This is a genomic window from Enterococcus sp. H57 (assembly GCF_003112495.1).
GTDB classification, from domain to species: domain Bacteria; phylum Bacillota; class Bacilli; order Lactobacillales; family Enterococcaceae; genus Enterococcus_B; species Enterococcus_B faecium.
Genome location: NZ_BEHC01000083.1, coordinates 1 through 57,671, shown reverse-complemented (window position 1 = coordinate 57,671; position 57,671 = coordinate 1). Strand labels below are relative to the sequence as shown.

General features: G+C 39.6%; 55 protein-coding genes, 2 pseudogenes and 1 other annotated feature. Of the genes and pseudogenes, 37 read left to right on the top strand and 20 right to left on the bottom strand.

Annotated features, from left to right (window positions below; all coding sequences use genetic code 11):
* Positions 1-259: 259 nt before the first annotated feature.
* From DIZ30_RS13070 to DIZ30_RS13055, 4 genes are read right to left on the bottom strand one after another with little or no spacing between them, the layout of a single operon-like run.
* The gene (locus DIZ30_RS13070) at positions 260-931 is read right to left on the bottom strand and encodes an ABC transporter permease (protein WP_002319469.1); all 672 of its coding nucleotides are present in this window, start codon (positions 929-931) and stop codon (positions 260-262) included.
* A complete protein-coding gene (locus tag DIZ30_RS13065; protein WP_002298332.1) occupies positions 928-1,845 on the bottom strand; it encodes an osmoprotectant ABC transporter substrate-binding protein in 918 nt (305 codons plus the stop codon). Before DIZ30_RS13065 ends, DIZ30_RS13070 begins: the two co-directional genes overlap by 4 nt.
* On the bottom strand, positions 1,842-2,483 hold the full coding sequence (locus DIZ30_RS13060; protein WP_002293405.1) for an ABC transporter permease: 642 nt from the start codon (positions 2,481-2,483) through the stop codon (positions 1,842-1,844). The genes DIZ30_RS13065 and DIZ30_RS13060 overlap by 4 nt, the downstream gene beginning before the upstream one ends.
* 3 nt (positions 2,484-2,486) lie before the next feature.
* Positions 2,487-3,662, bottom strand: a complete 1,176-nt coding sequence (locus tag DIZ30_RS13055; protein ID WP_002294192.1) for a betaine/proline/choline family ABC transporter ATP-binding protein — start codon at positions 3,660-3,662, stop codon at positions 2,487-2,489.
* Between the two features lie 192 nt (positions 3,663-3,854).
* Between DIZ30_RS13055 and queA the strand changes: the two genes are divergently transcribed.
* Together queA and DIZ30_RS13045 are read left to right on the top strand one after the other, a co-directional pair.
* Positions 3,855-4,886: a tRNA preQ1(34) S-adenosylmethionine ribosyltransferase-isomerase QueA gene (gene queA / locus DIZ30_RS13050; protein ID WP_002296565.1), complete on the top strand. Its 1,032-nt coding sequence runs from the start codon at positions 3,855-3,857 to the stop codon at positions 4,884-4,886.
* A gap of 618 nt (positions 4,887-5,504) precedes the next feature.
* Entirely contained in the window at positions 5,505-8,144 is a 2,640-nt protein-coding gene (locus tag DIZ30_RS13045; protein ID WP_061573540.1) for a cation-translocating P-type ATPase, read from the top strand.
* A 167-nt stretch (positions 8,145-8,311) separates the two neighbouring features.
* Here the strand turns inward: DIZ30_RS13045 and DIZ30_RS13040 are convergent, their stop codons facing one another.
* Complete coding sequence (locus DIZ30_RS13040; protein WP_010777016.1) at positions 8,312-9,010, bottom strand: DUF975 family protein; 699 nt, start codon at positions 9,008-9,010, stop codon at positions 8,312-8,314.
* 217 nt (positions 9,011-9,227) lie between these two features.
* Between DIZ30_RS13040 and tgt the strand changes: the two genes are divergently transcribed.
* The 9 genes from tgt (at position 9,228) to DIZ30_RS12990 (ending at position 19,827) form a co-directional block, all read left to right on the top strand.
* Positions 9,228-10,373, top strand: coding sequence for a tRNA guanosine(34) transglycosylase Tgt (gene tgt, locus DIZ30_RS13035; protein WP_002294183.1), 1,146 nt, complete (start codon positions 9,228-9,230; stop codon positions 10,371-10,373).
* A 96-nt stretch (positions 10,374-10,469) separates the two neighbouring features.
* On the top strand, positions 10,470-10,850 hold the full coding sequence (gene yajC / locus DIZ30_RS13030; RefSeq protein ID WP_002300794.1) for a preprotein translocase subunit YajC: 381 nt from the start codon (positions 10,470-10,472) through the stop codon (positions 10,848-10,850).
* 304 nt (positions 10,851-11,154) lie between these two features.
* A complete protein-coding gene (adhE, locus tag DIZ30_RS13020; protein ID WP_002294180.1) occupies positions 11,155-13,752 on the top strand; it encodes a bifunctional acetaldehyde-CoA/alcohol dehydrogenase in 2,598 nt (865 codons plus the stop codon).
* Between the two features lie 228 nt (positions 13,753-13,980).
* Positions 13,981-15,087, top strand: a complete 1,107-nt coding sequence (locus DIZ30_RS13015) for a glycoside hydrolase family 105 protein (protein WP_109023286.1) — start codon at positions 13,981-13,983, stop codon at positions 15,085-15,087.
* 16 nt (positions 15,088-15,103) lie between these two features.
* Positions 15,104-16,132, top strand: a complete 1,029-nt coding sequence (locus tag DIZ30_RS13010; protein ID WP_002294179.1) for a TRAP transporter substrate-binding protein — start codon at positions 15,104-15,106, stop codon at positions 16,130-16,132.
* A gap of 5 nt (positions 16,133-16,137) precedes the next feature.
* A complete protein-coding gene (locus tag DIZ30_RS13005; RefSeq protein WP_002298323.1) occupies positions 16,138-16,617 on the top strand; it encodes a TRAP transporter small permease in 480 nt (159 codons plus the stop codon).
* 15 nt (positions 16,618-16,632) lie between these two features.
* Positions 16,633-17,928, top strand: a complete 1,296-nt coding sequence (locus DIZ30_RS13000; RefSeq protein ID WP_002298321.1) for a TRAP transporter large permease — start codon at positions 16,633-16,635, stop codon at positions 17,926-17,928.
* 10 nt (positions 17,929-17,938) lie between these two features.
* Positions 17,939-18,763 (top strand): sugar phosphate isomerase/epimerase, encoded by an 825-nt coding sequence (locus tag DIZ30_RS12995; RefSeq protein WP_002298319.1) that lies wholly within the window; start codon positions 17,939-17,941, stop codon positions 18,761-18,763.
* A 164-nt stretch (positions 18,764-18,927) separates the two neighbouring features.
* Positions 18,928-19,827 carry an AraC family transcriptional regulator gene (locus DIZ30_RS12990; protein WP_002288252.1) on the top strand — a complete coding sequence of 300 codons (900 nt, stop codon included), beginning with the start codon at positions 18,928-18,930 and terminating at the stop codon, positions 19,825-19,827.
* A gap of 125 nt (positions 19,828-19,952) precedes the next feature.
* Here the strand turns inward: DIZ30_RS12990 and DIZ30_RS12985 are convergent, their stop codons facing one another.
* Entirely contained in the window at positions 19,953-20,822 is an 870-nt protein-coding gene (locus DIZ30_RS12985; RefSeq protein WP_002298317.1) for an AraC family transcriptional regulator, read from the bottom strand.
* Between the two features lie 152 nt (positions 20,823-20,974).
* Between DIZ30_RS12985 and rhaB the strand changes: the two genes are divergently transcribed.
* The 10 genes from rhaB to DIZ30_RS12935 all read left to right on the top strand — a co-directional run bounded on the left by rhaB (position 20,975) and on the right by DIZ30_RS12935 (position 30,417).
* Positions 20,975-22,435: a rhamnulokinase gene (rhaB, locus tag DIZ30_RS12980; RefSeq protein ID WP_002338612.1), complete on the top strand. Its 1,461-nt coding sequence runs from the start codon at positions 20,975-20,977 to the stop codon at positions 22,433-22,435.
* Entirely contained in the window at positions 22,432-23,688 is a 1,257-nt protein-coding gene (rhaA, locus tag DIZ30_RS12975) for an L-rhamnose isomerase (RefSeq protein WP_002298314.1), read from the top strand. The genes rhaB and rhaA overlap by 4 nt, the downstream gene beginning before the upstream one ends.
* A 13-nt stretch (positions 23,689-23,701) precedes the next feature.
* Positions 23,702-24,547 (top strand): rhamnulose-1-phosphate aldolase, encoded by an 846-nt coding sequence (rhaD, locus tag DIZ30_RS12970; RefSeq protein ID WP_002288248.1) that lies wholly within the window; start codon positions 23,702-23,704, stop codon positions 24,545-24,547.
* A 1-nt stretch (position 24,548) separates the two neighbouring features.
* Positions 24,549-24,860, top strand: a complete 312-nt coding sequence (gene rhaM / locus DIZ30_RS12965) for an L-rhamnose mutarotase (RefSeq protein ID WP_002298313.1) — start codon at positions 24,549-24,551, stop codon at positions 24,858-24,860.
* 81 nt (positions 24,861-24,941) lie between these two features.
* Positions 24,942-26,093 (top strand): lactaldehyde reductase, encoded by a 1,152-nt coding sequence (fucO, locus tag DIZ30_RS12960; RefSeq protein ID WP_002325229.1) that lies wholly within the window; start codon positions 24,942-24,944, stop codon positions 26,091-26,093.
* 126 nt (positions 26,094-26,219) lie between these two features.
* On the top strand, positions 26,220-26,978 hold the full coding sequence (locus tag DIZ30_RS12955) for an IclR family transcriptional regulator (RefSeq protein WP_002351454.1): 759 nt from the start codon (positions 26,220-26,222) through the stop codon (positions 26,976-26,978).
* 99 nt (positions 26,979-27,077) lie between these two features.
* On the top strand, positions 27,078-27,722 hold the full coding sequence (locus DIZ30_RS12950) for a bifunctional 4-hydroxy-2-oxoglutarate aldolase/2-dehydro-3-deoxy-phosphogluconate aldolase (RefSeq protein WP_002288242.1): 645 nt from the start codon (positions 27,078-27,080) through the stop codon (positions 27,720-27,722).
* A gap of 6 nt (positions 27,723-27,728) precedes the next feature.
* Positions 27,729-28,736: a sugar kinase gene (locus tag DIZ30_RS12945; RefSeq protein WP_002338609.1), complete on the top strand. Its 1,008-nt coding sequence runs from the start codon at positions 27,729-27,731 to the stop codon at positions 28,734-28,736.
* A 15-nt stretch (positions 28,737-28,751) separates the two neighbouring features.
* Complete coding sequence (gene kduI, locus DIZ30_RS12940; protein WP_002288239.1) at positions 28,752-29,594, top strand: 5-dehydro-4-deoxy-D-glucuronate isomerase; 843 nt, start codon at positions 28,752-28,754, stop codon at positions 29,592-29,594.
* Between the two features lie 19 nt (positions 29,595-29,613).
* Entirely contained in the window at positions 29,614-30,417 is an 804-nt protein-coding gene (locus DIZ30_RS12935; protein ID WP_033585961.1) for a gluconate 5-dehydrogenase, read from the top strand.
* Between the two features lie 248 nt (positions 30,418-30,665).
* Here the strand turns inward: DIZ30_RS12935 and fni are convergent, their stop codons facing one another.
* From fni to mvk, 4 genes are read right to left on the bottom strand one after another with little or no spacing between them, the layout of a single operon-like run.
* Positions 30,666-31,730 carry a type 2 isopentenyl-diphosphate Delta-isomerase gene (fni, locus tag DIZ30_RS12930; protein WP_002337058.1) on the bottom strand — a complete coding sequence of 355 codons (1,065 nt, stop codon included), beginning with the start codon at positions 31,728-31,730 and terminating at the stop codon, positions 30,666-30,668.
* Positions 31,727-32,812 carry a phosphomevalonate kinase gene (locus DIZ30_RS12925; protein ID WP_002288233.1) on the bottom strand — a complete coding sequence of 362 codons (1,086 nt, stop codon included), beginning with the start codon at positions 32,810-32,812 and terminating at the stop codon, positions 31,727-31,729. The genes fni and DIZ30_RS12925 overlap by 4 nt, the downstream gene beginning before the upstream one ends.
* A gap of 12 nt (positions 32,813-32,824) precedes the next feature.
* Positions 32,825-33,802 (bottom strand): diphosphomevalonate decarboxylase, encoded by a 978-nt coding sequence (mvaD, locus tag DIZ30_RS12920; protein ID WP_002288232.1) that lies wholly within the window; start codon positions 33,800-33,802, stop codon positions 32,825-32,827.
* Complete coding sequence (gene mvk, locus DIZ30_RS12915) at positions 33,795-34,739, bottom strand: mevalonate kinase (protein WP_002288231.1); 945 nt, start codon at positions 34,737-34,739, stop codon at positions 33,795-33,797. Before mvk ends, mvaD begins: the two co-directional genes overlap by 8 nt.
* Before the next feature lie 315 nt (positions 34,740-35,054).
* On the opposite strand from mvk, the gene DIZ30_RS12910 reads away from it, so the two are divergent.
* Together DIZ30_RS12910 and DIZ30_RS12905 are read left to right on the top strand one after the other, a co-directional pair.
* Complete coding sequence (locus DIZ30_RS12910; RefSeq protein WP_002307422.1) at positions 35,055-35,714, top strand: deoxynucleoside kinase; 660 nt, start codon at positions 35,055-35,057, stop codon at positions 35,712-35,714.
* An 84-nt stretch (positions 35,715-35,798) separates the two neighbouring features.
* Positions 35,799-36,704: a magnesium transporter CorA family protein gene (locus DIZ30_RS12905; RefSeq protein WP_002294163.1), complete on the top strand. Its 906-nt coding sequence runs from the start codon at positions 35,799-35,801 to the stop codon at positions 36,702-36,704.
* Between the two features lies 1 nt (position 36,705).
* Here the strand turns inward: DIZ30_RS12905 and DIZ30_RS12900 are convergent, their stop codons facing one another.
* Complete coding sequence (locus tag DIZ30_RS12900; RefSeq protein ID WP_002294161.1) at positions 36,706-37,338, bottom strand: pentapeptide repeat-containing protein; 633 nt, start codon at positions 37,336-37,338, stop codon at positions 36,706-36,708.
* A 150-nt stretch (positions 37,339-37,488) separates the two neighbouring features.
* Positions 37,489-37,614 (top strand) — a sequence feature (ribosomal protein L20 leader region).
* Between the two features lie 43 nt (positions 37,615-37,657).
* Between DIZ30_RS12900 and infC the strand changes: the two genes are divergently transcribed.
* The 6 genes from infC to DIZ30_RS12870 all read left to right on the top strand — a co-directional run bounded on the left by infC (position 37,658) and on the right by DIZ30_RS12870 (position 43,296).
* Entirely contained in the window at positions 37,658-38,182 is a 525-nt protein-coding gene (gene infC / locus DIZ30_RS12895; protein WP_002293357.1) for a translation initiation factor IF-3, read from the top strand.
* A 71-nt stretch (positions 38,183-38,253) separates the two neighbouring features.
* Positions 38,254-38,454, top strand: a complete 201-nt coding sequence (rpmI, locus tag DIZ30_RS12890; protein ID WP_002289309.1) for a 50S ribosomal protein L35 — start codon at positions 38,254-38,256, stop codon at positions 38,452-38,454.
* A gap of 52 nt (positions 38,455-38,506) precedes the next feature.
* Positions 38,507-38,866: a 50S ribosomal protein L20 gene (gene rplT, locus DIZ30_RS12885; RefSeq protein WP_002293355.1), complete on the top strand. Its 360-nt coding sequence runs from the start codon at positions 38,507-38,509 to the stop codon at positions 38,864-38,866.
* Positions 38,867-39,117: 251 nt separating this feature from the next.
* A complete protein-coding gene (locus DIZ30_RS12880; protein ID WP_010777022.1) occupies positions 39,118-40,455 on the top strand; it encodes a hypothetical protein in 1,338 nt (445 codons plus the stop codon).
* Between the two features lie 47 nt (positions 40,456-40,502).
* The gene (locus tag DIZ30_RS12875; RefSeq protein ID WP_002289314.1) at positions 40,503-42,632 is read left to right on the top strand and encodes a hydantoinase/oxoprolinase family protein; all 2,130 of its coding nucleotides are present in this window, start codon (positions 40,503-40,505) and stop codon (positions 42,630-42,632) included.
* Positions 42,607-43,296, top strand: coding sequence for a hypothetical protein (locus tag DIZ30_RS12870; protein ID WP_002289315.1), 690 nt, complete (start codon positions 42,607-42,609; stop codon positions 43,294-43,296). The genes DIZ30_RS12875 and DIZ30_RS12870 overlap by 26 nt, the downstream gene beginning before the upstream one ends.
* Positions 43,297-43,703: 407 nt before the next feature.
* Here DIZ30_RS12870 and DIZ30_RS12860 read toward each other — a convergent pair whose 3' ends face one another.
* The 4 genes from DIZ30_RS12860 to DIZ30_RS12850 form a co-directional block, all read right to left on the bottom strand.
* Positions 43,704-44,390: a GntR family transcriptional regulator gene (locus tag DIZ30_RS12860; protein ID WP_061573539.1), complete on the bottom strand. Its 687-nt coding sequence runs from the start codon at positions 44,388-44,390 to the stop codon at positions 43,704-43,706.
* 135 nt (positions 44,391-44,525) lie between these two features.
* Complete coding sequence (locus DIZ30_RS13465) at positions 44,526-44,720, bottom strand: hypothetical protein (protein WP_002315615.1); 195 nt, start codon at positions 44,718-44,720, stop codon at positions 44,526-44,528.
* Positions 44,721-44,769: 49 nt separating this feature from the next.
* Positions 44,770-45,210: a thioesterase family protein gene (locus DIZ30_RS12855; RefSeq protein WP_002289317.1), complete on the bottom strand. Its 441-nt coding sequence runs from the start codon at positions 45,208-45,210 to the stop codon at positions 44,770-44,772.
* A 3-nt stretch (positions 45,211-45,213) separates the two neighbouring features.
* On the bottom strand, positions 45,214-46,059 hold the full coding sequence (locus DIZ30_RS12850) for an NAD(P)H-hydrate dehydratase (protein WP_002351294.1): 846 nt from the start codon (positions 46,057-46,059) through the stop codon (positions 45,214-45,216).
* 148 nt (positions 46,060-46,207) lie between these two features.
* On the opposite strand from DIZ30_RS12850, the gene pepV reads away from it, so the two are divergent.
* A complete protein-coding gene (pepV, locus tag DIZ30_RS12845) occupies positions 46,208-47,626 on the top strand; it encodes a dipeptidase PepV (RefSeq protein ID WP_002294157.1) in 1,419 nt (472 codons plus the stop codon).
* A gap of 56 nt (positions 47,627-47,682) precedes the next feature.
* On the opposite strand, the gene DIZ30_RS12840 is transcribed toward pepV, so the two are convergent.
* Complete coding sequence (locus DIZ30_RS12840; RefSeq protein WP_061573538.1) at positions 47,683-48,630, bottom strand: glycosyltransferase family 2 protein; 948 nt, start codon at positions 48,628-48,630, stop codon at positions 47,683-47,685.
* A gap of 222 nt (positions 48,631-48,852) precedes the next feature.
* Entirely contained in the window at positions 48,853-49,203 is a 351-nt protein-coding gene (locus DIZ30_RS12835) for a PepSY domain-containing protein (RefSeq protein ID WP_002289862.1), read from the bottom strand.
* 199 nt (positions 49,204-49,402) lie between these two features.
* Here DIZ30_RS12835 and pepA point away from each other — a divergent pair, with 199 nt between their 5' ends.
* From pepA to ytpR, 4 genes are all read left to right on the top strand, one after another.
* The gene (gene pepA, locus DIZ30_RS12830) at positions 49,403-50,482 is read left to right on the top strand and encodes a glutamyl aminopeptidase (RefSeq protein WP_002351291.1); all 1,080 of its coding nucleotides are present in this window, start codon (positions 49,403-49,405) and stop codon (positions 50,480-50,482) included.
* 142 nt (positions 50,483-50,624) lie between these two features.
* On the top strand, positions 50,625-50,945 hold the full coding sequence (locus DIZ30_RS12825; protein WP_002287837.1) for a thioredoxin family protein: 321 nt from the start codon (positions 50,625-50,627) through the stop codon (positions 50,943-50,945).
* Between the two features lie 21 nt (positions 50,946-50,966).
* Positions 50,967-51,431: a universal stress protein gene (locus DIZ30_RS12820; RefSeq protein ID WP_002287838.1), complete on the top strand. Its 465-nt coding sequence runs from the start codon at positions 50,967-50,969 to the stop codon at positions 51,429-51,431.
* A gap of 204 nt (positions 51,432-51,635) precedes the next feature.
* Positions 51,636-52,241: a YtpR family tRNA-binding protein gene (ytpR, locus tag DIZ30_RS12815; protein ID WP_002349782.1), complete on the top strand. Its 606-nt coding sequence runs from the start codon at positions 51,636-51,638 to the stop codon at positions 52,239-52,241.
* A 164-nt stretch (positions 52,242-52,405) separates the two neighbouring features.
* On the opposite strand, the gene DIZ30_RS12805 is transcribed toward ytpR, so the two are convergent.
* Entirely contained in the window at positions 52,406-53,692 is a 1,287-nt protein-coding gene (locus DIZ30_RS12805) for a S1C family serine protease (RefSeq protein WP_061573537.1), read from the bottom strand.
* 428 nt (positions 53,693-54,120) lie between these two features.
* Between DIZ30_RS12805 and rlmH the strand changes: the two genes are divergently transcribed.
* The 3 genes from rlmH (at position 54,121) to DIZ30_RS12795 (ending at position 55,305) form a co-directional block, all read left to right on the top strand.
* Positions 54,121-54,600 (top strand): 23S rRNA (pseudouridine(1915)-N(3))-methyltransferase RlmH, encoded by a 480-nt coding sequence (gene rlmH, locus DIZ30_RS12800; RefSeq protein ID WP_002287841.1) that lies wholly within the window; start codon positions 54,121-54,123, stop codon positions 54,598-54,600.
* Positions 54,601-54,802: 202 nt separating this feature from the next.
* A complete protein-coding gene (locus DIZ30_RS13880) occupies positions 54,803-54,928 on the top strand; it encodes a hypothetical protein (protein WP_002294150.1) in 126 nt (41 codons plus the stop codon).
* Positions 54,892-55,305: a PD-(D/E)XK nuclease family protein gene (locus DIZ30_RS12795; protein WP_307721513.1), complete on the top strand. Its 414-nt coding sequence runs from the start codon at positions 54,892-54,894 to the stop codon at positions 55,303-55,305. The genes DIZ30_RS13880 and DIZ30_RS12795 overlap by 37 nt, the downstream gene beginning before the upstream one ends.
* Here DIZ30_RS12795 and DIZ30_RS12790 read toward each other — a convergent pair.
* Positions 55,263-55,841: pseudogene (locus tag DIZ30_RS12790) on the bottom strand (IS256-like element ISEfm2 family transposase); the annotation flags it as partial. The gene DIZ30_RS12795 and the pseudogene DIZ30_RS12790 sit on opposite strands and share 43 nt — an antisense overlap.
* A gap of 123 nt (positions 55,842-55,964) precedes the next feature.
* Positions 55,965-57,428, bottom strand: a pseudogene (locus tag DIZ30_RS12785) (IS1182-like element ISEfa7 family transposase).
* Positions 57,429-57,671 lie beyond the last annotated feature (243 nt).

Genomic DNA, 57,671 nt, shown 5'->3' with positions numbered 1-57,671 from the left:
TTCCATGACGAGTGATGGGAAAATGGATTGGCAAAATGCCTTAGCGGATAAGAAAAAAACTTAGTCGGTGGATGCAGAGATGAACCCGTTGGCAGTATGAAGTTGGAGTATACGGAATGGATAAATAGCTAAGAAAAGCAACTCTTTGCCCATAAGGAGGGAAGAATCAGAGTGGATTATTGCCTTAAAAAATGACAGAACTAAAAAAGCCTTTGCGACCAACAAATGGTCGCAGAAGCTTTTGTTTTTTACAATAACATCAGCGTGATGTACGGCTGGCTGGATCTAGCCGTCTTTCCAAAATACCTAAAAGCCAGTCCGTGATAATCGCCATTAATGCAGTTGGCAATGCACCTGCTAAAATAATCGATGTGCCATCTGTTGCATTGGTTCCTCGGATAATGATATCTCCAAGACCACCAGCACCGACGAATGCACCGATCGCGGTTATCCCGATGGCAACAACTAACGCGTTTCTTATGCCTGCCATGATAACAGAAACAGAGAGTGGTAACTCTACCATGAATAGTCGTTGTCTAGCAGTCATCCCCATGCCTTTGCCGACATCAAGGATGTTTTTATCTACTTGGATCATCCCGGTATACGTATTCTTGATGATCGGTAAGAGGGAATACAAAAATACAGTAACAATCACGACATTGACTCCCAGGCCTAATCCAATGATTAAAATGGAGATCATGGCTAGAGAAGGGATCGTCTGGATGATATTCGCCAAACGAATCACCCAGTTTGCTAATTTACGTCTCCTAGAAATCATGATCCCAACCGGAATCCCGACAACTGCTGCAAAGAGGACACCATAGATAGAAATCAGGAAGTGACGGATAAATTGTGCAAAGATATAGGAGCCATTTTCCTGGAAATAATAGAAAAATTGTTGAAAGACATTCATTTTATCCAATTGCTTCACTTCCCTTCAAAATAGTGGTTTTCTTGTAAGAAACGTTGTGCTACTACTGATGGTTCCACTAGATTATTATCTGCTTCGTAGTTCAATTCCTGCATTTTTTCCGTACTGATGGTATGACCTAACTTATTTAAGGCTTCTTTTAAATGAGGCGTATCAGCTAATATCTTGTTGTCTACAACTGGAGCAGCATCATATGGTGGGAAGAATTGACGATCATCTTCCAACATGACTAGATCATAACTGGCGATCCGTCCATCCGTAGAGTAGCCAAGAACAATATCCATTTTTCCTGCTTCGACTGCGTCATAAACAAGTCCAATCTGCATAGGTAATATCGAATTGAAGGAGAAGCCATAAGTTTCTTGGAAGCCGTCATAACCGTCTCCTTTACGATTGATCCAAGAAGTATCTACACCAGCTACTAATTCATCCGCTACATTTTTCAGATCGCTGACTTTAGATAAATGGTATTTTTGTGCGGTGTCTTTTCGAACAAGAAAGACATACGTATTTTCAAAACCATAGGACGGGAACCACGTTTGATCGTATCTTTTCTCAAATTCATCTTTCACGGTAGCAAACGCTTTTTTCGGATCTTTTTCAGGAGGAAGGTTCAATGTAGTCGTTAAATCTGTTCCTGTGTAGCGAGCCGCTGAAATTGAAGCATCTCCGTTCATCATCGCTTGATGGTTGATAGTTGTGGTAGCCAGATTGTTGATGATTGCGGTATTTTTATCTGTATAATGTTCAACCATTCCGGCAACTAGGCTTGCTAAGATCTGTGCTTCTGAAGTGATTCCACCTGTGATCGAAATGGTGTCTTCATCTGTATTGCTGGCAAGACCAGGGAAAGAACAACTCGCAAGTATAAGAAGAGAGAAAAGAACCATGGTCATTTTTAGTATACGTTTCATTCTTCATTCTCCTCTCTAAGTGCGATCGGTGTCAGCCGGTGTTCCAAGAGACCTAGAAGCCAATCAGCCAATAGTGCTAAAATCGTTACAGGGATCGTACCTGCCAAAATGAGATCTGGTTGGTAATTATTCAGTCCACTAAAAATCAAATCACCTAAACCACCAGCCCCGATATAAGAAGCAAGTGTAGCCCATGCAATCACGTAAACGGCAGCTAAACGAATACCAGCCATGATCGTTGGCATAGCAATGGGCAATTCAACGGAAAAAATGGATTGGAACTCAGTCATCCCCATGCCTTTTGCCACATCCCGATAATTCCAATCGACATTTTTCATCCCAATGTACGTATTACGTAAAATCGGCAATAATGAATAAATAAAGAGTGCGATAATCGCAGGTAATTTACCTACGCCAAATAGCGGGATCATCAATGCCAATAAAGCAAGAGAAGGGATTGTCTGCAAGGCACTGGTTAAGCCAATCACAATCGTGGCAGCTTTTGGAAAACGTGTCAGTAAGACACCAAGCGGTACAGCAATGATGATACCAATGATCAAAGCAAGTCCCGAAATATAAAGATGTTCAAAACCTTTTGAGAGAATTTCTGAACCGTGTTGATGAAAAAACTGCTGCATAGGTCAGACCTCCTTAGATTCTTCAGGAGTAGCTGACTCTGCAACATCAGTAGTTGCGGGATCTTCTCCCCAAATCACATCGTAGACGATATCCACTAATGATGCACGAGTCAGGATACCTACAACTTTGTTCTGTTCATCAACGACCGGCACGTATTTCAGTCCGCGTTTTAAAATGCGTTGCAAGGTATCACGAAGATAGGCGGATTCTTTTACGTAAAAAACATGTTTATTTAATATGTCGCCGACACTGGATACTTTTCCTCGCTTTTTATTCAACGTTTCTACATCGATAAATCCTTTTAATACATTCGAATTATCGGTAACTAACAACGTATCTACACGTTTTTCCCTCATAAGTTTGATTGCTTCTTGTAATGATTTTTCCGGTGTAATCGTGATTGCTGTATTTAGCATAACTTCTCCGACTCTTGTCGCATTTGGCTTGGCTTGTAGTAGGCGATCTTCTCCAATCAACTCTTCTACGAAATCGTTTGCAGGATGACGTAAAATATTTTCTGGTGTATCAAATTGGATCACACGGCCTTCACTCATGATGGCGATACGGCTTGCTAGTTTAATCGCTTCATCCATGTCATGGGTTACAAATACGATCGTTTTTCCCAAACGCTCTTGTAAATCTTTGACAAGGTCTTGCAAGGAATCACGAGTGATGGGATCAAGCGCACCGAATGGCTCGTCCATCAAGATGATATCTTGATTCGCTGCAAGGGCACGAACGACACCAATACGCTGCTGCTGCCCACCAGATAATTCATGTGGGTAGCGATCTAACATCTCACGGGGCAATTCCACAAGATCAATCATTTTTTCAGCTGTTTTATTCCGTTCTTCTTGACTGACTTTCAACAATTTTTGGACAAGAGTGATATTTTCACGGATCGTCATGTGAGGCATCAATCCAATACTTTGGATAACATAGCCGATCTGACGTCGCAATTCCACTGGATCAATTTCTTGGATGGATTTTCCATCAATCAAAATTTTCCCTTGTGTTGGATCAGTCATTCGGTTGATCATCCGCATCGTCGTCGTTTTTCCGCTTCCGCTCGTACCGATAAAACAAATGAACTCACCCTTTTCAAATGAAAGATTGACGTCCTCTACAGCGACTTTTCCACCTTTATAAATTTTTGACACATTTTGAAATTCAATCATGGTGCCACCTCTTTTTCTATTTTCAATGAAGAACTATCTATTACTAGTATGCCTAAAACAATGAAAAAATACAAATAGGGTAGTTTTTTTATTTAGGAAAACAAAAAATAGAAGTGAAAAAGTGCTGATTTTGCCAACAGAACGAAAAACATGATAGAATGATGAAGCACATGATAGAAAGTGAGTGACGATATGTTAACAACAGAAGATTTTGATTTTGACTTGCCGGAAGAATTAATCGCACAAACACCATTAAAAGACCGCGATCATTCTCGTTTACTTGTTTTGGATCGGAAAACTGGAGAGATGGAAGATAAACATTTCCATGAAATCATTGAAGAGTTACAGCCTGGTGATGCGCTAGTTATGAATAATACACGAGTTCTGCCTGCTCGTTTATATGGAGAAAAACCAGATACTGGTGCGCATTTAGAAGTCCTTCTTCTAACGAATACACAAGGAGATACGTGGGAGACATTGATCAAACCTGCGAAACGTGCCAAAGTTGGGACAAGAATCTCTTTTGGTGATGGCAGATTGCAAGCAGTAGTGAAAGAAGAATTGGAACACGGCGGACGGATCATTGACTTTGAGTATGAAGGAATTTTTCTAGAGATTCTTGAATCATTGGGAGAAATGCCATTGCCTCCATATATCAAAGAACGTCTGGAAGACCCAGATCGCTATCAAACTGTCTATGCGAAAGAAAATGGTTCTGCTGCAGCGCCAACAGCTGGATTGCATTTTACGAAAGAATTACTTGATGAGATCGAAGCAAAGGGTGTTGAATTAGTCTATCTGACACTACATGTAGGGTTAGGTACATTCCGACCTGTCAGCGTAGATAAAATTGAAGAACACCATATGCATAGTGAATTCTACCGTTTGACGGAAGAAGCAGCTGAGCGATTGAACCAAGTACGTAAAAATGGCGGGAAAATCGTGGCTGTCGGAACAACTTCAATTCGAACATTAGAAACGATTGGAACGAAATTTAATGGAGAAATCAAAGCAGACAGCGGATGGACTGATATTTTCATTACGCCTGGCTATGAATTCAAAGTGGTAGAAGCTTTCTCAACTAATTTCCATTTGCCAAAATCGACTTTAGTCATGTTAGTTAGTGCCTTTGCAGGAAGAGAATTGACTTTATCTGCTTACCAGCATGCGATTGAAGAGCGCTATCGTTTCTTTAGTTTTGGAGATGCGATGTTCGTGAAATAAGGTTATGAAAAACCGCTAGTTTTGAATAACAAAAAAGCTTTACAAAGATTTTATGACAAAGAAAAAGCCGAGCTCTCGATAAGCTCGGCTTTCTTGTACCTCGGAAGGATTCAAATAAACAGAAATGATTGTAACTTTCCATCATACATGCAAAGCACGGTGTTGAATTTCTTCATGTTAAACAAAAATTTTGTTTTCGTTACATCTTCAACATTTGAAACATCTCTTGTTCCTATTCAATTTTCAGACGTTTACGTTATTCAATTGTTACGTATCGCATTACTTCTTGTTTCGGATACTTCGTGATCCAAACATCCATACGCATTCACTATTTATAGGTTTGTACTCTACACGCATGTCTGGGTGAAACCTGTACTTCTAACAACTTTGTTTGCTTACACTGTTCTATCGAGAAATTCTTCTGTCTATTTGATGGTATCCTCCTTCCTTACATCTATATAATAGCATCCTTTGGTAGCGTTTGCAAATATAAGCACTTTAAATTTTACGCTTTCTTAACAAATAATCGATAAGCCCTTTATTTGAAGTAAATAAAAAAATGATGTTATAGTAAAATAAGTACCTTTTTTTGTACGAAGATTTTAAAGGAGGAATAGGATGGAAGAATACAAGCAGACAATAGAAGAAGTAAAGAAGGTAACAGAAGCAGATCCAGATACTGGGTTGTCTTCACAAGAAGTGGATGAACGGCGAAAAAAGCAGGGATTGAATAAATTCGATGAGGCGCCGAAAGAATCGATGATCAAAAAATTCTTTCGAAGCTTGTCGGATTTTACAACGATCATCCTTCTTGTAGCAGCGGTGATTTCCTTTTATACCGCATTTGCTACAGAACATGGGGATTTATTTGAAGGACTGCTGATCATCGCTATCGTTGTGATCAACTCGGTATTGGCGATTGTCCAAGAAGGAAACGCAGAAAAAGCACTGGAATCCTTGCAAGATATGAATAAACAAACGGCAACTGTCATACGAGACGGCAAAGTGACCACTGTTGAGTCAGAGCAACTGGTAGTGGGTGATATTCTTGTTTTAGAGTCCGGTGATGCTATTTCTGCCGATGCCCGTTTGATCGAAGCATCACAATTACGTGTAGAAGAATCGGCGTTGACTGGAGAAAGTGAAGCAGTTGAAAAAGATGCAGCATTTATTGCTGAAGAAGATGAGTCATTAGGTGACCAACTTAATATGGTATTTAAAGGATGTACGGTTGCTGCAGGTCGTGGGAAAGCGATCGTCACTGCCATTGGTATGGCTACAGAAATGGGTAAGATCGCGGATCTTTTGAACGAAAATACTATGCAAAAAACACCTTTACAGGTCCGATTGAATCAGCTAGGCAAACGAATCAGTATGATCGCTTTAGCGGCTGCGGCTTTAGTATTTGTGATTGGTGAACTGCAAGGAGAACCACTCCTTGAGATGTTCATGACTTCGATTTCCTTAGCTGTTGCAGCTGTACCGGAAACCTTGACTGTTATTGTTACGTTGACACTTGCATACGGTGTGCAGAAGATGGCGAGGAAACATGCGATCATCCGACAGTTGCCAGCAGTTGAAACGCTAGGAACTGCTAATGTTATCTGCTCAGACAAAACAGGAACGCTGACACAAAATGAAATGCGCGTCCGCCGGGTATGGAGCAAAGAAGATGAAGTAACGAATATCGAAGATTCAATGACGAACAGCGCGATGGAAATATTGAAAATGGCTGCACTATGTACAGATGTGACGGTCGAGCAAGAAGATGACGACCTTGTTATCAAAGGTAATCCAACAGAGGTAGCCATCGTTAGGGTTGTTGAAGAGAATTATCATACAAAAGCAGAATTAGAAGAAAAATATCCACGAGTAAACGAGCTTCCTTTTGATTCCGAACGAAAAATGATGACAACGGTTCATCAAATGGGCGAAAAATACATCTCAATCACCAAAGGAGCATTCGATGTTCTGGCTCCGCGCTTTAGTTCAGGCGATGTAGAACAAGCAGCAATCGTTAATGATCGCTTTGGTAAACGGGCACTGAGAGTGATTGCTGTTGGTTATGCTACTTATGACGAAGAACCGCAAGATATTTCTTCTGAAGCATTGGAAAAAGACTTACGTTTGATTGGCCTGATCGGAATGATCGATCCACCACGTCCAGAAAGTAAAGGAGCAATCAAGCGAGCGAAAAAAGCCGGTATCAAAACAGTCATGATCACTGGAGATCATGTGGTAACTGCCAGTGCCATAGCGAAAGAATTAGGTATCTTGAATGATCCGTCAGAAGCACTTTCAGGATCAGAACTGCATCAATTATCAGACGAAGAATTAGATGCGCGTGTCAAAGCTCTCTCTGTCTATGCTCGGGTAACGCCAGAAGACAAGATCCGGATCGTCAAATCTTGGCAACGTACGGGAGCAGTCGTAGCGATGACTGGGGATGGTGTGAATGATGCACCAGCGTTGAAAGCAAGTAACGTTGGGTGTGCCATGGGGATCACAGGGACAGATGTGGCGCAAAGTGCCGCAGATATGATTCTGACGGATGACAACTTTGCGACGATCGTAGATGCTGTTAGTCAAGGGCGTTCAGTTTATCAGAATATTCGTAAAGCAATCAACTTTTTACTAAGCTGTAATATTTCGGAGATCTTTATTGTTTTGATTGCGATGCTGTTAGGATGGGGAGCACCATTTACAGCTGTGCAACTACTGTTTGTCAATGTAGTTGCTGATGGACTTCCAGGATTTGCTTTAGGAAGAGAACCAGCAGAACACGGCATCATGGATCAGCCTCCTATTCCGAAAAACGAAGGGATCTTTGCTCGAGGCTTGTTGCAAAAAATCGCCATAAACGCAGGAGTCTTCACCATCGTAACGCTGTTTGGTTACTATTTAGGTAGTTATGTCGATACTATTAGCCCATGGGTAGATGCAAGTCAGCATGTCGGTCAAACTGTTGCATTCTTGATCTTAGCTTATTCATCGATTTTGCATGTGTTCAATGTACGCAGCAGCCAATCGATCTTCAAAGTCAATTTAGCAACCAATAAAGCTTTGGTAGAAATGGCGTTACTGGCATTAGCTATTACAACGGCTGTTGCTTTGCTGCCATTTACGCAAGAACTATTCGGCCTAGTACACATCAGTTTGAATCACTGGTTCTTGGTAGGGATTTTATCTATCGTACCAATCGCGGTGAATGAACTGATCAAGTTCCATCGATTACCGGAAGCAGAAGAAGAGGAATGATTAACTGTTTCTAAGTTGATTTTCTTTTTACTGGAACTATACAAAAAGGAGGTGTGACATGAATGTTGTCACACCTCCTTTTTGCTAATGGGCTGAATGTTTCTTTTACTGCCTCTCGATAAACGGTGTTCTCCTACCAACCCCTCGGTCACAAGTCACACTCTCTTTTAAATATCTTTTGGCAATTGTTCATAAAATGCTGCTTTTGTTGCGGAAATGTATGGGCTGAGCCATAGATAACCAATACCAGCAGTTGCTAATGCTAAGATATGCCAGCCGATAAATGAAAGATCTAACCAGAAAAGTTGTCCTTTATAACCATCCATCAATTTTCGACTTGCAGTGATCGTATCCAGTACTTTAGGTGTTTGTCCTGTTTCTTGGACGATATCGTAGTAGATAAAATAGCTTTGAGAATAAGAATAGCTTTTAATGATTCCAGGAATAACTAATAGCAAACCCCATAATGTTGTAAAGATCGAGATCAGCACAGCTAAGCCGATCACTCCGCCGATAAACAAACCTTCGAATCCACGAAATGCATCTTTGAATGGTTCGATCTGATCTTTTTGTCCACGTAAAATATCAAGATAAGTCCAAGAAATACCGCTCATGAACAAAGCGCTAATGATGCTGGAAATAATTCCGCCACCGCCTCCTGAACTACCGCCTCCTGAAGTTGTCGCATCTGAGACGCTCGCTGATCCATCATATATGGTGGTGGCAAACAAGATAATAGGAATCATAATAAGAAGAATAGTAGCAATACCAATCAATGTAGGGATTAGATTTAGTAAAACAGCTTGTCCCCAACGTCCTTTTAGACTCTCTTTTGCTTGGCGTTTTAATTCTGCAGAAGATTGCATGATTTTTCCCTCCTTTTCTTTAATAACACCAATATACCATGTATCAAAAAATATTTCTGTCATAATGTTTTTCTTTTTTTTGTTATTCATAAAAAAAGGATAAAAAAAAGAATATTAAATAAAGTAGAAGGAAGCCGAGGAAACTTGCAAAAAGCACTTGAAACGATTATGATGGTGGGAGTTGTCAAGATATTTTATATAGAAAGTAGGGAAATGAATGACGCAACCTGCCATTCGCTATCGTTTAATCAAGAAAGAAAAACATACTGGCGCGCGTTTAGGGGAATTGATCACGCCACACGGAACTTTCCCCACACCAATGTTCATGCCAGTAGGAACATTAGCTACAGTAAAAACAATGTCCCCAGAAGAGTTGAAAGAAATGGGTGCTGGCGTTATTTTAAGTAATACATATCATTTATGGCTACGCCCTGGTGAAGACTTAGTAGAAGAAGCTGGCGGACTGCATAAATTTATGAACTGGGATCAACCGATTTTAACAGATTCAGGCGGCTTTCAAGTTTTTTCATTAAGTGATATGCGGAATATCGAAGAAGAAGGCGTGCATTTCAAAAATCACTTGAACGGTTCGCGTATGTTTTTATCACCAGAAAAAGCAATCAACATCCAAAATAAATTGGGCTCTGATATCATGATGAGTTTTGACGAATGTCCACCATTCGATGAAAGTTACGATTACGTGAAAAAATCAGTAGAACGTACGTCTCGATGGGCAGAACGAGGATTGAAAGCTCATGCTAACCCAGACCGTCAAGGATTATTTGGAATCATCCAAGGAGCAGGATTTGAAGATCTTCGTCGTCAAAGCGCGAAAGATCTAGTCGGGATGGATTTCCCTGGTTACTCAATCGGCGGGTTATCTGTCGGGGAGCCTAAATCAGAAATGAATCGTGTATTAGAATTCACTACACCGTTGATCCCCGAAAACAAACCACGTTACTTGATGGGTGTCGGTGCTGCTGATTCATTGATCGATGGTGTTATCCGTGGAGTAGACATGTTTGACTGTGTCTTGCCTACTCGAATCGCTCGAAATGGCACATGTATGACTTCTCAAGGTCGTCTAGTAGTGAAAAATGCGAAGTATGCTCATGATTTCCGTCCAATTGATGAGAAATGTGATTGTTATACATGTAAAAACTATACACGTGCCTATATCCGCCATTTGATCAAATGTGATGAAACATTTGGGATTCGTTTGACTTCTTACCACAATTTATACTTCTTGTTGAATCTAATGAAACAAGTACGTCAAGCAATCATGGATGATAATTTGCTTGAATTTAGAGAAGCCTTTTTTGAAGAATACGGGTTCAATAAAGAAAACGCAAAAAGCTTCTAAAGGAAAATCTTTTAAAAATTAAGTAAAAAACTAGTGTTAGCAGCATTTTTCTGCTAAAGTGTTTTTTGTAGATACAGAATTAGTGAGGTGAAAAAAATGGGAACATTACCAATGCTTGTGATGTTTATCGCGCTATTAGCAATGTGGTTTTTTATGTCACGTTCGCAAAAGAAACAACAGCAAGAACGTCAAAACTTGTTAGATAGCATGAAACCAGGTGATTCAGTCGTAACGATCGGCGGATTACATGGAGTTGTTTCAGAAATCGACAATGACAAACGGACAGTTGTTTTAGACTGCGAAGGGATCTTCCTTGAGTACGATCGTGCAGCAATCAAAACGGTCAAACCAGGGACTGTCGTAACAAATGATGCAACGACTACTGTTGAAACAACAGAAGAACCAGCTGAGACAGTTGAAGTAAAAACTGAAACAACAGAAACGCTGGAAGAGACAGAAGAGAAGAAAGAAAAATAAGTATCAAAGCTTATTTAAAGACGAGGTAGGGCAGAAAGATGTCCTACCTCATTTTTTATTCAAAAAAGAAAGAGATAAGAGTATAGGATATATTGCTCAATATTGAATAATCGGGTGTGTCATATAAATAATAATAAATAACTTTATATATTTTTCTATACAAACACCTGTAAATAAAGCAATTTTATATTTAAAAATAACTGTGAAAAAAATCACAAAAAAGTGTTTACATAGAAAAACAAATATTGTATGATATACATGTGAATTATTTAACAAATAACCATGACCCATTAGGAGGATAATGATGGCTAAAGTAATGGAAAAAGAAAAAACGAAGACAATTGACGTACAAGCAATGATTGATGATTTGGCAGAAAAAGCAAATGCAGCATTGAAAGAAATGGAAAGCTTTGATCAAGAAAAAGTGGACCATATCGTGCATGAAATGGCAATGGCAGCTTTAGATCAACATATGCCATTAGCGAAGATGGCTGTAGAGGAAACAGGCCGCGGTGTTTACGAAGATAAAGCAATCAAAAATATGTATGCGTCCGAATATATTTGGCATAATATCAAACATGATAAAACAGTTGGTGTAATCAATGAAGATGTCCAAAAAGGATTGATTGAAATTGCTGAACCAGTCGGTGTGGTTTGCGGAGTAACTCCAACAACGAATCCGACTTCCACAACGATTTTCAAATCAATGATCGCGTTGAAAACAAGAAATCCAATCGTTTTTGCTTTTCATCCAAGTGCCCAAAAATCTTCTGCAGAAGCAGCACGAGTAGTACGTGATGCTGCTATCGCTGCCGGAGCTCCTGAAAATTGTATCCAATGGATCGAACATCCTTCGATCGAAGCGACTTCTATGCTAATGAACCATCCAGGTATCGCGATCGTCTTAGCGACAGGTGGAGCTGGAATGGTCAAGTCTGCTTACTCTACAGGAAAACCAGCTTTAGGTGTAGGTCCAGGTAACGTACCAGCTTATATTGAAAAAACAGCAAAAATTAAACGTGCAGTGAACGATTTGATCGTTTCGAAAACATTTGATAATGGAATGATTTGTGCTTCTGAACAAGCTGTGATCGTGGATAAAGAAATCTATGCAGCAGTAAAAGCAGAATTCCAAGCACACCAAGTTTATATCGTAAAACCAGATGAATTGCAAAAATTAGAAGATGCAGTGATGAACGAAGGAAAATATGCGGTCAATCCATCAATCGTTGGACATTCTGCGATGGAAATCGCAAAATTGGCAGGAATCAGTGTACCAAAAGGAACGAAAATGCTGATTGCTGAATTGGAAGGCGTAGGCCCAGATTATCCGCTATCAAGAGAAAAACTTTCTCCAGTTCTTGCCATGATCAAAGCTAACAACACGGACCATGCGTTTGATTTGTGTGAAGGTATGTTGAATCTTGGAGGATTAGGACATACAGCAGTTATCCATTCAGAAAACGAAGAGTTGCATGTCAAATTCGGTCTTCGAATGAAAGCTTGTCGTATTTTAGTGAATACACCATCTGCAGAAGGCGGCATCGGTGATATCTATAACGAAATGATTCCGTCATTGACTTTGGGATGCGGTTCTTATGGTAAGAACTCTGTTTCTCGTAACGTCTCTGCTGTAAACTTAATCAATGTCAAAACTGTAGCGAAACGGAGAAATAACATGCAATGGTTCAAATTACCGCCAAAAATCTTCTTTGAAAAGAACTCTCTATTGTACTTAGAGAAAATGGAAAACGTTGAACGTGTCATGATCGTTTGTGACCCTGGTATGGTCCAATTCGGTTACTGCGATACAGTTCGTGAAGTATTGGCACGACGTAAAAATGATGTGAAGATCGAAGTCTTCTCAGATGTTGAACCGAACCCATCGACAAATACCGTATACGCAGGAACGAAACTGATGGCAGACTTCAAGCCAGATACAGTAATCGCTCTTGGAGGCGGTTCTGCAATGGACGCAGCTAAGGGAATGTGGATGTTCTATGAACACCCAGACACATCTTTCTTTGGTGCAAAACAAAAATTCTTGGATATCCGTAAACGGACATATAAGATCGACAAACCAGAAAAAACACAATTCGTATGTATCCCGACAACATCAGGGACTGGTTCTGAAGTAACGCCATTTGCGGTCATCACTGACAGTGAAACACATGTGAAATATCCGTTAGCAGATTATGCATTGACGCCAGATGTCGCAATCGTCGATCCTCAATTCGTCATGTCAGTTCCAGCATCTGTCACAGCAGATACCGGGATGGATGTGTTAACACATGCAATCGAATCCTATGTTTCAGTCATGGCTTCAGATTATACACGTGGATTGAGCCTACAAGCAATCAAGTTAGTCTTTGACTATTTAGAAAAATCAGTAAAAACACCTGATATGGAATCACGTGAAAAAATGCACAACGCTTCTACAATGGCTGGTATGGCGTTTGCTAACGCATTCCTAGGTATTTGTCACTCAGTCGCACATAAAATCGGCGGGGAATACGGGATCCCTCATGGACGGACAAATGCGATTCTTTTACCGCATATTATCCGCTATAATGCAAAAGATCCACAAAAACATGCGATGTTCCCTAAATATGACTATTTCCGTGCAGATACAGATTACGCAGATATTGCAAAATTCTTAGGTCTGAAAGGCGAAACAACAGAGGAATTAGTCGAAGCTTTAGCAACGGCTGTTTATGAATTAGGAAAATCTGTCGGCATCAACATGAGTCTAAAAGCTCAAGGAGTCACACAAGAAACACTAGATACAACCGTAGACCGTATGGCTGAATTAGCTTACGAAGACCAATGTACGACAGCTAATCCGAAAGAACCATTGATCTCTGAATTGAAACAGATCATCATTGATGCTTACAACGGATAAGCAAAAGAAAGCGTAGAAAAAAGATAAGAAAATAGATGAAAAAGAACTTGGAAAACGTTGTTTCTCCAAGTTCTTTTTTTAATTTCCAAGTAACTGAAAGTTACTTTTGTTATTTAACATTTAGGTCAATTTTAGACAGTTTTTGTTCAAAAAGCGATATTTATAGTGGACGGTATTACTGCTATATTAAGGATATAAAATGAAAGCGTTTAAAAAGGTGGCGTAAAGATGATTATTAAAGAAGAGATTTTTGTACCTAAAGAATTAGTGAAAGAAAAAATTGACCTGCTCGTTGAAAACCTGACAACGATCAAAGACGATAATGGTGAATTTTTGTTGGACTTTGATGGACTGAAAGTAGATGACAAAAGCTGGACAGTGTGGAATTGGCCACAAGGTGTCGGTCTATATGGTATTTATAAAAATTACCAGATGACAAAAAATCCTCGCGCTTATCAAGTGGTCAATGAATGGTTTGAGGATCGTATGGAAGAAGGCGCTCCGCCCAAAAACGTCAATACAATGGCACCGCTATTGACTATGGCTTACTTGTATGAAGACACGAAAGATTCACGCTATTTGCCTTATTTAGAACAATGGGCAGAATGGGTCATGAATGACATGCCTCGGACAAATGAAGACGGGTTACAGCATGCCACATATGGACCGGAAAATAAGAATCAGTTGTGGGACGATACATTGATGATGACAGTGCTTCCTTTGGCAAAAATCGGGAAACTGTTGAATCGCCCAGAATATTTAGAAGAAGCTCGTTACCAGTTTATGATCCATATCAAATACTTGATGGATAAACGAACAGGATTGTGGTATCACGGCTGGACGTTTGAAGGAAATCATAACTATGCCGAAGCATTTTGGGCTCGTGGAAACTGCTGGTTGACGATTGCTATTCCAGAGATCATTGAAATCTTAGAATTATCGAAAGAAGATGCATTGCGCAAATTATTGATCGAAACACTTGAAGCACAAGTGCGTGCATTAAAAACTTATCAGTCTGAAAGCGGTTTATGGCATACGTTGTTGGATGATCCTTCTTCTTACGTAGAATCTTCTGCAACTGCAGGATTTGCTTACGGTATTTTGAAAGCGGTCCATAAACGTTATTTACCACAAGAATATAAAGAAGTCGCTTATCGTGCTATCCAAGGATTGCTTGAACAAATCGATGAAAAAGGAGAAGTTCAAAACGTTTCAATCGGGACAGGAATGGGGGACAGTTTATATTTTTATCGGAATATCGGAATCACAGCAATGCCTTATGGACAGTCGTTAACGGTGCTTTGTTTGACAGAATTGCTCGTCTCTTATTGTTAAAAGAAAGGAAACCCATATGAAAAAAACATCACTGCTGTTTGCAGCAAGTTCGCTTAGCCTAGGTCTGCTAGGTCTAAGCGGCTGCGGAAATAATTCTAGTGTGGCAACTGTCGCAGATGCAGACGTAAATGAGATAGTTACCTTGCGCTTTGCTTATGCAAGCAACAGCCAGCCAGTAATTGATGCAATGAATGAATTTGGGCGTTTAGTAAAAGAAAAAACAGATGGTTCCGTACAGATCCAGTATTTCCCAGATGGACAACTGGGTGGAGAACGTGAACTGATCGAATTGACACAGTCAGGAGCAGTAGATTTCACAAAAGTAAGTGCCTCAGCGTTGGAAAGTTTCTCTAAAGATTATTCGATTTTTTCCGTTCCTTATCTATTCAATGATGAAGAACATTTCTTTAAGGTGATGGATAATGAAGAAATAATGGAGCCAATCTACCAATCGACCAAAAATTTAGGATTTACCGGATTGACCTATTATGATTCTGGTCAGCGCAGCTTTTATATGGTAGACGGTCCGATCCATACGCCGGAAGATTTGAAGGGAAAGAAAATCCGTGTGATGCAAAGCGAAACCGCCATCAAAATGGTAGAGCTTTTAGGCGGTTCGCCCGTACCTATGGGAAGTGATGAAGTGTACACGTCTCTTCAATCCAATTTGATCAACGGATCAGAAAACAATGAATTTGTCTTGTATACAGCTGGACATGGTGGTGTGGCTAAATACTATTCCTATGATGAGCATACACGTGTACCAGATATCATCATCATGAATGATGCCATCAAAGAACAGCTAACTGATGAGCAGGAAAAAGCCATTGAAGAAGCAGCGAAAGAATCAACGGTTTTTGAAATTGAAGCTTTTGCAAAAGCAATTGAAGAAGAAAAAGCTTTAGCACAAGAAGAACATGGAGTCCAATTCAATGATGTAGATAATACACCGTTTCGAGAGGCAGTTGCCCCACTTCATGATATATTCAAAAACGATCCTACCTACAAAGACCTTTATCAAAAGATCCAAGAGCAAGGAGCGTAGCTGTGATGAAAATGATTTTAAATAAGGTGTTAGAGATCCTAGGAGCTGTTTTGCTTGTTGGGATGGTCGCTGTCGTTTTATGGCAAGTATTTTCCAGAACGGTTTTAGGAAATCCGAATACGGTTACAGAAGAGCTTGTCCGATTCGGACTTGTCTGGTTTGCCATGTTGTCTTCTGCGTATGTTGTGGGACAAAAAGCACATTTAGCCGTAACGGTTTTAAGTGAAAAATTATCTGGTAAAAAAAGTAAGATTTTAGAAGTCGTTGTTCAAAGTTTGTTTCTGGTATTTGCTGCGATAATCATGGTGTATGGCGGATGGAATGCTGTCACATTGACAATGGGGCAGATCTCGCCTTCTTTAAGCATTCCGATGGGGTACGTCTATTTGTCAATACCTGTCTCAGGTATACTCATCATTATCTATAGTCTGATCAATCTAATCGATACATTAAGCAACAAGCCAGCAATTCAAGAAAAAATATAAAAATGGAGGAATAAAATGGCAATAGAAGCCGGATTAGTGTTATTTTTTGTATTTGTCGTGTTGCTTGTATTAGGGATGCCGATTGCTATAAGTATTGCGTTCTCATCAATGATGACTTTATTGTTAGTTATACCGTTTGATGTTTCTGCTTTTAGTTCAGCTCAAAAAATGGTGGGAAGTATCAACAGTTTTTCGCTCATCGCTATTCCGTTTTTCGTTCTTTCAGGTATTATCATGAATAATGGAGGGATAGCCAAGAAACTAGTGGATTTTGCGATGTTGTTTGTCGGACGCGTACCGGGGGCTTTGGCTCATACGAATGTGTTAGGGAATGCTTTATTTGGTTCCATCTCTAGCTCAGCCATTGCCGCTTCTACCGCGATTGGCGGAGTCTTGATCCCTCAGCAAGTGGAAGAAGGATATGACCGGAAGTTTGCGACAGCGGTCAATATCGCGTCAGCTCCGACAGGTATGGTCATTCCTCCAAGTACTGCTTTTATCATGTATTCACTTGTTGCTGGTGGTGCTTCGATTTCGGCTTTATTTATGGGAGGTTATCTCGTAGGGGCTTTGTGGGCACTAGGAATCATGCTAGTAGCATTCATCGTTGCTAAAAAGAATAAATACCCTGTTGTCGAAAAAGGACAGATGGCTCATGCTGGAAAAATAATAAAAGAGGCGATTCCTAGCCTTCTATTGATTGTCATCATTATCGGTGGTATCTTGACGGGGATATTTACAGCAGTAGAAGCTTCAGCGATAGCTGTCATTTACTCCCTGTTGATTGCTATGTTTTACTATAAAACGGTAAAACTAAAAGATATACCTAATATGTTGTTTCAATCAGTAGCAATGTCAGGGACGATCATGTTCTTATTAGCAACTTCTTCCATGATGTCTTTCGCCATGGCGTTTACCGGTATTCCTCAGGCAATTAGTTCGTTGATTATGGGCGTAACGGATAATAAGCTAGTGATTCTGTTATTAGTCAATCTTGTGTTATTACTGGTGGGTATGTTTATGGATGTGGCGCCTGCTATCTTGATTTTTACACCAATATTTTTACCAATCGTCACAAGTGTAGGGGTTGATCCTGTACATTACGGGTTGTTTTCAATCATGAATCTGTGTGTAGGCTCCATCACGCCGCCAGTAGGTACAGGACTATATGTCGGTGCAAGTGTAGGAGGCGTAAAAGCAGAGGCAATGCTGAAACCGCTTCTTCCTTTTTATGGGGTTATCTTAGTCGTCTTGTTTTTGATTACTTACTTCCCGCAAATCGTCATGTGGCTACCCAATATGCTGAGTTAGGAGAATAGTTATGTTGAACATTACAATTAGAGGACATGATCTTTCCGAAGTCCAAACGATAGAAGATCTTGCAGAAAAAACAAAAGAACAAGGGATTCATACACTGCAGCTCGCCTTAGGTCTTTCGTTTCCTGAAATACCTTCTGGCACAAATGAGATCAATTCTGGGATGGGAAATTATGTCAAACGAGTTTTAGAAAAGCAAGAAGTGACCGTAGGAATTTTAAGTTGCTATATCAATATGATTCATCCAGATTTAACGATACGAGAAGAGTTGCTGACAAAGTTCGAGCAGTATCTTCGCTATGCTTCTTCCTTTGGTGCGTCGATGGTTGCTTCGGAAACTGGATGTGTTTTGCCGGAAATCCAATATACGGAAGAAAATTTCACAGATGAAGCATTTGCTGAAGCAGTGTCCGTTATCCGTCGCTTGGTAAAAGCTGGAGAAAAATACCAAATGATGGTGGGGATAGAACCAGGTTTGAATCATCCGGTGTATTCTTTAGCAAGGGTAGAGCAGCTGATCCAAGCAGTAGATTCGGACTATCTAGGAATCATTTTAGATCCGACCAATTTGATCACAAGTAGTGATTATCAAGAACAAGTCCAATTGGTAGAAGAAGCTTTTGAACGTTTTGGTGAAAAGATATGTGCGGTTCATTTGAAAGATTTTCGTGTCGAACAGGAAAAAATCGTGCCGGTAAATTTGGGAGATGGTGTGATCGAGTACACAAAAATCAAAGAAATCATCATGAAGAATCGTCCGTACCTGTATGTGGTTCTTGAAGAAACAAAAGATGATGGGATTCGTTATGGAAGAAGTCTTCTTGAATAATGTAAAGAAGACGTTGGTTAACTAATATTTAGAATGGAGGGGGCGGGGCTAGAAGATGCCACGTCTCTTCTTTTTTATAAGAGTATATAAAAGCAGCTCTTTTTGATTACAAAAAACGTGGTATAATAAAATTGTGCATAAGTGAACAAAAGGAGGTGCGGCACATGCTCCAAAAGAAAATCAGCGGTGAACAAGTCAATACGATGGTTTCTGATCAGTATGAAATCTATCATGTCAAAGATGTCGTCAGCCAAAATAAAACGATCTATCATCATCATGATTTCTATGAGATCCATGCTACATTAAAGGGAGAAGCGACTTTTTATTTGAACGGACGACAATTTACGATCAAAGCAGGAAGTGTGCTGCTCATCCATTCCAATGATTTGCATCGTATCGTCCGCCAATCTTCAGATGTATTCGAGCGTGTCTATATCTTTGTCACCCCTTCTTTTCTAGAAAGTCGTTCCACGCCATGGTCTAATCTATCGGCTTGTTTTCAACCAATGGGAGAGAAGAGGAGTCGTGTATTGCAAATAGAACAGGAAGTATTGAAGCAAAAATTATCATTTATCGACCATCCTCCTGATAAAAAAATTTACGGTGAAGACATAAAATATGAACAAGCTCTGGTAGAATACTTGATTTTTCTCAATCAAGTTGTACAAAAAGAAGAGAGTGCGCAAGAACAGAATGCTGTAGTTCCTAATGAGCGTGTGGAACAAATGTTGCAATATATCTCAAAAAATTTATCTCATCCGCTTTCTTTAGAGGAAATGGAAAAGCAATTTTTTGTCAGCAAATACCATATCACACGAGAATTTAAAAAGTACACTGGATTTACGTTTCATCAGTATGTAATGAAGAAAAAGCTGATCTATGCCAAGCACTTGTTGCGAGAGTACCGCAGCTCTAGTGCTGTATATAGTAAAAGTGGTTTTTCTTCTTATCCGCATTTTCTGAAAGCATTCAAGAGAGAGTTCGGCATAACGCCTAAAGAATTTTTGAAACGTGATACACAGAAACAGTTGGTTCATTATGAACATTTTGAAGATGAACAATGAGAATGATCACTAAAAAATAACCGCAGTAGCTGCTGTTGTTTACATAGAAGCAGAAACTGCGGTTATTTTATTTTTATCTATATATTTCAAAATATTTTGAAAAAATGACGTACATATTATATGAATCAGCTGAATTTACGAAAGTCTCTCGGCGATAGTCCTGTTTTTGCTTTGAACAGGCGGCTAAAGTAAGCAAAATTCTCAATCCCTATTTCTTCGGAAATCATTCGAACCGTAAATTCTGTATACCGAAGAAGGTCTTTAGCGTAAGAGAGTTTTTTGCTGATCAAATAATCGATTGGTGGAGAACCGATAAATTTGGAAAAATCTTTGCTCAGCTGATATTTATTCAATAAGAATTGTTGTTCTAATTGATCAAGTGTAATCGTTTCTTTGAAATGTTCGTCTAAGTATTGCTTCAGTTTGTAAACGTAGGCGGGAATATCCTCTTCTTCGAAATCTAGCTGATACTTTTGCAAAATCAGTTCATTCAGCAACTCGTGGATAGCTACAGAGGACTGGAAATCGGTACGGGCATTCGTGCCTTGTTGCATGTGGATCAATTCTGTGATCAAATGGTGGATCTTGTTTTCTGATGGATCCCCTGTTGAATGGAAGGTGTTATGGCCGTCTTTTGTGAACTCCTGATAAAATGATTGGACGTTCTGACCATTCAAATGGATCCAATCCATTTCCCATGGTTCTTCGCTGATCGTTTGATAACGCTGATATTCTTGGCAGTCAATAAAAAATAAGTCTCCAGCTTTTAGCTGTTGCTGATTATCATTATATGTAAGCGAACCTTCGCCAGACAAAGTAAACTTTATCAAGTAAGAAGGTAAATGTGCTCGTTCAGTATAGTAAGGGATTGGTGCTTTGAAGTAACCGATTTCTTGGATATAAAAAAATAAATTCCTGCTTCTTTGTGTAGGCGTCAAGATCACTCTTTTTGAGTCTTCCGACCATGAGTGGTTGGCTTTTTCCCAGTAATCCATGTAAACACTCCCAACTTGTCAAGATAATGCAATTATATACCAAAATAGTGTGAAGCAAAATATAAGATTCTGTATTATGATAGCATTGTTAATAAATGATAACGCTTTATTAATAAAGTGCTAATCAACAATAAAGTAAAAGAGGTGGAGAAATGAATCCAACATTTGTTGCCATCGATATCGGTGCATCAAGCGGACGACTAATGAAAAGTACGAGGGATGCAAAAGGTTCTTTGATCTTGGAAGAAGTGCACCGGTTCAAAAACGGCTTTCGGAACAAAGACGGTCACGATCGCTGGAAGATCGATTATCTTATCAAAGAGATTTTGATTGGATTTGAAAAATTAAAGCAGACAGGGATTGATCGTCTTTTTGCGGGGATCGATACATGGGCAGTCGATTACTGTCTGATTGACGAACAAGGGGATCGGATAAATGATCCGATTGCTTATCGGGACAAGCGTACCAATGGAGCAGTAGAACAGTTTTCTGAAATCTATTCTCTAGATAAGTTGTATGAGCAGACAGGGATTCAGATCCAGCCTTTCAATACCTTGTTCCAATTGTTTGCTGAAGAAAAAGAAAATTTGGCAAAAGCACATAAATTGTTACTGATACCTGATTATTTAGGGTATGTCTTTACTGGTAACATGGTGACGGAGAAAACTAATGCATCTACTATGCAGCTGCTGAATGCAGGGACAAAAGAATGGGAAATAGAACTTCTTGAAAAAATCGGTGTCTCGAAGGAATTATTTCCACCATTGACAGAGCCGGGAACGATACTAGGAGATCTGCAAAAAGAACAATTTTCAAAATATGATTTGCCAGATGTGACCTTTATCACAGTAGCAAGTCATGATACGGCGTCAGCTGTATTAGGAACGCCAGGTCAAGGAGAACGTTGGGGTTATATCAGCAGTGGGACATGGTCGCTTTTAGGGATTGAAACAAAGATCGCCAATGTTTCTCGCAATGCTTTTTCTGAAAATTATACGAATGAATGGGGTGCCCATAACACGGTGCGTTTTTTGAAAAACATCATGGGGATGTGGTTGATCCAGGAAGTTGCCCGAATGCAAGAGTACGAGTACAGTTATGCGGAATTGGCAGAGCTTGCTGCAAAAGAAAAACCGCTGCAGCAAGTGATGGAAATCAATGACCCTCGATTTTTGAATCCCCAAAATATGATAGAAGAGATTCAGCAATACTGTTTTGAAACAGAGCAGCCAGTCCCTGTCTCACCGGGAGCTATCGCTCGTTGTGTGTATGATAATCTTGCTCTTTGTTACGCACAAGAGCTGATCAAAGTAGAACACTTAACTGGAACGAAATTGGAAAAGCTGCACATCGTAGGGGGCGGATCGAATAATCGTCTACTGAATCAATTGACAGCAGATTATGCCGGAATCATTGTAGAAGCAGGTCCTAGTGAAGCCACAGCAATCGGGAATGTTGCCATGCAAATGCTCAGTACAGGTCAGTTTTCGAATATAGAACAAGCAAGAAATGTAATCAAACAGTCGTTTCCATGTGAAACTTTTTACCCAGATGAAAATAAGCAAAACACGATGGAATGGTACGTGAATAAAATCAAAGGAGTAATCGTATGAACACGATTGAAAAAAATTACGAACAAGCAAAAGAAAAATATGCAACTATCGGTGTAGATACAGATGCTGTACTAGAAAAGATACAGGACATCAAAATTTCTATGCATTGCTGGCAAGGAGACGATGTCAAAGGTTTCTTGACACCGGATGGCGAATTGACCGGTGGAATCATGGCGACAGGGAATTTTCCAGGAGCCGCACGAACACCTGAAGAGCTTAGACAAGATCTGGAGAAGGCTTATTCGTTGATACCGGGCAAACACAAATTGAACCTTCATGCTATCTATTTGGATACAGAAGAATCTGTCGATCTAAATGAAATTGAGCCGAAACATTTTGAAAAATGGGTAGAGTGGGCAAAAAAAGAAGAAATCGGTCTTGACTTCAATCCGACTTTCTTTTCGCATCCAATGATGAAAGACGGCTTTACATTGGCTCATCCAGATAAAGAAGTTCGTGAATACTGGATCGAACACGGGAAAAGAAGCCGCAAAATCGCGGAGTACTTTGGGAAAGAAACTGGGCAAACAAGTATCAATAACTTTTGGGTACCTGATGGGATGAAAGATAATCCGATTGATCGTTTTACCCCACGGGAACGTTTAATGGAATCACTCGATGAAATTTTTACAGAAGAGTTAGATGGACGGTATGTACAAGATGCAGTAGAAAGCAAACTATTTGGTTTAGGCGCTGAAGCTTATACAGTCGGCTCCCATGAATTTTATATGGGTTACGGGTTGACTCGTGACAAACTTGTTTGTCTAGATGCTGGACATTTTCATCCAACAGAAGTGATTTCCAATAAATTATCTTCATTAGCTTTATTCAGTAAAGGAATCATGCTGCATGTTTCCCGTCCAGTGCGTTGGGATTCAGACCATGTGGTTTTGATGGATGATGAATTGCAGGAAATCGCTAAAGAACTAGTCCGTAACGAATTGTTGGAAAAAACAAATATCGGTCTGGATTTCTTTGACGCAACGATCAACCGTATCGCTGCTTGGGTCATCGGTACGAGAAATACACAAAAAGCACTGCTGAAAGCTATGCTGGAACCAGTTGAGCGATTGAAAGAAATGGAGCTGGCTTTTGACTTTACTTCAAGAATGGCTTATACGGAAGAATTGAAAGATTTCCCGTATGCCGATGTATGGAATTATTTCTGTTACAAAAATCAAGTTCCAGTTGGTTTGGATTGGCTGGAAGAAGTCCAGGAATATCAAAAAGACGTGTTGGAATTAAGAAAATAGGAGTGTGGCTATATTGAAAAAAATAGATATTTTACAAGCGCCTTATGTGAAAGAAATGATCGAAACGACGTCGAATCTTTATCGCTTGGGATGGGATGAAAGAAATGGCGGGAATATTTCTTATTTACTAAAAGAAGAAGAGATCACACCGTTCTTGGATCCTGAAAAAGTGATCCGCCGCATCTCGATGATTTTTGATGCCAGCCGTTTGGCAGGATGCTATTTTATTGTAACTGGTTCAGGAAGATATTTTAAAAATGTAGCGAGCGAACCTGCCGAGAATCTTGGAATCGTTCGAGTTGCTGAAGATGGCAAAACACTGGAACTTTTGTGGGGGCTGGAAAACGAATGCCTTCCTACAAGCGAGTTGCCAAGTCATTTCATGAGTCATATCGCCCGTTTAGAAGTAGACCCAGATAATCGGATCGTTATGCATTGCCATGCTAGTCATCTATTAGCGATGAGTTTTACGCATGAATTAGACGAACGTTCCTTTAGTCGTACGCTATGGCAAATGTGTACGGAATGCTTAGTTGTTTTTCCAGAAGGAATTTCCATCATTCCGTGGATGGTTCCGGGAACAAATGAGATTGGGGAAGCGACAGCTGAAAAAATGAAAGAAACTCGATTGGTTTTATGGCCACAACATGGAATCTACGGGTCAGGAAAAGACATGGATGAAGTCTTTGGTTTGATCGAGACAGCAGAAAAGGCAGCAGAAGTCTATACGTACGTTAAAGCGCAAGGGCCAATCTTGCAAACAATCACGGACGAAAACCTGTGGCATTTAGCAGATGCGTTTGGTGTTACTCCGAAAGCAGGTTATTTGGAGGAAGTTCATACGAAAGCAGGTGTCTGACATGGTGAAAAAAGCTTTTTGCATGAAAGTTTACCCAGAAAAACAAGAAGAATACAAAAAAAGACATGATGAACTTTGGCCAGAAATGCGTACAGCACTTCGTGAACACGGGGTCATCGACTATTCGATCTATCTTGATCCGAGTATAAGTTTGTTATTTGGTTACTTAGTGATCGAAGATGAAAAGTTATGGGAAAAAATGGCAAATACATCTATCAATCAAAAATGGTGGAAGTACATGGAAGATATCATGGAGACAAATCCAGATGCCTCTCCAGTCAGTTGGGAATTGATGCCAGTCTTTGAACTGTAGTAACAAGCAACTGGGCAACCGGTTGCTTGGGGTTCTTTCGTTTTTATTGTGAAAAATAATACAAATTAGGAGGAATAAAAAATGAGTAATCGAATGATTTTAAATGAAACATCGTATTTTGGAAAAGGAGCGATTGAGTCGATCGTCCCTGAATTTCAGCAGCGAGGATTCAGCAAAGCAGCTGTCATTACTGACAAAGGATTGATCGAGCACGGTATAGCAACAAAAGTAACAGAACTTCTAGATAAAGCAGCAATCGATTATGCTTTATACGACGGGATCGTACCTAATCCAACGATCCAAAATGTAAAAGATGGAGTGGCTTTTGTTAAAGAGGCAGAGGCAGACTGTTTGATCGCAATCGGTGGAGGTTCGCCAATCGATACGGCAAAAGCCATTGGGATTATTTTGACGAATCCAGAGTTTTCAGACGTCATTAGTTTAGAAGGTGTTGCTGATACGAAAAATCCATGTTTACCTATATTAGCTATACCAACGACTTCTGGAACAGCAGCAGAAGTAACGATCAACTACGTCATCACAGATGAAGTAAATCACCGAAAATTTGTTTGTGTTGATCCTCATGATATCCCAATCGTCGCGTTCATCGACAGCGATATGATGATGGGAATGCCGAAAAAATTGGCTGCATCAACAGGTATGGATGCTATGACGCATGCTATTGAAGGGTTTATCACAAAAGGCGCTTGGGAAATGACTGATATGCTGCATTTAAAAGCAATCGAAATCATCGGTCATTCTTTGGAAGCTTCTGTAGATGGCGATCAAAATGGGCGAGAAAAAATGGCATTAGGACAGTATATTGCGGGAATGGGCTTCTCAAATGTCGGTTTAGGACTGGTACACGGGATGGCTCACCCGTTAAGTGCATGGTACAACATTCCTCATGGCGTAGCGTGTGCAGCACTTTTGCCAACTGTCATGAAATATAACAAAGAATATACTGGAGAAAAGTACCGTGAGATCGCTCTTGTTCTAGGGATTAAAGGAGCAGCTGAAATGTCTTTAGAAGATGTAAGAGAAGCGGCTTGTGGTGAGATCGATCGGTTGAGCAAAGCGGTTGGAATCCCAGAAACCATTTCTGAATTAGGTGTAAAAGAAGCAGATATCCCAGCAATTGCAGAAGATGCTTTGCGAGATGTATGCACACCAGGAAATCCAAGAGAAACGACAGTAGAAGAAATCATTGCTTTATATCAAAGTTTGATGTAAAAACGAAGCGGATCTTCAACATTAAATTGCCTGTAAAGAGAAATGGTAGTTTATATCTGGATATCTCTTTTAAATTGATGGTATTTCCGCTATAATTTTTCTTATAAAGAAATAGGAGAATGTTATATGGAAAATAAAAAGCCTTATGGAACTGTATTGATCAAAGCCTCTAAAATACTAGACTATTTAGCGGAAAACCAAGATGTCTCTTTGCAGACGATCGCAAAGGGTGTGGGAATGACCTCTTCTACAGTCTTGAAAATACTAGATACTTTGCTGATGATCGGCTACGTAAATAAAAATTCAGAGAAAAACTATCGTTTAGGTGCAAAGCTTATTCGCTACGCGAATAAAAACATTGAACAAATCGATTTGGTAGAGTTGACTTTACCGTTTTTAGAACAGCTGCAGCAAAAGATCGATGAGACTATCCACTTAGGGGTATTGGACAACAATGAGATTTTGTACGTGAACAAACTAGATCCAAAACATCAAACGATCCGTATGTCTTCAAAAATCGGAATCACCCGACCATTATACAATTCTGCGATGGGCAAAGCCGTATTAGCAGAATTCAGTGAAGAGCAGTACACTGATTATCTTGAAAAGCATCCGTTGATCCCTTACACAGAATATACGATCACCAATGCATTACGGTTGAAAAAGGAAATCCAAACGGTAAAAGAAACCCACATCGCATTTGACGATGAAGAAATCGAACGTGATATTTTTTGTATAGGAGCCTCAATCGTGAAAAACGAACAAATCATTGGTGCATTTAGTGTAAGTATGCCGAAATATCGTTTAACAGATGAGTCAAAAGAACAAATAATCAGTGCCCTCAAGCAAACAAAAAGCGAAATCGAGCAAAGAATTCAAAAATAATGAAAAAAGCGTTTGCATTTTTTCTTTTCTGCCGTATAATATGGGTATAGATTTCCAATTTATAAAATAAAATTTCTAAATAGGAAATAGGTGGAGAAGATGAAAAAAATTGATATTTTATCTCGATTGAAAAACGCCGGAGTGATTGCGGTGGTACGCGGAAAAAGCAAAGAAGAAGCTTTGAATGCTTGCCACGCAATCATCAAAGGTGGTCTAACTGGTATTGAGTTGACTTTTACAGTCCCTCAAGCAGATCAAGTAATCAAAGAACTTTTGTCATTCTACAAAGACCAACCAGAAATAGTGATTGGCGCAGGCACAGTATTAGACGCTGTCACAGCTCGCTTGGCTATCTTAGCTGGCGCAGAGTATATTGTTAGCCCTTCCTTTGATCAAGAAACGGCAGAGATGTGTAATCTGTATCAAATTCCTTACTTACCAGGATGTATGACTATTACCGAGATCAAAACAGCGCTGAAAAGCGGGGTAGATATCGTCAAACTATTTCCTGGAAGCGCTTATGGACCAAGTATCATTTCTGCCTTCAAGGCGCCGATGCCTCAAGTCAATATCATGCCAACTGGCGGTGTGAGTCTGGACAATATGAAAGAGTGGTTCGATGCTGGTGTCGTAACAGTCGGAGTAGGTGGGAACCTTTTAGCACCCGCAGCTACAGGAGATTTCGACAAAGTAACGGAAGTCGCGCAACAGTATGCAGCAAAAATGAAAGAAATCAAGAGGTAGCTGCTTATGGGAAAAGTAGTGACACTCGGAGAAATCATGTTGCGATTGTCCACAGAGCAGGGAACCCGTATCGATTCAAGTGAACGATTCGCTGCCCATTATGGCGGAGGGGAAGCAAACGTAGCAATTTCTTTAGCTAATTACGGACATGAAGCGATTTTTGCTACAAAAGTACCTGATAACGCATTGGGAAAAGCAGTCAAAAAGCACTTGCAATGTTATGGAGTAGATACGAAACAGGTATTATCTGGTGGATCAAGACTAGGTACTTATTATATGGAAACTGGTAGTGGCGAACGCGCCGCCTCAGTGATCTATGATCGTGCCGGATCAAGTTTTGCTGAAATGGATCATTTGGAATGGACGCTAGAGGAGTTATTCCAAGGAATAGATATATTTCATGTTTCAGGAATCACCCCAGCTTTGTCTAAAAAATGGCAAAAAATGACGAAACAGGTGATAGAAGCTGCAAAAAAAGCTGGCTGCCTGATCAGCTTCGATATCAACTATCGTGGAAAATTATGGACACAGCAAGAAGCCAGCGAAGTAATCCATCAGCTTTTACCTTTAGTAGATATCTGCTCAGCTGGAAAAATGGATGCTCTTTATTTGTTAGGTATCGAGAAAGCGCCAGAAGCAGAAGAACAACCTCTAATTTATTATTATCAAAAAATGCAGGAAAAGTTCCCGAATATTCAGGTGTTTTATTCGACCAAGCGTACCGTTCATTCAGCAAGTGAAAATGAATTGAAGGGGACATTGTGGATGAACCATGAATATGTGGAATCCCAAGTCCATAGAATCACTCCAATCGTGGATCGAGTAGGTGGCGGAGATGCTTTTGCAGGTGGCGTGCTCCATGGGATTTTATCCAATATGTCTCCGCAAGAAATCATTGATTTTGCTACGGCAGCTTCTGCCTTGAAGCATACGATCCATGGGGACTGCAACCAATTCAGTCAAGAAGAAGTCGCACAATTTTTAGCATGCGGCTCTGGAAAAATCATTCGATAGAAGGAGTAGAAGAAAATGCAAGAAATGGAAACACGTTATACACACAGTCCAGAAGATATCCGTCATTATTCAACGGAACAATTGAGAAAAGAATTTTTAGTAGAAAAGGTATTTGAACCAGGGAAAATCAGTTTGACTTATACGCACAACGATCGAATGATCTTTGGTGGAGTGACACCTACTGAAAAAGAATTAGAAATCACATTAGACAAAGAACTAGGTGTTGATTACTTCTTAGAGCGTCGTGAACTAGGTGTGATCAATATCGGTGGACCAGGATTCATCGAGATCGATGGGCAAAAAGAAGAAATGAAAAAACAAGACGGATACTATATCGGAAAAGAAACACGACATGTTGTATTTTCTTCTCAAGATGCTGAAAACCCAGCTAAATTCTATATTAGTTCTGTTCCAGCTCATCATAAATATCCAAATGTAAAAATCAGTATCGACCAAGTAAAACCAATGGAAACTGGTGAAGGCCTGACACTGAATGAACGTAAAATCTATCAATACATCCATCCAAATGTATGCGAAAGCTGTCAATTACAAATGGGTTATACGATTTTAGAACCAGGAAGTGCTTGGAATACGATGCCTTGTCATACACATGAACGTCGTATGGAAGCTTATGTCTACTTTGATTATGCCAATGAAGATACACGTGTGTTCCACATGATGGGCAAACCAGATGAAACAAAACATTTAGTTGTAGACAATGAACAAGCCATTATTTCGCCAAGCTGGTCGATCCATTCAGGTGTAGGTACAAGCAATTACTCATTCATCTGGGCAATGTGCGGAGAAAATATCACCTATACAGACATGGATATGGTGCAAATGGATCAATTAAAATAAGCATAAGGGAGAGAAAATGATGGAATTTAGTATGGATATGTTTCGTTTAGATGGAAAAGTAGCATTAGTCACCGGTGCTGTCTATGGTATTGGATTTGAGATTGCACGCTCTTTAGCTACAGCAGGAGCAAAAATCGTATTTAATAACTTGAACCAAGAATCAGTTGATGAAGGTATAGCGCATTATAAAGAAGCAGGCATCGATGCAAAAGGTTATATCTGCGATGTGACCGATGAAGAAGCGGTTCAAGCGATGGTTCAACAGATCAAAGAAGATGTAGGTTCAGTTGATATTCTAGTCAACAATGCAGGGATCATCAAACGGACACCGATGATCGAAATGGATGCGGCAGACTTCCGCCAAGTAATCGACGTGGATTTAAATGCCCCATTCATCGTTTCAAAAGCAGTTATTCCGGATATGATCGAAAAAGGCGGCGGTAAAATCATCAATATCTGCTCCATGATGAGTGAATTAGGACGCGAAACGGTCAGTGCTTATGCTGCGGCAAAAGGCGGATTAAAAATGCTGACGAAAAACATCGCTTCTGAATACGGTCAATACAATATCCAATGTAATGGAATTGGACCAGGTTATATTGCTACACCGCAAACTGCTCCATTACGCGAAACACAAGAAAACGGTGAACGTCATCCATTCGATCAATTTATCGTTGGACGTACGCCAGCAGCACGCTGGGGCGAGCCAATCGATTTGGCTGGACCATCTGTCTTCTTGGCTTCTAGCGCATCTGATTTCGTTAACGGCCATGTCTTGTATGTGGACGGAGGCATACTTGCCTATATCGGAAAACAACCTTAAAAGAGCTTTAGTACACTGTTTAGTGGAGAGGTTGTGAAATCAGCGGATTGAACGAATACCGAAGGACAGCTGATTAAACATCATTTATTCGAAAAAAGAGGCTGGGACAGAAGCGTTTAACTCCAAGAAATAAGAAGGAATTCACGAAAATTGCTTTTCAAATTTTTGTGAATTTCAGCTTATTTCCGAAGGAGTTGCTTTTGCTTCCGCCGTTTGTACGTGTTTAGAGCGTGAGACAAAAGTGTTCTTTACTTTTGTCCCACGCTCTTTTCTGTGCGTCTTCCATACTTCACTAAGTCGATCCCTCTTGCTTCGCACCAATCCTTCACTGGTCCGGAAAAGATCAGAGATTGTTGGTGTAGGGCCGCGGTATTCGTTGCGCCGACCATAGTATAAAGCAGACGAAGCTCTTCTTGCCATTGCTTCATCAGTATAATAGTTTCTTCTACGCCATGATTCATCAGATGCGTCAGTACGGTTCCTGAAGTACCCACTGCATTTGCGCCGAGACAAAGGGCTTTAAATATGTCATAGGCATTGCGGATACCTCCGGAGGCTAGGATTTCCATAGAAGTGTCTGCTTCATTTGCTTCAAGCAATGAAGAGACTGTCGATTGCCCCCAGTCAGCTAAATAACTCAGTTCCCGCTTGGAGCGACGGGCGTTTTCGATCTGGGTGAAGCTTGTTCCGCTTCGACCGCTGATATCAACTGTATGAACTCCTAAAGCAGCTAGATCATTGAGCGTTTCTCTTGTCATGCCAAAACCGACTTCTTTTACGATGAGGGGGACGTCAATGGCTGTTTGAGTCTCTTGAATAAGTACTTTCCAATTGGTAAAATCACGGTCTCCCTCAGGCATAACCAACTCTTGAGGTGCATTCAAATGAATTTGTAAGGCATCTGCGTGAAACAATCGGATAGCTTCTTTGGCTCTTTCGACAGAAGTCCCTGCACCGATGTTGGCAATGATTTTCCCGTGAGGATATTCTTGTCGCATAATCGTATAAGTATCAGCTAAAGAAGGGTCTTTCAAGGCAGCGCTGACTGAACCAGTGGCAATCATCAAATCTGCTTCTCTTGCGACGATTGCAAGATCTTGGTTGATTTTTTTTGTTTTTTCGCTTCCGCCAGTCATTGCATTGATATAAAACGGGCTACTTAGTGTAAAACCAGCTGCCTGTGTGCTTAGATCAACATCAGAAACTGCTATTTGCGGCAAAGGGTTATGGATGATCCGTACGAAGTCAAATTCGTTTTTTTGTTTATCATGAAAGGCTTTAGCTAGTGAAACATGTTCGTCTTTTCGATTCATCGGTTTTCCTTTCTTTGATCGCTATAGACATGTAACGGCAGTGGAGTGATTTCTGCTTTTTCCCATGCACTCATTAAAGGAAGAATGCCAGATTTCTGGTCAACAATTACGATTCCGCAATCGCCACCACCTGCACCAGAAGATTTTGCGGCTCCTTCATACTGTTCAGCTAAATTACACAATTTGTTCAAAGCAGGCGTTTCGATGACGACCCCAGTGATTGCAGATAAATCATGCAGTAATTGTCGGTTTTTTCGAATCATCTGTTGGATCAACGTTACATTATTTTCTTTAAACCCTTTGATCATTTCGTTGACACATTCTGTACTGTTTTTTAAGAAAAGCTGATAAGCCACCATTTTATCTTCTCTCGAACGGTGAACTTGATCGACCAAATCAGAAGTAGAGGCAGGGCTACCCGTCCAACCAATCAATAAACGTAAATCTTCAGGAGCAATCAATGGCTCAATGGATAGACCTGGCCAATCCAGGGCAAGTAACTCACTGATAGAATGCTGAGTTTCTTGTTCTTGGAGCCAAGGATGGTCGAAGGTTGAGAAAGCGATCCAGCCACCATAACAGCTAGCAGCGATGTCGCCGCAGGAACCATTATCTTGAACTGCTAAATTGGCTAGTGCTGCAATCTTGAAAATCTCCAACTGAGATAAATTCAACGCGTAAAAAACATTCAAGGCTTTGACTGTTGCAACGGTCACGGCACCGCTAGAACCCAATCCATATTTCCGGCCATTTGAACTGTCTAACTCACTTGTTACTTTCAGATCATAAAAGGATAAAAGAATGTTTTTTTCTTGTGCATACTTTTCAGTCAAGCGAATAGCAGCAAGGATATAATGAAAAGGATTTTCCCGAATATCTAAAACTAATTCTCCGTTGCGTCTTGTCCAACGTACAGGCATCCCACTATATTGTGCAGATTGGATACTTCCGACTTTTCGTGCAGATTCTACAGTGACTGTCACGAATTGATCGACTGCAGCGATAACTGCTGGATGGCCTGTTTCAACAACTGCATATTCTCCGGCAATATAGAGTTTGCCTGGTGCAGATACTTCAATCATAAAAATCTCCCTTTATTCAATAATCGCAATTCCTGGACCAGCATGGGCAGTAATTACTTGTTCTTTGCTAAATAATTTGGTAAATGTTTCTTGTACCTCAGATAAATGGCTGTTTTCCACTAAAACTTTGACATTAGGGCCAGCATCCATCGTAAAGTAGCATGGAATGCCTTGCTTTCTCAATTGTCGCACCGCATCCATCGCTTTTAAGCTGTCAGGAGACCAGTAAGTGAATGGAGGCTGGGCAGCTAAAGTCGTTCCATGCATTTTTAGTCCGTTTCTTTCCATCGTTTCTCCGAGAAGTTGGAAATCTTTTGTTTTGATTGCTTGTTTCAATTGATATAGATCCCCTTCAACGGAATCTAACCAGCCTTGATAAAAACTGGATGTTTCGACTGTCCGACGCATCCCATTTCTGCTGGACACTTCTTTTTTCTGGTCGTTGATCAAAACGAAAACCATTGCTAAATCGTCTTCGAAAGAATCGGAAGGGACTGGCTTAGCGTAAGAACTTAAGTCGTCATGGCCTTTTTCCCATTCGACGAAACCACCGAAAATACTTCGGCAAGCTGAACCAGACCCGCGTCGAGCAAATCTTGAAAGAGAGAGATCGTCTAATCCAAGCTTAAGAGCAGTATTACAAGCTCCTGCTAAAGCAGCTAGCCCGCTGGCAGAGGAGGCTAATCCAGCTGCGGTAGGAACGAAATTCTGACTGATTACTGAAGCTTTTAGTGAGAGGCCGGCTTCTTTACGAAAAAGGTCAAGAAACTGACTGACTTTTTTTGTTGCTTTTTCGTCTTGCAAGGTGCCATCTAGATAAAATTCATCTACCATATAGCTATCAGAAAAGATGACTTCTGTCTCTGTATAAAATGCATCCAATGTTAACGAAAGGCTGTTGTTCATTGGAAGGATGAGTTCTTCATTTTTCTTACCCCAATATTTGATTAGAGCAATGTTGGTATATGCGCGTGCTTTGCCTTTAAACATAGGTATGTACTCCTAATCCTTGTATCCAAGTTTCAGCAGCACCCGCATCTTCAAGTGCTTGACTGATTTCTTGGGCTTTTGTTTTTGTTTGTGCTAATGCAATCATACAGCCACCGCGTCCACCGCCAGTTAATTTGGCACCCAATGCCCCGGTATCTTTTGCTGTTTGGATCAATAGATTAAGAAAATCATTGCTGATTGTCAGCTTTTCCAGAAGTGATTGTGATTCATCCATTGTCTGTGCCAACGTTTCTGGTGAATTTTCAATGATTGCTTGTTTTGCTTGCTTCGTCAAGTATCCTAATTTTTGGATCATTTGTCCAGTTTCATGAGGCTGGGTTTCAAAGAGGTGAGCGACATCTTTGACGGCTTCTCTTGTTTGTCCTTTGATTCCTGTATCAGCGACAATCAAAAAAGCATCGATGTTCAAAGAAAAGTAGTCGAAAGGATGCCCTTTTGTAAAATAAATCGGCTGCAAGCTGCTAGTAGCGGCTGCATCGATTCCACTAGGATTACCGTGGGCGATTTTTTCCGAAAGCTGGACATTTTCTAATAGTATTTCACGAGACAAAGGAAATGCTAAGTAATCATAAAAAGCACGAGTGACTGCTGTGGCGACTGCAGCGCTTGATCCCATTCCACGTTCAGCAGGAATCGTGCTTTCAATGGTCAGTTGCAAGTTTTTTTGGATGTCATGCTGTTTTTTTAAGTGAATGAATAATTTTTTGATATTTTTTAATGCATGAGGAGCTTCGGCTAAATTTCCTGAATAGTAGGAAGAAACCAGTTGATCGTCCATTGCATCCAGCTCTTCAAGGAATGCGGTGACTTTTGTTGCATAGAAAGGAAAGGCAATCGCTGGTTCTCCATAAACAACCGCGTGCTCGCCCATCAATATGATCTTTCCGCTTGATTCTCCTTGGCCATAGTTTGCCATAATCTAACTCCTTCTCACGTAAAAGTGATTTTTAAGCAAAAAATAAAGCGCCCAAAACGAGTTGCGCTGCTTCACGAATTTTTTTGTCCACTAAGGGTCTCAAAAAACATTCCTCCTTTATTTTACTAAAACCATCTCAGAAGTAAAACTAAGAATACGTTTTCTAAAGAAAAAACACTTTTTTCTTAAGAATTTTTTGACTTTTTTTCTTCTTTGACTAGAAAAAAATACAATTGACACTACTAGATATTGGGGGTATATTTAAAAAGGTTGGAGTTAAACACAATATTTAGTGATGAAGTGAGCTGGAGGTAAATGAGCGTGATCGTTTTAGCAGGTACAATTGGTGCCGGAAAATCAAGTTTAACAGAAATGATGGCTGAACACTTTGATAGTCAGGCATTTTATGAATCGATTGATGATAATGAAGTCTTGCCCTTATTTTATGCAAACCCCGAACAGTATGCTTTTTTGCTGCAAATTTATTTTTTGAATAAACGTTTTGCAAGCATCAAACAAGCAATGAAAGATGACAATAATGTATTGGACCGTTCGATTTATGAAGATTCACTGCTTTTCCATCTAAATGCAGATCTAGGAAGAGCAACAGAAACGGAAGTTCGTGTGTATGATGAACTGCTGAAAAACATGATGGAAGAACTGCCCTATGCTGCCCATAAAAAACACCCGGATTTATTAGTTCATATTCGTGTATCTTTTGATACGATGTTAGAGCGTATCGAAAAACGTGGTCGTTCGTATGAACAATTGTCCTTTGACCCAAGTCTGTACGATTATTACAAAGAATTGAACAGACGTTACGATCAATGGTATGAAGAATACAAAGAAAGTCCAAAAATCCAAATCGATGGAGACCGCTATAATTTTGTGGAAGATCCTCAAGCAAAAGAAGAAGTCTTGAAGATGATCGAAGAAAAATTAGCAGAGATTCGCCAAACCAAAGTAGCCATTTGATTTACAGTTGCTCAAATAAAGGGTAAACCTTTATTTGAGCGACTTTTTTCTTTATACTGGAAACAAATGTCAGGAGGATAGAGTATGCGGGAAAAACACTATTTTAATCAAGACCGTAATTTTTGGATCAATGTACAGCAAAACGATGTGCTAGCTGTTAAAAACTTAAAAGAAGAATATGGCATTAGTGACGAGATGCTGACTTATTCTCTAGATAAAAATGAACGGGCGCGCGTAGAGTACGATTCTTTTGATGAAGCGTTACTGCTTGTATCAAATGTTCCGCACCAGCAAAAAGTCGATAATCATTATGAAACTAGTCCTATCGCTTTTATTTTAAAAGAAGACGGTTTGTTTACATTTACCACGCCGAATACCGAGTACGTGATTCGACTAATTCGATCGCTTTTGGAACGAATGCCAGACATGAGTGTATACAGTTTATTGTTTCGTACATTGTTTTTGATTTCTGATTCCTTTTTTCCTTTAATCGAGGAAGTAAATAGCGAACGTCAACGGCTCAACCTAAAGTTAAGGGAAAAAACAACGAACAAGAATCTGCTGCAACTTTCAGATTTAGAGATCGGTTTGGTTTACTTAGTTACAGGAACAAAACAAAATGTAGTACTTTTAGAACAAATCAAGGCATTGGCTATTTATCGCAAGTTGTCAGAAAAGGAAAAAGAAGAGTTGGACGATGCACTGATCGAAGCACGACAAGCAGTTGAAATGACGAACTTAGCTTCGCAGATTTTAGACCAGCTCTCTGGCACTTATAATAATTTGCTGAATAACAACTTGAATGACACGATGAAATTTTTGACGGTCTGGTCGCTGATCTTGACCGTTCCAACTATTGTGACAGGATTCTTCGGAATGAATCTCCAGTTACCCTTTACCCATTCCGTTTTCGGATGGGGAATTGCCTTGATCATCAGTTTGGTCTTATCTATTTGGATGCTTATTGCACTGTGGCGGCGGATTCGTTGATCTAGTCTTTGATCTGCAAACCAAGGGCTTGGGCGATCACAAGTGCTTGCTCTTGGTTGACGATTAGTCCCGCCAAAGAATCTTGAGATAAAGCGATTGCTGTGAAGAAATTAGTCGTAAAGTCTAATCCCTTCAGAGAAGTTCGAAACCAGTTCGAACCGGTTAACTGATTGTCAGACAAAAAAAGGTTTTTCCAAGTGACCTCATAAAATTCGCTGTCTTCTAATTGACAATGATCGAAGGAGACAGCTTTCAAGTTTGTACTACTAAAGGAAGCCATCGAAGCAATACAATCAGTGAAAGTACAGTCTCGAAGATAACTTTCGGCAAAATTCGTACCTGTTAATTTACATTGATGAAACACGACTTGGTGGAAACTGCCACCAATCCACTCCAGATTGGAAAAATCACATTTTTCAAAAATGACATTACTGCATTCAAAATGACGTAAAACTGTTTTTTGCATCGTAAGTTTTTGGATATGACTCTCTCTTAATACCATATTTTTGGCATCGAGATAGCTTTGGTCACCCCCGTTGATCAGAAGACCAGAGAAGATCTCCTCATCTTCTAAATAAAACTCTCCCTTTGTAAGAAGAGGAAGAGAAGGTGGAATAGGTTCGATTTTTTTCATGTGGGTTCACCTCGTTTTTCTTTAGTATAGCAAAGAAGCGGGAATCACTGCTAGAAAGTCTGCTAATCTAATCATTTTCAGAAAAGGAAGACAAACTGTATGAAAAACATTGACAAAAAGATTAGTTTTTGCTATACTATGATGGTTGAGAAATAAAAGCAGAAGCACCCGCTTCTCGCCTTAGTTGATAATGTCACTGGGCTAGATAGTTTTCACTGGTTCTATTAGGTGAAGTACACGCGGGTTCTGTAAGAGAACTCGTTTTTTTATTGCCGTTTATTCGGTAAGCTTTTCTTTCTCTCATAATATTTGGAGGTGAATGACCATAGCAAAGGATATGATGGTTAACGACGGCATTCGTGCACGAGAGTTACGATTGATCGGTTCAGATGGTGAGCAATTAGGAGTTAAGACAAAAGCAGAAGCATTGAATATTGCAGAACAAGCAAACTTGGATCTTGTGTTAGTTGCCCCTGGTGCGAAACCACCAGTTGCGCGAATCATGGACTACGGTAAATACCGTTTCGAACAACAAAAGAAAGACCGCGAAGCGCGTAAAAAACAAAAAGTGATCAATGTAAAAGAAGTTCGCTTAAGTCCTACGATCGACTTGAATGACTTCAATACAAAACTTCGTAATGCACGTAAGTTCTTGGAAAAGGGCGATAAAGTGAAAGCTTCTATCCGTTTCAAAGGCCGTGCCATTACCCATAAAGAAATTGGTCAAAAAGTCTTGAATCGCTTAGCTGAAGAAACTGCGGATATTGCAACAGTGGAACAAAAAGCGAAAATGGACGGACGCAGCATGTTCTTGACGCTGGCACCGAAAAACGACAGTAAGTAATTTGAATGACTAACTGGCTGTTGGACAGCCGATAGTCGGATAACGAAAGATTTTGAGGAGGAAATATAGTCATGCCAAAACAAAAAACACACCGCGGATCAGCAAAACGTTTCAAACGTACTGGTAAAGGCGGATTGAAACGCTTCCGCGCGTTTACAAGTCACCGTTTCCACGGCAAAACAAAAAAACAACGCCGTCAATTGCGTAAAGCAAGCATGGTTTCTAGTGGCGACTTCAAACGTATTCGCCAACAACTAGCAAAAATGAAATAAGAAGTACAAATAACAGAATCTGAAGATTTATTTTTATTAGGAGGAATTATACATGGCACGTGTTAAAGGTGGAACAGTAACTCGTAAACGTCGTAAAAGAGTGCTAAAATTAGCAAAAGGTTACTACGGTTCAAAACACACTTTATTTAAAACAGCAAAAGAACAAGTAATGAATTCATACAACTACGCATATCGCGATCGTCGTCAAAAGAAACGCGACTTCCGTAAATTGTGGATTGCTCGTATCAACGCAGCAGCTCGTATGAATGGCTTGAGCTACTCAAAATTAATGCACGGTTTGAAAGTTGCTGAAATCGACATCAACCGTAAAATGTTAGCTGACTTGGCTGTTAACGATGCAGCAGCATTTACTGCATTAGCTGACCAAGCAAAAGACGCTTTGGCTAAATAAGTTAAACAATTATAAAGAGGAAAGAAGATAACGAAAAGTTATGTTCTTTCCTCTTTTTTTATTTACAATCCTCCATCAAATGAAACAGGACAATAACGTATAAGTCTAAAATAGCATAATTAAGGTTTTTTAATTGAAAACTGAACATTTATGGTCATCCTTTAATGAAAGCGCTAACTACATAAGTTAGAATGAGTTTGACTGATATATTAGTTTGCTTATCAGAAAAACAAAATGGACGGAGGAATAACATGAGTGATATTATTATTGGTATTTTGTTAGTTATCTCATTCTTTTTCATGGTCTGGTACTGTGTAAAAGGCTACAACTTGATGGTCGGCTTTGCCATCATGGCTACTGTATGGATGGGATTAGCGCTAGTCGGAAACACGTTTTCACCAAACCCGGCGATGGAAGGGCAAGGAGTAATTGATGTGTTGACGCATATCTATACGACGGGGCCAGCTGAGTACGCCAAATCGATCTTGGTAAATGTCTTCTTTGGTGCCTTTTTCGGGCGTGTTCTAGTAGATAGCGGAATCGCAGCTACCCTGATTCGAAAGGTAGTTGAACTTGGAGGGGACAAGCCAAGAATCACGATGAGCTTACTATGTATTGTAACCGCTGTTATATTCATGTCGATGACAGGAATCGGACCAGTGATTTCTATTGCAGTTATTGTGTTGCCAATCTTGATGTCATTAGGTATTTCAGTACCGGTTGCACTGTTCTCATTTATGGGCTCGATTATGGCTGGAATCTTTGCTAATATCGTCAATTTCAAACAATATCAAACGATTTATGCTGGTTTCAATCCATCGGCTGAAAGCTATACTTATAATGACTATTTCCAAATTGGTATGATTGGGATGATTGTAAGCTTAGTTGTGGTACTAACGGTCGCTAATATATCAATGAACAAAAAGAAACGCTATGCAATGGCAGCAAACGTACCAGCTGAAGGTGGCGACGCACCAATGATCTCATGGTTAGCCGTATTATTACCAGTTTTAGGGGTCGTTCTTTTAGATCTTCCAATCATCTTAGGTTTTATTCTAGCAGGTATCTGGGCATTGCTGTTTACTGGAAAATTGCGCGGAGGTTATAAAGAAATCTGTCGTCAGTTTGCGAAATTATTTACAGATGGCGCAGTAGATGTTGCACCAATGGTTGGTTTCTTGATGACCTTAGCGATGTTCAATAATTCAGCTGCGTATGCTTCTCCTTATTTTTCAGCTATTTTTGGAGATTGGATACCGCAATCACCATTAGTCTTGGCAATCGTATTTGCTATATTGACACCACTAGGATTTTTCCGCGGTCCAATGAATCTAGTCGGTTCAGGCTCAGCTATTTTAGCTGTCGTATTAGCTGTTAATCCAACGATGTCGCCAGCCTTTTTGTTCCCGTTATTTGCAATCACAACGATTGCTCCTCAGCATTTAGATATTACACAATCTTGGGTTGCTTGGGGATTAGGTTATACAAAAGTAACTTCTCGAGAATATATGAAGAAATCCATCCCAACTGGTTGGATCATCGGAGCGATCTTATGCCTGATCACGTTCTTATTGTACGGGAACGCCTAGTAAACAAAACGTCGATAAAAACGATTAGATGAATGGAGGAAAAGAAAATGAAACGTTTTGTGCGAATGGGAATTGATGTTGGCGGTACACATACGAAAGCAGTCGCAATCGATAATGCGACGCACGAAATCATCGGAAAATCTTCAGTGAAAACAACCCACGATGATGTCCGTGGAGTAGCCGCAGGTGTCGTTCAGTCTTTTCAAAATTGTTTGCGGGAAAATAATATCAGTCCAGAAGATGTTGTGTTTGTTGCACATTCTACCACACAAGCGACTAATGCACTGATTGAAGGAGACGTAGCAAAAGTCGGCGTAATCGGGATGGCAAAAGGTGGATTAGAAGGTTTTTTAGCAAAACGACAAACTAGATTGAACGATATCGATTTAGGGAATAAGAAAAAAATAGAGATTGTCAATGCATTCTTACCTGTCAAACACTTAAATGTAGACCGTGTTTCAGAAACGATTTCTTCTTTAGAAAGAGAAAGAGCGGAGGTCTTGGTTTCTTCTATGGCATTTGGAGTAGATAATGGGGAACCAGAACGAGTTGTTTATGAAGCAGCATCGGTAAAATCGATCCCTACAACGATGGCTTCTGACATCACAAAATTATATGGATTGACAAGAAGAACTCGGACAGCAGCAATCAATGCATCTATTTTACCAAAAATGCTAGATACGGCAACCTCTACAGAAGATTCCGTACGAGAAGCAGGGGTCAATGTTTCTTTGATGATTATGCGCGGAGACGGCGGAGTAATGGAAATCAATGAAATGAAAAAACGACCTGTTTTAACCATGCTTTCCGGTCCAGCAGCATCAGTCATGGGCTCTTTGATGTACTTGAGAGCGTCTAATGGTGTTTATTTTGAAGTAGGCGGAACAACAACCAATATCGGGGTCATTAAAAATGGACGTCCAGCAATCGATTATTCAATTGTAGGTGGCCACCCAACATATATCTCTTCATTAGATGTTCGGGTTCTAGGTGTGGCAGGCGGTTCGATGGTACGGGCTAATCAGTCAGGAATCATCGATGTCGGTCCACGTTCTGCACATATTGCCGGTCTAGATTATGCAGTATTTACGGAGACAGAAAAAATCAAAGGTCCTAAGGTTGAATTTTTCTCTCCTAAAGAAGGAGACCCTGCTGATTACGTCAAGGTAGTGATGGAAGACGGAGAAGAAGTGACTATTACAAATACATGTGCAGCCAATGTCCTTGGATTAGTGCAAGAAGAACATTTTTCTTATGGAAATGTCCCATCTGCACGAAAAGCCATCCAAGCATTAGCTGATTATTGTCATACGACGGTTGAAGACATCGCAGAACAGATCATGGAAAAATCCTATGCTAAGATTGAACCGGTGATTTTAGAATTGGCAGACAAGTATCACTTGGAGAAAGATCAGATTTCTCTTGTAGGTGTAGGGGGCGGCGCTGCCTCATTGATTACTTACTTTAGTAATAAAATGGGTGTGAAATATTCGATTCCTGAAAACGCCGAAGTGATTTCTTCTATTGGTGTAGCACTTGCAATGGTCCGAGATGTTGTAGAACGTATCATCCCTTCGCCAAGTAAAGAAGATATACGATCGTTGAAAAATGAAGCGATGAATAAAGCGATTGAATCAGGCGCTACACCAGAATCGATCGAAGTCCACGTAGAAATCGATCCACAGACTTCAAAAGTAACGGCTATCGCTACTGGTTCTACGGAAGTGAAAGCAACCGATCTAACCAAGGAGATCACAACAGAAGAAGCACTAGAGCTTGCTGCAGAGGATATGCGATTAAATAAAAATGAAGTTTGCTTATTGGAAAATACACCTTTCTTTTATGTATGCGGCGAACAGAATCGTTCAAAAAATGCTGGAAGTCTTCGGATCATCGATCAAAAAGGATTTATCAAGGTCCAACGTGGACATGCTTCATGTATGAAAACAACTGCAGCCAATTATATGACAGCTGTCGAACAACTTTGGGAAGATATGGCAGTTTATCAAACTGAATTGATTGCCCGACCAGAATTTTATCTCTGCTTAGGAGCAAGAGTCTCTGATTTTACAGCGACGGATCTGGAACAACTACAGCTTTTGATGGATCTGGAAGTATCTACTATGGAACCGGAGGAAGAAGTGATCGTCGTTGCCGGAAATATCAAACAAACATAAGTTAGAAGAGTTACTAAACGAATTACAACAGATCCCCGAAGAAATTTGGGGATTCTACCAGTTTCGGCGAGATTTATTTTGGAAAAAGATTCCTTTGTCCAAGCAGAAAATTCTTATACAACAATCAATCGATTGTGGTATCGAAACGGCATGTAGCATCAAAAAAAAGTACCCTTTTGCCGATGTAGGAGAAATTTGTGAACAAATGGCTGTTCCAATCGTTTCCTGTGAATCAGAGCAAATAAACGAACGAATCACTTTTGCAACTTATGCAGAAGATGAAGGGATTCGATTGATGACGGAGCCGTTAGAAAAATTAAAATGTTCAGGACTAGCTTCGATCTCTAAAGAAACAGCGCAAGCTTTGATTATTGGACATGAACTATTTCACCACATCGAAGCTTCTGTTAAGGGAATTTATACGCAAAGCGAAAAAATTGTGCTGTGGCGGTTGCCTTTTTATACACATCAATCAAACATTCGTGCATTGAGCGAGATAGCAGCGATGAGTTTTTCAAAAGAGATGAATCAAAGCGATTTTTCGCCTTATGTATTAGAGGCAGTCTTACTTTGGCCATATAATGAAATTCGTAGCCAAGGGATCTTAGAAGAAATAAAAAAAATAGAAAAAAGATGTACGGAGTATGATTTAGATTACAAATAAAGAGACTGTGACAAAAGTCGTGTCACAGTCCTTTTTTTCCGAATAAACGGTGTTCTCCTGTCAACTCCTCGGTCACAAGTCAAAATATTCAACAAACATGAGAAGCTGTTTTTTGAAATTGTTCCTTGTGACTCGGAGATGAACGGCAGGCTCACGACCTCTTGGAAAACGGTGTTCAAAAGCTTGCATCTGCGGTAATAAGTCCAGCCAAGTTAAAAACATAAGAAGCTATTTTTACTTGGCTGTTCTTATTACTTGATGCAGGGCAGCTTTTTCACAACCTCTCAATAAACGGTGTGCAATCAGCTGACCCTCGGTATTAGCTCAAAAAAAACGGCAAAATATGAGGAACTATTTTGCCGTTTATTTCTCTAATACTCAGGTCAAAACGCTGATTCCAAAACCTCTTATTTGATGGGTCTGTCCTGAATATCTTCAAAATAATCGGGGTAATTATGAATCACGTATTCTTGCTCCTCGATAATCATATGTAAATGCATCGTGCAAAGAAATCCGACTTCATCAAAGTTATGATCAATCATTGATTGAAGCATTGTCTGATGTTCATCTAATACTCGACCCCAGTCTAATTCTGAAATCGTCAAACGTAACCATCTGAAACGGTTCAAGTGCGTACTATAACTTTCTAGCCAATCCCAAATTTCTCGTTTTCCAGCAATTTCATAACAAGTTCGGTGAAAATCAGTATCCAAATCAAAAAAAGCTTTTTTATTTTGAGCGATCACTGCCTGATCGGTTTGTTCTAGTATTTTTTCTAGTTTAGTTTGATCTTGCTTGGTCATTTTCGCACTGCATTCTTGCAGGATCGGTTTTTCCAACTTTTCCCGCGTATAACGGGCTAATGAAGCAGATCGGATATCGATTTTTGAAACATAAGTGCCGGACTGTGGAATGGTTTTTACAAGCTCTTGATTGCGCAGTTGGATCAGTGCTTCTCGAATCGGTGTACGCCCGATAGCTAGTTGTTCTTCTAACACTTTATCGGAGATTTTACTTCCAGGTGCTAACTCGGAATAAATGATTTGTTTACGTATAGATTCATAAGCTTGCTGTTGCAAATTATTGATAACCATTTAACCTTCCTTTCTATGCAGATATAATCTATTATAACATAAATCGCTTACAAATCGTGTGGGCATAAAAAAACAGTCTGCAAAAAAAGCCCTGATAGGCATGCCTATTAGAGCCTCGAAAAGAAAAATATTGAATCAATCTGGTCGTACCTCTTGGATCGGTTTGACACGACCGCCGATTCTTTTAGCAAAAGCTTCGGATTCTTTTTTGTCTTTGAAAATGAGCAGATTGTCTAAGTTTTTTTCCCGAGTGCGACAGCCAGTTTTATCGATGTAACCGTGCATTACTTTAACGACATACATGGGGATCACCTGCTTTTTTCTTTTCATTATACGAACTACTCGACACAATACAAGAAAAATGCTTAGACGGTCTTTATTAAGAATTTACATCATCCAAAGAAGCGTACGCTTGGAATAACTGATCTAACTCCGGATTGACTTTGCTCAGCTTCACTAATCGTTGCGAATCAGAAAGTAAAAAACAGTGTTTACTACTGCCAGTAGTTTTTAATTTTTTGTCTTCAGTTCCCACAATTTCGTAGCTAAAATCCAACCGTGTCCCCGTATACTTTTGGATAGTTGGATGGATGCTCACTTTTTCTCCGTAATGGATCATTTCTTTATAGCTGCAATTTACTTCCAGAACGGGGATGATGATCCCAGATTCTTCGATTTTTTTATAGGGAAACCCTAGATGTACCAATAAGGCTACCCGAGCCTCTTCAAACCAGCGGATATAATTGCTGTGATGAATAATCCCCATTTGATCTGTTTCATAATAAAAAGGTTCTCGCACATAACCTGTAAATTTCTCCATGACTCATGCCTCGTTTTCCATTGATTTTTTACAAAAATAATTCATCCATTTCGGAAGTGCTTCGCTGATTTGTGTCGGCAAAACAATATATTGTTCTTTTGCCAGCTGGTCTCCAATGAAACTATGAAGATAAACAGCTGCTGCAATCGTTTGGTCATTTTGAGGAAACTGGGCTAAAAATCCTGTGATCATCCCAGCTAAAGTGTCACCCATGCCGCCTGTTGCCATAGCAGCAGAACCTAAAGGATTGGTGTAGAAGTGCTGGTGACCATAAATTTTTGTCTCATGACTTTTCAAAACGAGCACAGCACCGATTTCCTGTTGCTTCTTTTTGTTTTCTTCATCCCGTTGTTCTTGTATCGGTAGAGAACTCAACCGTTGCCACTCCATTTGATGAGGTGTAAGTACAGTTTGTTCGGGATAGGGTAGCAAAAGATGATTAGCAGCAAGTAAACTTAAAGCAGAGCCATCAATCACCAGCCATTGTTCTTTTGATTGGTTTTCTAGTACTTGTTTGAACCGTTCCAAACTCTTAGAAGAAGTACCCAATCCGGGACCAATCAAGAGTACATCTGCTTGCTTTATTACGGAAAGAAACTGGTCAGTATCCGTCCAATCTACAATCATTGCTTCTGGCAGATGACTGTGAAGAGCACTCCGATTTTTTTCATCAGTTACTACAGTCGTGAGACCCGCTCCGCTGTGTACGGCAGCTAAAGCACTCATAATGATTGCTCCGCCATATTGTTCATTGCCGCCAATCAAAACGATACGTCCAAATGTTCCTTTATGTGAAATTTTTGGACGAGGTGTGATGACTCTTTTCACTAGTTGTTCGTTTATCAGCATCGAAAAACCTCCTTTTACTCATTATAGCGTATATTTTTTTTAGAGAAAAACAGATAAGAAAAGGAATTGTCAGATTTTTTGAACTATTTTTTTCTGTAATTTGTGGTATCATGAACACGAAGACTTAAATAAGTGGAGGATTAACTTTATGACAATTGATTGGCAAAAAGAAGTAGAAGCACGTAAAGAAGACTTGCTTGAAGACTTGAAAAATCTTTTACGTGTCAACAGCGAGCGCGATGACTCAAAAGTAACACCAGATGCACCATTTGGACCTGGACCTCGCGACGCATTGAAACATATGTTAGCTTATGGCGAACGTGATGGTTTTAAAGTAAAAAATGTCGATAACTATGCAGGGCATATTGATCTTGGCGAAGGAGACGAAACGCTAGGGATATTTGGACACATGGATGTCGTTCCTGCAGGAGATGGCTGGGACACAGATCCTTATGAACCAGTAATCAAGGATGGAAAGATCTTTGCACGCGGATCAAGCGATGACAAAGGTCCAAGTATGGCAGCTTACTATGCGATGAAGATCATTAAAGAACTTGACTTGAAACTATCAAAAAAAGTTCGCTTCGTAGTCGGCAGCGATGAAGAAAGCGGCTGGGGCGATATGGCTTATTATTTCGAACATGAAGAAGAACCAGATTTTGGTTTCTCACCAGATGCTGAATTCCCAATCATCAATGGTGAAAAAGGAAATGTTTCTTTAGCTTTACGCTTCAAAGGCGACAATGCAGGAGATTATGTCTTGAAATCTTTTGTTTCCGGACTTCGCGAAAATATGGTGCCAGGAACAGCAACTGCAGCACTTCAAGTACCAAGTGCAGATGCAGCTATCGCGATGGAAGAAGCATTTTACCAATTCATCGAAGCAAATCCAGTAAGCGGAACGATTGAAGCGGACAATACGTATGTAAAAATCGAATTAGTTGGTAAAGGCGCACATGGTGCAAGCCCACAATCTGGTATCAATGCAGGTTCTTTCTTGGCATTGTTCTTAGATAACTATGAATTCCTAGGATCTGCTAAACAATTTATCCATGTAGCAGCTGCTTATGTCCATGAAGATTTTTATGGAGAAAAACTAGGAGTCGCTTATGAAGATGAAAAAATGGGCAAATTGACAATGAATGCTGGACTATTTGCTTTTGAAGAAAATGGTACAGAGGAAGCGAACTTCATCAATATGAATTTCCGTTTTCCAAAAGGTGTAACAGTAGACGGATTGCAAAGTGACATCGAACAAACAGTGGGGCAAGAAGGCGCAACAGTTACTCGAGGTGCTCGCGTAATGGAACCACATTACGTACCAATGGATGATCCATTGGTGGCTACATTATTGCAAGTCTATGAAGACCACACTGGAGAAAAAGGCTACGAACAAATCATCGGTGGCGGAACTTACGGACGTTTGTTGAAACGTGGCGTTGCTTATGGAGCGATGTTCCCAGGATATACTGATACAATGCATCAAGCAAACGAATTTATGAGTCTTGATGACTTGTTCAGAGCAACAGCAATCTATGCAGATGCCATCTATCGTTTGGCGAAATAATTAATTAAAAAGAGGATCAAGAATTGCAAATTATTTTTGCAGTCTTGATCCTTTTTTTACTTTCTACTGTGGTATTCTTGATAAACATGATATAGATTCAATTCATATTCTTTCTTAGCGTTCGTGACGACTGTATCCAAAATCAACCCTGTTACTAATGAAAGAAGTGCTAAAGTCATCAATCCAGTACTTAAAATCGCAGAAGGGATGCGTGTAATAAAGCTTGTCAGCATATATTCGCGAATCACAGGAATCCCCGTGACCAATCCAAATAAAAAGAAGAAGATGGTCCAAATCCCAAAGAAAAGCAAAGGCTTATAATCTTTAAACATTTTAATAATCATCATGATCACTTTGAATCCGTCAGAGAATGTATTCAATTTTGATTCGCTGCCTTCAGGACGATCACGATAATCGATTGGGATCTCAACGAACTTGAATTTTTTATCTAAAGCATGGATCGTCAATTCCGTTTCGATTTGAAAACCAGAACTCATAATAGGAAAACTTTTGACAAAGATACGATTGAATCCTCGATAGCCGGTCATGACATCAAGAATTTTTGTTTTATACATTCTAGTAATTGTATTTCTAACAAGGTTATTTCCAAAATCGTGGAAAGGCCTCTTATTCTCATCAAAGTAGGTTCCATTTGATAGGCGATCACCAATGACCATATCTGCTTCACCAGAACGTAATTTCTCGAGCAAACCATGTACAGCTTCTGCAGGATAAGTATCATCGCCATCTACCATTAAATAATAGTCGGCATCGATATCAAAGAACATTTGGCGGATCACATTTCCTTTTCCTTGACGAGGTTCTTTTTTTACGATTGCTCCACCTTGAAAGGCCAATTCGTATGTTCGATCGGTCGAATTATTATCATAGACATAAATATCTGCTTCTGGTAATTCTCGTTTAAAGTCTGCAATGACTGTTGAAATTGTTGCTTCCTCATTGTAACAAGGAATCAGAACAGCAATTTTTTCTTGTTGTTCCATTTTTCACTCTCCTTAACTATAGAAAACAAAAGCTAAATTAAAAATACCTCATAATCAAAGGAAATGCTAGTTTTTCCCGCTAAATATCATTTATTTAAAAAGAAAATACTGGTATATATGTTTGGAAAGCTCTATCTAAAAAACCACCCACTACAAAAGAAGGACATGATACCTCTCTTTTGAATAGTGGGTGCGTATTCGTTCTCTCACTTTTTTGACGTATTAATCTGTTGCACCTTTTTTTCTTGAAATTTCTAATACGGTTCCTGTATGAGCATCTGCTAAAAATTCATAATAAACAGTTTCGCCATCTTCTATCCGAGAAAGACCTCCCCGATAAGCACTCGACCGAACGGCGAATTTCCTAATAGGTTCCTTTTCAAAAGAGATCCAAGAACCTTCGATTGCACCTTCTTTTAGAAAAGATGACTTGATATTTTCAAGTACTTGGTCTGCTGACAATACTTTTTTGCGATGATACCAAATCGTTGAAGCTACCCCGCTCAATAATCCTAGACCGATTCCAACTGCTAACCCGCCTTTAAAATAGCTTAGTTCGCTTTCTTCATACATGTGGACATACCTCCTTCTTCTCACTTGTTACTCCTTGTGCTTATTTTACCACACTCTCATATTTTCTTTGAAATAAATAACCGCTACCAGAAAAAATAAGCTATAATAAATACGATCGGTCTGCAGAAAAAATCATATTTTATCCGCAGATCAATATAAGTCTGAGAGGAGTTTAGTCTGAAATTTAGACGAATAGCATATGGAAGAAAAAACATTTCAACGAATCAAAGAGTTAACAGAATTACAAGGAACAAGCGGTTTTGAACAAGATGTTCGCGCTTATATGGAAAGTCATATGGAACCGCTGGTAGATGAGTTACAGTTAGATGGTTTGGGCGGCATTTTTGGTCTGCGCCATCATGAAGAAGCGGATGCACCCCGTGTAATGGTCGCAGCACATATGGATGAAGTCGGATTCATGCTGACACAAATCCAAGAAAACGGGCTTTTTAAAGTCGTACCTCTAGGCGGCTGGAATCCTTACGTTGTTTCTGCACAGCGTTTTACACTTAAAACCTCTACTGGTAAGAATTATCCATGTATTTCTTCTTCCGTTCCCCCGCATTTATTGCGAGGAACAAGCGGACAAAAATCAGTAGAAGTAACCGATATTTTGTTCGATGCTGGGTTTGAATCAAGAGAAGAGGCAATGAGTTACGGTGTCCTTCCAGGAGACACAATCGTTCCTTACGCTGAAACGATCAAAACAGCCAACGGAAAGAATATCATCAGCAAATCATGGGACAACCGCTATGGATGTACAATGATATTAGAAGCTTTAGAAGCGTTGCAAAATGAAACATTAGGTCATACATTGATTGCAGGCGCGAATGTCCAGGAAGAAGTAGGCTTGCGTGGTTCTAAAGCTTCTGTCAATAAATTCAAGCCAGATCTGTTCTTTGCAGTAGACTGCTCTGCAGCAGATGACACAGTGACGAAAAATGGCACATTCGGACATTTAGGAGAAGGTACATTGATGCGTATCCAAGATCCAGGTTTGATCATGCTTCCTCGTTTGCGCGAGTACTTGCTGGATATCGCTGAAACAAACAATATCCCTTATCAATACTTTGTTTCAAAAGGCGGTACAGATGCAGGTGCTGCTCATACACAAAACGAAGGAATCCCAAGTACAGTGATTGGCGTAGTGGGACGTTATATCCATACGCATCAAACGATGTTCAGTATTCGCGATTTTGAAGCTGCACGAGAAATGTTGATTCAAACACTGAAAGGTTTGGATAAATCAACAGTGAATACGATCGTATACGGAAAATAATGCGATAGTGAAACTATAAAATCTGGCAAAAGATTGCTTTTGCCAGATTTTTTTTATAAAAAGAGGATCAATGTTTGTTAGTTCGAAAGAAAGGTGTATAATTTAATTGAAAAATACATAAACAGAAAGTAGAGGACAAAGAATGATTATCCCAAATAGTTTAGAAGAATTAGCAGGCTACGTAGAAACTGGAAAGAGTGTATTTTTCTTTACTGCCGGCTGGTGCGGAGACTGCCGTTTTATCAAACCGCAAATGCCTGAAATTGAAAATGACTTTTCTGATTGGCAATTTATTGAAGTAGATCGTGACAAGTACATAGATGTAGCCGCTGAATGGAACATTTTTGGTATCCCAAGTTTTGTCGTGATCCAAGACGGAAAAGAATTAGGTCGTCTAGTGAATAAAGATCGTAAAACAAAACAGGAAATCGAATCGTTCCTAGAAAGTGTAACAAAAGGCTGACATCTGTTAGGAGGGGTCAAGATGAATCAAGAATATAAGAACATTTTAGTAGGTATCGACGGTAGTGAACAAGCACTTGCTGCTTTCAAAAAAGCGGTAGAAGTGGCTCGCCGTAATAATGGGAAAGTATATGTAGCAAACGTAATCGATCAGCAATTTTATAACTTTATGGGCTATGCACCTATTGATCAAAATCTAGTCGATCAGCAAACTGAAACAGCCAAGGAAATGATCGAAGAATGTAAAGAATATGGGAAATCTGTTGATTACACAAATATAGAAGGAATTATTGCATATGGTTCTGTTCGTGAATCCATGGCAGTCAAATTGCCAAAAAAATATGAGATCGATCTAATCATGGTTGGGCAGTCAGGTCTAAATGCAGTCGAACGCTTTATGACAGGAAGTGTAGCCAGCTACGTGATACGTCATTCACCTTGTGATGTCTTGATCGTTTCTGACGAAGAAGAACAGCCAAGTAATTAAGCAAGTGGAACTTGTACGACCTTTTTAATCAATTAACTAAAACAGTAAAGGGACTGTGACAAAAGTCTTGTCACAGTCCCTTGTTACGAATAAATGGTGTTCCAGAAGAGGCTTCTTCGGAAATAAAGCATGAAAAAAATCTCATGCAGTGAATGCAATTTTTTGTTAAGATAAATCTCAGCAAAGGATAATGGAGGAAAGAACATGATTTTTGCTTATAACAAAGCACACGTCGGAGACACCTTGATGGTTATCATAGCCGACGATAAAGGAACAGAAAACACCGTTGAACGCAAATGGAATGTTGCTCGGATCAAAGATGAACAAGGTCAAGTTGTTGCTTGGAACTTTTTCCATATCTCCGATCATCTAACAATCGAAGGGAACGGCCAAGTAAGCTTAACAGATGAGGAATTAGCGAAATTGAATCGATTGATCAAAGAAGCAGGATTCGAAGAACAGCTTGAAGCTGATCATGAACCGAAGATCGTTGTCGGGTACGTAAAAACATGCGTCCCACATCCTGATTCTGACCATTTATCGATTACTGAGACAGAAGTAGACAATGGTACAGTATTGCAAATCGTTTGCGGTGCACCCAATATCGAAGCTGGACAAAAAGTTGTCGTTGCAAAACCAGGAGCTATGATGCCAGATGGAATGATGATCTGGCCAGGAACTTTGCGAGGGATAGATAGCTATGGAATGATCTGTTCCGCTCGTGAATTGCATTTGCCAAATGCTCCAGCAAAAAAAGGAATCTTAGTATTGCCTGAGGATGCCGTAGTCGGAGAAGCATTTCCAAAATAAAGAGGTTGTGAGTCTGCCGTTTCACTCTGAGTCACAAGGAGCAATTTCAAAAAACAGCTTCTCATGTTTGTTGGATCTTGTGACTTGTGACCGAGGAGTTGGCAAGAAAAATATAGTTTATAAAAAAGAGGTTGTGACAAGTCTTTGTCACAACCTCTTTTTTATTAATTTTCACTATTTTGATTTTGTTTTAATGCCGATTGATCGATCGTCAATTCAACAGTAGTTGTTTTTTCTTTCGAGCCTTCATAGTAAGTGATTTTGACAGAATCTCCCACTTTTTTCTTATACAAAGCAGATTGAAGTTCTACACCAGAAGAAACTTCTTTGTCATCGATCTTAGTAATGACGTCGTATTGTTTCAATCCAGCTTTTTCAGCCGGTGTAGCTGTTTGGACATTTGTCACGATGACACCGTTAGTTACAGATGAAGGAATCTTCAAGATTTGTTCTTGTTGCTGAGTAGAAACGGCAGATAAGTCGACCATTGTGATACCTAGAGCTGGACGTGTCACTTTTCCGTCTTTTTCCAGTTGATTGATGATATTCACTACATCGTTACTTGGAATAGCAAATCCCATTCCTTCTACGCTTACATTAGAAGTAGATTCAGAAGTACTTGCGATCTTACTTGAGTTGATACCGATAACTTGTCCTTCGATATTCACTAAAGGACCACCAGAATTTCCAGGGTTGATTGCTGCATCTGTTTGGATCGCATTGATATTGACTGTTTCGTTCGATTCATTTGTACTTGTTACTTGTCGGTTCAAGGAAGAAATGATTCCTGAAGTGACAGAATTCGCATATTCAGTTCCTAATGGGGAACCAATCGCAATCGCAGGCTCACCAACCTTCAGAGCACTTGAGTCACCAAAAGAGGCAACTGTTTCGACTTTGTCTGAATTGATCTTCAACACCGCTAAATCTGAATAAGCATCTGTTCCAACTAATTCAGCTTTTACCTTCGTACCGTCTTTCATCAAGACTTCAAGACCTTGCTGGCCATCTACTACGTGGTTGTTTGTGACTACATAAGCAGTATTCCCGTCTTTTTTGTAGATCACGCCGCTTCCTTCACTATAAGCTTCCAAATTACTATCATCTGAGCTGCTACTTTCTTCTTGCTGCCCGAATAGTCCGCCAAAACCGCTTGATTGGTTTTGACTTTGCAAGTTGATAACAGAAACGACAGCGTCTTGAACTTTATCTACTGCTTTGGTGATATCAGAATCTACATTGACTTTGACGTTTTCCACAACTGTTTCACCAGCAGAATTTTGATTGCCACTTGTAGTAGAACTATTGTTGCCAGTGCCCATCGCTGCATAAAAAATACCAGCTGTCAGTAATCCTCCAACGATCCCTCCAACAAGCCCTAGACCTAACTTACGCCAGAGGCTATTATTTTTATTTTTTTTCATCTTTGGTGTCACATTTTTTCTATCCATGTGTTCCTCCTCCAATTACATTCGTTTATCTACTGTTAGTATACTCTTATTTGTTGACTTTAGTCTACTTTGAGACTGTGAACTTTTTATGAAAAACTTTAGGAAAAACCATTGTTTTCAGATGAAAATATTTGATTTGCTTTTTTCCACAGAAACTGTGTAAAACTACGCGGATAGGATTGGAAAAATAAGGGATAAAACATATCCACAGCCTGTGTATAAAGTGGATAAATTCTTATAAAACGTATGTTTGCCTAATAAATGTGATGAAATAAGGTAAAATAACACTGTTTTCTGTGGATAAACCTGTGGATGTTGTGCATAACTGTTGGGGAAATCTTTTTAACAAAAATAGCCAAAATAAACATATAGACGAAAAAATTGATTATAATAAACAAAGTGAGCATGAAGACCAAAGGAGAGAAAACATGAATATCAAAATTATCTCAGTAGGAAAATTAAAAGAAAAATACCTGATCCAAGGTATCAATGAGTATGTCAAACGGCTGAATGCCTATGCAAAAATCGAATTGATCGAAGTTCCTGACGAAAAAGCCCCGGAGAATTTAAGCGAAGCGCAAATGAGACAAGTAAAAGAAAAAGAAGGGGAACGGATCTTAGCGAAAATCAAAGAACAAGAATACGTCTATGCCTTAGCAATTGAAGGGAAAAATCCCACAAGCGAATCTTTTGCTAAACAAATCGACCAATTAGGTATCCAAGGAAAAAGCCACCTTGTTTTTGTTATCGGCGGCTCTTTAGGACTCAGCGAAGCCGTCATGAAAAGAAGCAATGCTCAGATCTCTTTTGGAAAAATGACGTATCCACATCAATTGATGCGTCTGATCCTTGTCGAGCAAATCTACCGTGCCTTCCGGATCAATGCGGGGGCTCCATACCACAAATAATGATATTTTTTAAGAGAAAAAATTATCCCTATTTTAAATAATAGCAATAGGTAGTGGTAGGGAGAAATTTATAAATAACTTTTTTATTTGCTTTGGTAGCCAAGTAAGTTGCAAAAGAAAAATAGATACTGTTAAAAAGATAATGTAGACATAGAAACAAATACGTAAAATTTTAGTTAGAATAATGGCAAGGAGAAAAAACATGATAGATGAAAAAAAGTGTTTAAAAAATCTATTAGAGGATATGGATGATATTGAAGAAAACTATCTAAATGGACTGGGAAAACAAATATATTTCAGATACTTAAGCTATCTAAAAATGAAATAAGACATAGTAATTTTTTAGCTTTTTTGTTTGCTCCAAATGAAACCCACAATTTATCTGATGAGTTTTTTAAAATGTTTTTGAAAAGGTATATAGATTCTAATGATGATACCAAAGCTGCTATCAATTATTTTGATGCTTTACTTAATAGCTATGAAGATTTAATTGTTTACAGAGAAAATAAGAATATTGATATTTTATTGGTATCGGAAAAAAATAAAATAGTGGTGTGCATCGAAAATAAAATTCTGTCTTCGGAGTCTGGAGGGCAACTTAATAAATACCAAAGATATATAGAACGCAATTATTCTAACTATAAAAAAATTTTTGTTTTTTTAACTCCAGAAGTGCCGTCTTCTCGTATACCAATGGCAATATAGATTGCTTCTTTGGAGACGGTTTGCCGTTTTAAAGGAATATAAGTAGCATCCATGAAAATAGCGACATACTTATCATTTAGAGTTCTAACTTTAAATGCATTTACTTCTTCAGTCAGCACTTTAGTCATGTTGGACATGGTTTGGGGCGTGTAGTGATGCCCATACATTTTCTCAATCAAGTCTGCGATTTCCGACATGGTAATACCTTTTCGGAAGAGGTGAATGACGGTCTCCTCTAAGGTATCATTCGTCCGTCTATAAGCAGGAACAGTCTGTTGCTTGAACTCGCCGTTGCGGTCGCGCGGAATCTGGAGATGAAGTTCCCCGTACTCGGTCTTGACCGTACGGTCATAGGAGCCGTTACGAGAATTACCCGTGTTAAAACCAATGCGATCGTACTTTTCGTAATCGAGGAAAGCCGTTAACTCCGTTTTGAGAAGCGTATTGACAGCTTTTTCCAAATGGACACGGAATAATTCATTCAAATCGCCTTTGTTCGCTAGAGTCTTTAGAATTTCTGTAGTAAAATCGTTCATATGGAAGTCCTCTTTTCTGTGAATGTGTTGTGGTAACTCTATTCTACAGAAGGGACTTCCTTTTTTCTATTTACACAAAATATTTTACACTCTCGAAAAGTATTGCATTTTATTATATAAAATTCAGACTGTAGACAAAAGCTGTTCCAAACTCGTAACTCGAGCTTGGAACAGCTTTTTATCTACTTCGTTTCGAATTTTTGAACAAAAAAATAAAGGCTCCTTGCCTTTCCATAGCCAGGTGGCTAATTTCTTTAAATTCATTGCAGCAAACACTAGCATCGTATGCGTCGCGACTTTTTCCAAGCCTCGATACTTGGTCCAACGCATCCCATGCTTTTCTTTTGCATCCGCAAATATTCGTTCAATCGTTTGTTTCCGTTTTTTGTAAATTGATTTATTCAGATCTGTTAGGCGAAGATGTTCCACTTCATCCATCAGATCTCCCCAAACATGTCTCGTGATGACTCGTTGATGATTTTTACTTTTGGTACATTGGTTTAGCAGAGGACAGTTCACACATTCTTTTGGATTGGATTTGTATTCTCGGTACCCTTCTCGAGTAACCGTTGAAAAAGCGAGCATTTGATCTTGCGGACAAATATAACAATCAAAATACTCGTCATAGAGAAACTCATTTTTTGATAATAGCCCCTTTTTCCCTTTGGGCCTTGAATAAGGCAAACAAGGTCGAAGGTTCAAATGAGTCAAAAAGTGAACAAACTTAGGTGTCTTATACCCAGCATCAGCGACAACACAATTGATTTCAGGAAAAAGTCTCTTCGATTGTTTGACGAGCTGAAAGGCGACTTAACTGTCATGAATATTTCCAGGAGTGATGATTGTGCTAAGAATAAATCCATTGTCGTCGCATGAAGTATGGGCAGAATAAGCAAATTGTTTTTCTTGTTCGCCTTTGACGTAGTAGCCGCTTTCCGGATCAGCTTTACTTATTTTTCTTTCTTTCAGCTTCACTTCCTTTTCTAAGTCCAAAGTAAAAGGGCGTTTTCCAGCCTCTATTCGTTGACGATTGATCTCATCTTCTAATTCATCCTGATAGGCTTTCGCTTCATCATGGGTCATTTCTTTCGTAAACTTATGTTTATTGGCGTTAGCTTTGATGTGGGTAGAATCTAGATAAAAATTATCCTCTGTTACAAAACCTGCTTTAACTGCTTGTTCTAAAATATAGGCAAAAATATCCTCAAACACCGTCGTTTCTCTAAATCGGCGAACATAATTCTTTCCAAAAGTTGAGAAATGGGGGATTTTCTCTTCGAAGGAGTAGCCTAAAAACCAGCGGTAAGCGACATTGGTATCGACTTCCTTAATGGTTTGTCGCATGGAACGGATACCGAATAAATACTGAATAAACACCAATTTGATCAGAATCACTGGGTCGATACTTGGGCGACCTAAATCGGAGTAAGTGGCTTCGACGATTGGATAAATAAATTCAAAATCAAGCGCGGCATCAATCTTTCGAACGAGATGATCTTGAGGAACTAGATCATCAATCGTAAGCATCGCAAATTGATTTCTACCATTCGTATTGTTTTTAGACATCATAGCTATCACTCCTTGCATTCGTTTTCATAAATCTATTATAAAAGAAAAGACTGTAGACATCATCCATAAAATGGACTTTGTCTACAGTCTGGCATTTTATTATATAAAATTGTTATAAAAAATTTTTTTTGAAAAATAGTATTGCAAAATAAAGCAATTTCATAGATGAGAGTGTAAAATATTTTGTGTAAATAGAAAAAAGGAAGTCCCTTCTGTAGAATAGAGTTACCACAACACATTCACAGAAGAGAGGACTTCCCT

Excerpts from the sequence above, each read along its gene's own strand:
- DIZ30_RS13010 (WP_002294179.1), top strand. The coding sequence starts at position 15,104 with ATGAAAAAAACATCACTGCTGTTTGCAGCAAGTTCGCTTAGCCTAGGT.
- DIZ30_RS12825 (WP_002287837.1), top strand. The coding sequence starts at position 50,625 with ATGATTATCCCAAATAGTTTAGAAGAATTAGCAGGCTACGTAGAAACT.
- DIZ30_RS13005 (WP_002298323.1), top strand. The coding sequence starts at position 16,138 with ATGAAAATGATTTTAAATAAGGTGTTAGAGATCCTAGGAGCTGTTTTG.
- DIZ30_RS13000 (WP_002298321.1), top strand. The coding sequence starts at position 16,633 with ATGGCAATAGAAGCCGGATTAGTGTTATTTTTTGTATTTGTCGTGTTG.
- DIZ30_RS12925 (WP_002288233.1), bottom strand. The coding sequence starts at position 32,812 with ATGATTGAAGTATCTGCACCAGGCAAACTCTATATTGCCGGAGAATAT.
- DIZ30_RS13465 (WP_002315615.1), bottom strand. The coding sequence starts at position 44,720 with ATGAAAAGAAAAAAGCAGGTGATCCCCATGTATGTCGTTAAAGTAATG.
- DIZ30_RS12860 (WP_061573539.1), bottom strand. The coding sequence starts at position 44,390 with ATGGTTATCAATAATTTGCAACAGCAAGCTTATGAATCTATACGTAAA.
- kduI (WP_002288239.1), top strand. The coding sequence starts at position 28,752 with ATGCAAGAAATGGAAACACGTTATACACACAGTCCAGAAGATATCCGT.
- DIZ30_RS13880 (WP_002294150.1), top strand. The coding sequence starts at position 54,803 with ATGATAGATGAAAAAAAGTGTTTAAAAAATCTATTAGAGGATATGGAT.
- DIZ30_RS12985 (WP_002298317.1), bottom strand. The coding sequence starts at position 20,822 with ATGGATTACTGGGAAAAAGCCAACCACTCATGGTCGGAAGACTCAAAA.
- DIZ30_RS12950 (WP_002288242.1), top strand. The coding sequence starts at position 27,078 with ATGAAAAAAATTGATATTTTATCTCGATTGAAAAACGCCGGAGTGATT.
- DIZ30_RS13060 (WP_002293405.1), bottom strand. The coding sequence starts at position 2,483 with ATGCAGCAGTTTTTTCATCAACACGGTTCAGAAATTCTCTCAAAAGGT.
- DIZ30_RS12835 (WP_002289862.1), bottom strand. The coding sequence starts at position 49,203 with ATGTATGAAGAAAGCGAACTAAGCTATTTTAAAGGCGGGTTAGCAGTT.
- rhaB (WP_002338612.1), top strand. The coding sequence starts at position 20,975 with ATGAATCCAACATTTGTTGCCATCGATATCGGTGCATCAAGCGGACGA.
- rlmH (WP_002287841.1), top strand. The coding sequence starts at position 54,121 with ATGAATATCAAAATTATCTCAGTAGGAAAATTAAAAGAAAAATACCTG.
- DIZ30_RS12840 (WP_061573538.1), bottom strand. The coding sequence starts at position 48,630 with ATGGAACAACAAGAAAAAATTGCTGTTCTGATTCCTTGTTACAATGAG.
- ytpR (WP_002349782.1), top strand. The coding sequence starts at position 51,636 with ATGATTTTTGCTTATAACAAAGCACACGTCGGAGACACCTTGATGGTT.
- DIZ30_RS12910 (WP_002307422.1), top strand. The coding sequence starts at position 35,055 with ATGAGCGTGATCGTTTTAGCAGGTACAATTGGTGCCGGAAAATCAAGT.
- DIZ30_RS12900 (WP_002294161.1), bottom strand. The coding sequence starts at position 37,338 with ATGAAAAAAATCGAACCTATTCCACCTTCTCTTCCTCTTCTTACAAAG.
- DIZ30_RS12995 (WP_002298319.1), top strand. The coding sequence starts at position 17,939 with ATGTTGAACATTACAATTAGAGGACATGATCTTTCCGAAGTCCAAACG.
- DIZ30_RS12855 (WP_002289317.1), bottom strand. The coding sequence starts at position 45,210 with ATGGAGAAATTTACAGGTTATGTGCGAGAACCTTTTTATTATGAAACA.
- pepV (WP_002294157.1), top strand. The coding sequence starts at position 46,208 with ATGACAATTGATTGGCAAAAAGAAGTAGAAGCACGTAAAGAAGACTTG.
- DIZ30_RS13015 (WP_109023286.1), top strand. The coding sequence starts at position 13,981 with ATGATTATTAAAGAAGAGATTTTTGTACCTAAAGAATTAGTGAAAGAA.
- pepA (WP_002351291.1), top strand. The coding sequence starts at position 49,403 with ATGGAAGAAAAAACATTTCAACGAATCAAAGAGTTAACAGAATTACAA.
- DIZ30_RS12905 (WP_002294163.1), top strand. The coding sequence starts at position 35,799 with ATGCGGGAAAAACACTATTTTAATCAAGACCGTAATTTTTGGATCAAT.
- DIZ30_RS13065 (WP_002298332.1), bottom strand. The coding sequence starts at position 1,845 with ATGAAACGTATACTAAAAATGACCATGGTTCTTTTCTCTCTTCTTATA.
- mvk (WP_002288231.1), bottom strand. The coding sequence starts at position 34,739 with ATGGCAAACTATGGCCAAGGAGAATCAAGCGGAAAGATCATATTGATG.
- DIZ30_RS12805 (WP_061573537.1), bottom strand. The coding sequence starts at position 53,692 with ATGGATAGAAAAAATGTGACACCAAAGATGAAAAAAAATAAAAATAAT.
- DIZ30_RS12875 (WP_002289314.1), top strand. The coding sequence starts at position 40,503 with ATGAAACGTTTTGTGCGAATGGGAATTGATGTTGGCGGTACACATACG.
- DIZ30_RS13045 (WP_061573540.1), top strand. The coding sequence starts at position 5,505 with ATGGAAGAATACAAGCAGACAATAGAAGAAGTAAAGAAGGTAACAGAA.
- DIZ30_RS12850 (WP_002351294.1), bottom strand. The coding sequence starts at position 46,059 with ATGCTGATAAACGAACAACTAGTGAAAAGAGTCATCACACCTCGTCCA.
- DIZ30_RS13055 (WP_002294192.1), bottom strand. The coding sequence starts at position 3,662 with ATGATTGAATTTCAAAATGTGTCAAAAATTTATAAAGGTGGAAAAGTC.
- yajC (WP_002300794.1), top strand. The coding sequence starts at position 10,470 with ATGGGAACATTACCAATGCTTGTGATGTTTATCGCGCTATTAGCAATG.
- DIZ30_RS12990 (WP_002288252.1), top strand. The coding sequence starts at position 18,928 with ATGCTCCAAAAGAAAATCAGCGGTGAACAAGTCAATACGATGGTTTCT.
- rhaM (WP_002298313.1), top strand. The coding sequence starts at position 24,549 with ATGGTGAAAAAAGCTTTTTGCATGAAAGTTTACCCAGAAAAACAAGAA.
- tgt (WP_002294183.1), top strand. The coding sequence starts at position 9,228 with ATGACGCAACCTGCCATTCGCTATCGTTTAATCAAGAAAGAAAAACAT.
- queA (WP_002296565.1), top strand. The coding sequence starts at position 3,855 with ATGTTAACAACAGAAGATTTTGATTTTGACTTGCCGGAAGAATTAATC.
- DIZ30_RS12820 (WP_002287838.1), top strand. The coding sequence starts at position 50,967 with ATGAATCAAGAATATAAGAACATTTTAGTAGGTATCGACGGTAGTGAA.
- infC (WP_002293357.1), top strand. The coding sequence starts at position 37,658 with ATGACCATAGCAAAGGATATGATGGTTAACGACGGCATTCGTGCACGA.
- fucO (WP_002325229.1), top strand. The coding sequence starts at position 24,942 with ATGAGTAATCGAATGATTTTAAATGAAACATCGTATTTTGGAAAAGGA.
- mvaD (WP_002288232.1), bottom strand. The coding sequence starts at position 33,802 with ATGTTTAAAGGCAAAGCACGCGCATATACCAACATTGCTCTAATCAAA.
- DIZ30_RS12955 (WP_002351454.1), top strand. The coding sequence starts at position 26,220 with ATGGAAAATAAAAAGCCTTATGGAACTGTATTGATCAAAGCCTCTAAA.
- fni (WP_002337058.1), bottom strand. The coding sequence starts at position 31,730 with ATGAATCGAAAAGACGAACATGTTTCACTAGCTAAAGCCTTTCATGAT.
- rpmI (WP_002289309.1), top strand. The coding sequence starts at position 38,254 with ATGCCAAAACAAAAAACACACCGCGGATCAGCAAAACGTTTCAAACGT.
- rplT (WP_002293355.1), top strand. The coding sequence starts at position 38,507 with ATGGCACGTGTTAAAGGTGGAACAGTAACTCGTAAACGTCGTAAAAGA.
- DIZ30_RS12945 (WP_002338609.1), top strand. The coding sequence starts at position 27,729 with ATGGGAAAAGTAGTGACACTCGGAGAAATCATGTTGCGATTGTCCACA.
- DIZ30_RS12880 (WP_010777022.1), top strand. The coding sequence starts at position 39,118 with ATGAGTGATATTATTATTGGTATTTTGTTAGTTATCTCATTCTTTTTC.
- DIZ30_RS12935 (WP_033585961.1), top strand. The coding sequence starts at position 29,614 with ATGGAATTTAGTATGGATATGTTTCGTTTAGATGGAAAAGTAGCATTA.
- rhaA (WP_002298314.1), top strand. The coding sequence starts at position 22,432 with ATGAACACGATTGAAAAAAATTACGAACAAGCAAAAGAAAAATATGCA.
- DIZ30_RS13040 (WP_010777016.1), bottom strand. The coding sequence starts at position 9,010 with ATGCAATCTTCTGCAGAATTAAAACGCCAAGCAAAAGAGAGTCTAAAA.
- adhE (WP_002294180.1), top strand. The coding sequence starts at position 11,155 with ATGGCTAAAGTAATGGAAAAAGAAAAAACGAAGACAATTGACGTACAA.